Source organism: Altererythrobacter sp. (genome assembly GCF_050299635.1).
Lineage (GTDB): Bacteria > Pseudomonadota > Alphaproteobacteria > Sphingomonadales > Sphingomonadaceae > Erythrobacter.
The window spans coordinates 113417-170927 of sequence record NZ_JBNKWF010000002.1; the positions used below are offsets into that span (position 1 = coordinate 113417).

The window sequence follows — 57511 nt, forward strand, 5'->3', positions numbered from 1 at the left end:
AGGAAACAAGATGAGTAGACGCGCCGCAATCGTTTCACCCCTGCGCACGCCCGTTGGCAAGTTCCTCGGCACTCTTGCCCCGCTCGATGCTGGCAAGCTGGGCGCAGTGATCCTCAAGGCGCTGATCGAACGCAGCGGGATCGATCCTGCTCGGGTCGATGATGTCGTCTTCAGCCAGGGCTATGGCAGCGGCGAGGCGCCCGCAATCGGGCATTGGAGCTGGCTTGCCGCCGGCTTGCCTATGGAAGTTCCCGGATACCAGCTTGACCGGCGCTGCGGATCGGGCGTGCAGGCTATCGCCAATGCGGCGATGATGGTTCAGACCGGCATGGCCGATGTCGTGGTGGCGGGCGGCTGCGAGAGCATGTCGAACGTCGAGCATTACACCACCGACCTCAGGAACGGTGTGCGGATGGGCGACATGAAACTGCACGACCGGTTGACGCGAGGACGGCTGATGAGCCAGCCGATCGAACGCTTTGGCGTGATCACGGGCATGATCGAGACGGCGGAGAACCTGGCCAAGGATCACGGCATTACGCGCGAGCAGGCAGATGCGTTTGCCGTGCGCAGCCACCGCAATGCGGCCGCTGCTTGGGAGGCAGGCAAGTTCGACGATCACCTCGTCACGGTCGAGGTTCCGCCCAAAGGTTCTCGGGGCCGCGGCGATCCTGTGGTCTTCGCCAAGGACGAGGGTTACCGCGCCGATGCCAGCATGGAGTCGCTCGGCAGCCTGCGCCCGATCGATATCAAGCGCGATCCCGATGCCATCGTGACGGCGGGCAATGCCAGCCAGCAGAACGACGCCGCTGCGGCTTGCCTGGTCGTCGCCGAAGACAGACTGGAAGAGCTTGGTCTGGATCCTTCGCTTTGGTTCTGCGGTTGGGCAGCGGCAGGCTGCGATCCGTCGCGCATGGGATATGGCCCGGTCCCGGCCGTCGAGCGGCTGTTCGCCCGCACCGGCATGGGCTGGGACGATATCGGCCTGGTCGAGCTCAACGAAGCTTTCGCCCCGCAAGTGCTAGCCGTGCTGAAAGGCTGGGGCTGGGGCGAGAATGACAGCCGCATGGAGATTCTCAACGTCAATGGCTCGGGCATATCGCTCGGCCATCCGATCGGCGCGACGGGCGGGCGTATCCTGGCCGATATGGCGGCGGAAATGCACCGCCGTGAAGCGCGCTATGGGCTCGAGACAATGTGCATCGGCGGCGGACAGGGCATCGCCGCGCTGTTCGAGCGTGCTGCCTGATGGGAAACTGGGACGCCTGGATTGGGCGCGAGCAGGCGCAAGACGATGCGCTCGCGCCGGCACTGGCGCGGCGCTGGTGCGCGACATTCGATCTCGATCCGCCGGGCGATGGCGTGATGCCGCAAGGTATCCACTTATGCCTCTGCACACCCGAAGCCCGGACTGCCCAGCTCGGCCTCGACGGCCATCCCATGCGGGACGATAGCGCGCGCAGCTTCTTCCCGCCGATCCCGCTGCCGCGCCGCATGTGGGCCTCGAGCGATATCGCCTTTCATTCTCCCATCGCCATCGGAGCGAGGATCGAACGCACGAGCCGGATCGCTTCGATTGCGGAGAAGGACGGCAGCAGCGGCAGGCTGGGCTTTGTCGGCGTAGCGCATGAGACCCGCGCCGACGGCGTGCTGGCGGTGAGCGAGACGCAGACGCTGGTCTATCGAGATGCCGCCGCACCCGATGCGCCGCTCAGTCCGCCGCCGCCGGGTGATGGCTCGTTCGATGCGTCGGCCTGGGATGCCCATCGCACAATGACCCCGGATCCGCGGCTGCTGTTCCGCTTTTCCGCGCTCACCTACAACACGCACCGCATCCATTACGATGCGCCCTATGCCAGCGAAGTTGAGCGCTATCGTGGGCTGGTGGTGCACGGCCCGCTGATGGCGAGCATGCTGCTGCAAATGGCCGCAAGCGAACTAGGCGACAACAGGCTCGCCAGCTTCTCCTTCCGCGCGATGAGCCCGGCCATTGCCGATGAGCCACTGCACCTTGCGATGCGGCGAACCGACGAGGGATTCGAGCTGGGCACATTCGCCATCGACGGGCGGCGTATTGTGGCCGCCCTTGCGGGTACATAGTTCTCGCTGCCGGGACAGTCCTTGAAGTTCAGGGATCGTTGATCCGGGAAACTTCGCCAGCTCCAGCAAAGCTGGCGAATATTGCGCGTAAAGGCGAACGCCACGCTCTAGTTTTCGTCGATCGGGTAGTCCGCAATCGGCTTCAGCACCCCATAGGTCTCTTTCAGTGGCGCTCGCCCCAGATCGGGGAAGTGGAGCGGCGGCGGGTCTATTCGCGTGTCGGGCAAGCGGTCGAGCAAGTCGCGCACCAATGTCAGCCGCCCGCGCTTCTGGTCGTTGAAATCGACCAACGTCCACGGCGCGTGGTCAGTATGCGTCGCCGCAAGCATGGCTTCGCGTGCATCGGTATAGGCCTGGTATTTCTCGCGCGCGGCAAGATCGATCGGCGAGAGCTTCCAGCGCTTGAGCGGATCCTCCAGCCGTTCTTTCAGCCGTTCCTCCTGCTGCTCCTGATCGGTCGTAAGCCAGTATTTGAACAGAAGAATCCCGTCATCGACGAGTTGTTTTTCGAACTGCGGCACCTGCTTGAGAAAGTTCTCGACCTGCGCGTCGCTGGCGAAGCCCATCACCTTCTCGACCCCGGCGCGATTGTACCAGCTGCGGTCGAACAAAACGATCTCGCCCGCGCTGGGGAGATGCGGGACGTAGCGCTGGAAATACCATTGGCTCTGTTCCGCTTCAGTCGGTTTCGACAAGGCTGCAATGCGGCACTGGCGCGGGTTGAGCCTTTCGCTGACCGCGCGGATCGCGCCGCCCTTGCCAGCGGTATCGCGCCCTTCGAACAACACGCAGATTCGCGCATCCGTCGCCTTGGCCCAGCGCGCCATGGCCACCAGCTCTAGCTCGAGCGGTTCCATCAGCTCGTCATATTCCTTGCGTTTCAACGGGTCCAAGCGCACTTTCTCCTTTCGAGCCTCTGGCCGGATTGCACCGCACTCGAGGCAGTGGTATAGTTGCAATTGAAACTATGGCTACGACAGCAGAACCACAGCAGGACTTCACCGTTCTGCCCGATTTACCGGCGGATGTCTTTACCGCGCCGCTCAAGAAACCCGCGCATGTGGGGGATGACTGGCTGGAACCGGCGCAAGCCAATTATTCCTCTGAAGACAACGCCATCTGGGACGCGCTGTTCGAACGGCAGATGCGGATACTGCCTGGACACGCGGCGACAGCCTTCATGGAAGGGCTTGAGAAGCTCGACCTTGGGCGCGGCGGCGTTCCCGAGTTCGGCCAGCTATCGCAGGAGCTTGGCGCGCTGACAGGCTGGAGCGTCGTCCCCGTGCCGATGCTGATCCCCGACCACGTGTTCTTCTGGCACCTTGCCAATCGGCGTTTTCCGGCTGGCAATTTTATTCGCACGCGCGAAACCTTCGACTACATTCAGGAGCCCGACGTCTTCCACGACGTGTTCGGCCACGTGCCGATGCTGACCGACCCGGTCTTTGCCGATTACATGCAGGAATATGGCCGCGCCGGTTGGAAAGCGATGCGATATAACCGGCTCAAGGCACTGGGCGCGCTTTATTGGTACACAGTCGAGTTCGGCCTGATCGAAGAAGCGCCGGGCGATATCCGCGCCTATGGAGCAGGAATATTGTCCGGACCGACCGAGATCGTCTTCGCCACCGAAGCCAAGAGCCCCAACCGCATCATGCTCAATGTCGACCGGGTCATGCGCACCGACTATGTCATCAGTGATCTCCAGCCGACCTATTTCGTGATCGAGAGCTTCGAGGATCTCTATCGTCAGACGGTCGAGCGCGACTTCGACCGGCTCTATCGCAGCATCAATCCGGCCTTCACCTATGCCAATTCAGCAGTGATCGATGTCGACGATGTCCTTCACAGGGGTACGCAGGAATACCTTTTGCGCGGCGGACGCGGCAGCGGAGCAAAACCGGTCTGAGCGTCAAACGTCGGCCTTGCGTCGACGATAGAAGTAATGCGCCGCCAGGAAGACGATTGACCCTGCCATGGCCACCAGGATCGCGCGCGCGCTCATCCCGCCCAGAATCGTTCCCTTGCTTGCGATCAGGCCGGCAGTGACGGCACCTGCAACACCCACACCTACGCAGGTCAGAACTCCAGCGCGGTGTTCCATTCGCTCGACCACCGATGCGAGCCAGCCAAACAGGCTCCCGATCACGATCAGCAGTACAAGTGACATGGCTCGTTCCCGAATTGCTACAACGATTGTAACAAGCCAGGTGCGAATAGGTTTCCGTTACTTGGCGCTTGTTTCGATTCGGTACGGCGCAATACGCGCGGCCAATCCGATCAGATCACGAACAGCCCAACGGCCAGCATGCCGATCAGAATGCGGTACCAGGCGAAAGGCGCAAAGCCCTGACGGCTGACGTAGGCGACGAAACCACGAATCACGACCAGTGCAACGATAAAGCTGACGACGAAACCGACCGCGATCTCGTCCCAGCCAACCGTGCCGGTGGATGCCGACAGCTCGTCATACTTGGTCACCAGCTCCAGCGTAGTCGCGCCCACCATGGTCGGAACCGCGAGGAAGAAGGAGAACTCAGCCGCCGTCTTGCGGTTCACACCCATGGCCAGTGCGCCCATGATCGTCGCCCCGGACCGGCTCACACCGGGCACCATGGCAAGACATTGGGCAAAGCCTATACCGATCACCGTCTTGAGCGGAAGTTCGGGCACAGTCTCCTCGCCCTTGGGGTCGGCGATCTTCTCGATCGCAAGGATTGCGACACCGCCCGCGATCAGCGCCCAGGCGACGATCGCCGGACTTCCCAGCATGATGTCGATGTAATCCTTCAGCGCGAGTCCCAGCACCACACTAGGCATGAAAGCGACGAGGATGTTGCGCGCAAAGCGCAAGCCCTCTTCCTCCAGTTTCAGCACGCCTATCCCCGCGCGCCAGAAGGTGCCCCAATACTGATAGACGACCGCCAGAATCGCGCCCAGCTGGATCACGACGTTGAACATCGCCCATTCATCGGCGTCATAGCCGAACAGTTCGGTTGCGAGGATTAGATGCCCGGTCGATGAGACGGGAACGAACTCGGTCAGCCCTTCGACTATACCAAGCAGGATGGCGGTGACGGTTTCGTTCATCACGCAGCCTCAATAAGAAAGGGCGGGACAAGTCAAGCGACCTGCCCCGCCCCGGATGAAATTTTCGGCAAAGCGCCTGCTACCAGATCTTTACCCGCTGTTCTGGCGGCAAGTAGAGAGCATCGCCCGGCTTGACATTGAACGCCTTGTACCAGGCGTCGAGATTGCGAACGATGCCGTTGGTGCGGAACCGTTCCGGGCTGTGCGGATCGGTGCGCAGACGCTGGCGATAATTGTCCTCGCGTTGCTTCGAACGCCACACCTGCGCCCATGCCAGGAAGAAGCGCTGATCGCCGGTCAATCCGTCAATCACGGGCAAGTCCTTGTCCTTGGTCGCAAGTTTGAACGCACGGTAAGCGAGGCTGAGACCGCCAAGGTCGCCAATATTCTCGCCCAGCGTCAGGCGTCCGTTCACACAGGTCTTGCCATCGTCAAGCGGGCAGAATTCGTTGTATTGCGCAACCAGAGCATCGCCGAGCGCGTCGAACGCCTTGCGATCCGCATCTGTCCACCAGTTCTTGAGCGCGCCGGTCGCATCGAACTTCGAACCCTGATCGTCGAAGCCGTGGCCCATCTCATGCCCGATGACACCACCAATCGCACCGTAATTGACGGCGATATCGGCATTGGGGCCGAAGAATGGCTGCTGCAATATGCCCGCCGGAAAAACGATCTCGTTCTTGAGCGGATTGTAATAGGCGTTGACCGTTTGCGGCAGCATTCCCCACTCGGTCCGGTCAATCGGCTCGCCCAGTTTGGAGAGATTGTCCTTCCAGGCCCACCGGGAGGCAGCCATGCGATTGGCAAGCGGCGCGCCAGGCGTGATCTCCAGCCCTTCATAGGTCTCGAGATTGTCGCGATAGCCGATCTTGGGGTCGAAAGCCTCCAGCTTGGTGATAGCTTGCTGTTTGGTCGCGTCGCTCATCCAGTCGTTCTGTTCGATCGATTGAGCAAGAGCCTTGCGCAGATTGGCGACCAGTTCGACCATCGCCGCCTTGCTCGAAGCAGGGAAATAGCGCTCCGCATAGGATTTGCCGAGTAGCTCGCCGAGCAGGCCTTCGGTTTCACCGATCGCGCGCTTCCAGCGCGGGCGCTGCTCCGGAGTTCCCTGCAGGACAGTGCCGTAGAATGCGAAATCGGCCTTGTCGATTTCAGACGGCAGGACCGAGGAATTGTTCTCGAGGAATTCCTTGATCGTCCATGCCTTGAGCGTCGCCAGCGGAGTGTTCTCGATGAGGGCAAGCATGCCTGGAAAACCGCTGCCGATCTTGGCCATGGTCGCTGCATCAAGGCCCAGTTCCTTCGCGCGCTCCTCGCTCGGCCGCATATTGGTGACAATAAAGCGGTCGGTCTCGCCGAAGCCCGAGGTGTCGATCATGGTCGCAAGCGGGAACTTGCTGTCCAGTGCGACAAATTCCTCGGGCGTGAAGGCGTTGTAGATCAGGTCGAGATTTCGGCTGACGGCCCGGTCCCAGGAAACCTCGCGTGCGATGTGGTTTTCGAAGGAAAAGACTGCCTTGGCTGCGCCTGCAGGGTCTTCATATCTTGCAGCCTTGAACAGTACCGCCAGATAGTCGCGATACTTGGATTTGATATCCTCGCCCTTTTCGCTGGTGTCGAGGTAATAGTCACGGTCGGGCAGGCCCAGGCCGCCCGAGCCCAGATAGACCGAATAGCGATCGGGTTCCTTGGCGTCGACTTCAACCCCGCCGCCGATCGGCGAAGGATAGCCGGGTGTGGCCCACAGCTTGACCAACGCCGGAAGGTCTTCAGCCGCGATGATCTTGTTGAGATAGGGCTGCGCCGCGGCCATCCCCGAAGCATTGATCGCATCGGTATCGAGATAGGCGTTGTAGGTGTCGACAATACGCTTCTCGTCGCCGCTGAGCGTGGCAGGATCCTTGCTCACAAGATCGTCGACCAGCGCCTTGACGTCATGAGTCGATTTTTCGCGCAGCAGGTTGAAAGCCCCGAAGCGGCTGTATTCGGTTGGGAGCGGATTGTCGTCGAGCCATTTCTGGTTGACGTAGGCGAAGAAGTCGTCACCCGGCTTCACATCCTGTGAGAGCAGAGCAGGATCGACGCCCCATGTGCCAAAGCTCATGGTTGGCGTGTCGGCTTCCTGCTTTTCCGCCTTGGCCTTTGCCTCGGCGTCGTTCTCGCCAGCGAAGGCAGGCCCGGTCAGCACAGGTGGCGCCAGCGCCAGCACGATAGCGCTCGCGCCAAGAATTGCGGCTTTACGGATCATTTTCGTCTGTCCCCTTGGTAAATCTCATTCGGCGACGGCTTGGGCCATCTTCGGTGCCGAATGCTGCAGCTTATTGGTTTCGATTGCAACTTGATCAATTGCATGAGGCTGAACGAAGGCAGATCACGCTGCTTCGGTGGCCGCGAACTGGAGCGACGCCAGGCGGGCATAGAGGCCATCGGCGCCCGCCAGTTGTGCATGGCTGCCCTGTTCCACAATCCGGCCTTCCTCCAGCACAACAATGCGGTCAGCCGCCCGCACGGTCGCCAGCCGGTGCGCGATCACCAAGGTGGTGCGATCCTGCATCAAACGCTCAAGCGCTTGCTGGACGAGCTGCTCACTTTCCGCATCGAGCGCGCTGGTCGCCTCGTCGAGCAACAGGATCGGCGCATTGCGGAGTAGCGCACGGGCGATCGCGATACGCTGCTGCTGGCCGCCAGAGAGGCGCGTACCGCTTTCTCCGAGGAAGGTGTCGAGGCCGTCAGGCAAGTCGCGCAGGAAGCCCTCCGCATTGGCTGCGCGCGCTGCCTCCCAGATTTCCTCGTCGCTCGCTTCCCAGCAGCCATAACGCAGATTGTCGCGCGCATTGGCGCTGAACAAAACTCCGTCTTGCGGCACGAAGGCTATCCGCTGGCGGATATCGGCAGGATCGGCCTTGGTTAGCGGCACACCGTCGAGCCGGATGGTGCCGGCCTGCGGATCGTAGAATCGCTCGACAAGCTGGAAGATGGTCGACTTGCCCGCGCCAGATGGCCCGACAATCGCCACCGTCTCGCCCGGCTCCACTTCCAGCGTCAGATCCTTGACCGCAGCAGTTTCAGGCCGGGTCGGATAGCGGAAAGTCACATTGCGGAACGAAAGGCTGCCGCGCGGCGGGTCAGGCAGCTTCTCGGGCTTTTCAGGCGGCGCGATTTCGGGCCTGGAATTGAGCAACTCGTTGAGCCGGCTCGCAGCCCCGGCACCGCGCAACAGGTCGCCGTAAACCTCGGTCAGCGAACCGAAAGACCCGGCGACAAGACCGCCTGTGATGACGAAGGCGGCGATGGTGCCGCCAGAAATAGTCCCTTCGGAGACTGCCAGCGCACCGCGCCACATCAGCAGTGTGACCGAACCAAAGATCAACAGGATGATAACGGATGTCATGACGGCGCGGATCAGGATGCGCCGCTTGGCCGTGGCGAAGGTTCGCTCCACGGCTTCGCCAAAGCGCTGGTGCTCACGCTTTTCCTGGTTGAAGGCCTGGACGATCTTCATCCCCGAAAGCACTTCGGTCACCATCGCGCCCACATCGGCGACCCGGTCCTGGCTGGTGCGGCTGACACTGCGTAGCCGCCGCCCGAAGATCGTGATCGGCAAGATGACAAGCGGAATCCCGATGATCAGCCCGATCGTGAGTTGCGGGGCCAGATAGAACAGGTAGATCGTTCCGCCGATCGCCATCAGCGAGTTACGCAGGGCGATGGAGACAGTTGTACCCACTACCTGCTCAATGATTGCCGTATCGCTCGTCATCCGGCTCGAAATCTCTTTCGGGCTGTTCTCCTCGTAGAAGCCGGGAGCGAGGCGCAGCAGATTGCGCTGCACCTTGAGGCGGATATCGGCCACGACCCGCTCACCCAGCCAGCTCACGAAATAGAACCGCAGCGCTGTCCCGATTGCCAATACGCCTACGATCATCAGCAGGTATCGGAACCAGCGCGCGATATCCGCTGGATCCCCGCCCGCGGCAAACCCGCGATCTATGATCAGCTTGAACCCGGCAGGTATCGCCAGCGTTGCAGCGGCGGTGACAATCAGCGCGAAAAACGCCAGCAGGACCTGAGTGGGATATTGCGCCGCCGATGCATAGACCATCTTGAGCGGCCCAAGCGTCCGCGCCGGCTTGTCTTTCGCAGAGCTCTTGCGCCTCGAGAACAGCCCTCGTGATTGGGGTTCGGCCTCTGCTTCTGGGGAATTTCCATCCATCGTTGGCCCCAAGTAGCTATGGAATGCCCGAATTTCACGTGCAAAATCCAAATGGATGTAGGCAAAAGGGTCGAAATCCAAGATTGTGCATTGCACAATGGGTTGCAAATCGCCAACTTGAGCGGTGGAGCGCCCGGTAAGAGGCGCAGATTCGTCATGCCGCCCAATGCGGTCGCAAAAGGGGAACTTCGTGCTTTATCACGCTCACGAACTACAAAAATCCTGGCTGAATAGCGCCAGTGCATGGGCCTCGATCGGGGCCGAAGTGCTGGGCAATCCCGCCAACCCCCTTGGCTATCTGGGCCTCGGCCCGATGGCGGCCTCGGCGCTTGAGGTGTTTGCCCACGCGACTGCGACCTATGGCAAACCCGCGTTCGGGATCGACAATGTCGCAATCGCCGGCAAGCTCTATCCGGTCGAGGAAGCGACCGTGGTCAACAAGCCATTCGGCGATCTCAAGCGCTTCCGCCGCGAAGGCCTGCCTGACGATGCGCCCAAACTGCTGATCGTCGCGCCGATGAGCGGGCACTTTGCCACTCTGCTGCGCGGAACTGTGGAGCGCATGGCCGAAGGCTGCGAGGTCTATATTACCGACTGGGCCGACGCGAAGAACGTCCCGCTGAAGGAAGGGACCTTCGACCTCGATGACTATATCGATTATCTGATCGAGTTCCTCCAGTTCATCGGGCCCAACGAAGGTGGCAAGGGAACGCATATGATGGCGGTTTGCCAACCGTCCGTTCCTGCATTCGCTGCTACTGCGCTGATGAACCTGCACAAGGATCCTGCGACACCCAAGACGCTGACCATGATGGGCGGCCCGATCGATACTCGTGAGAGCCCCACAACGGTCAACAATCTGGCGATGGAGCGCCCGATCGAATGGTTCCGCCATTCCGTGATCGCCACCGTTCCGATGAATTACCGCGGTTCGGGCCGGAAGGTCTATCCCGGTTTCATGCAGCTTGCGGGCTTCATGAGCATGAACCTCGGCAATCACCTGATGAGCCATTACGAGATGTTCAAGCATCTGACGGTGGGCGACGACGAGAGCGCTCAGGCGCACAAGGATTTCTACGACGAATATCGCAGCGTCTGCGACATGACCGAGGAATTCTATCTGCAAACAGTCGAAGAAGTCTTCCAGAGGCACTCGATCCCCAATGGCGAGTTCCGCCACAAGGGCGAGATCGTGGACCTCGGCGCAATTACAGACACCGCGCTGCTGGCGATCGAAGGCGAGCGAGACGATATTTCGGGCATCGGCCAGACCAAGGCCTCGCTCCATCTCGCAACCGGGCTTTCAGAGAAGAAGAAGCGCTACTACATGGCGGAAGGCGCGGGGCATTACGGCATTTTCAACGGCAGCAAATGGCGCACGAAGGTTGCGCCAGTGGTCGAAGAATTCATGGCCAAACACGCCTAGCCAGCCTCGGTGTAGCCGCTATTCCAATGGCTCACGCACGCGGAAGAACAGCCGTTTGATGATCCGTCGGGCCAGCAGCAGCAGGCCGATCGCGGCAGCGAGCAGCACCAGCGCGATGATTCCGGCGGCGACCGGGTATTGGTATGCGAGATAGAGCAGCCCGGCTGTCGCAACGTCCTCGACGCTTGAAACCGCTGCATTGCTGAATGGTTCGGGGCTGGTGTTGACCACCGCCCGCGCGCTCGCCTTGCCGCCATGCGCCAGAAACGACGCCCCGCCGCCCAACAGGAATGCCAGGACCTGCGTTGCCGGGTCGGAGGGATCGACGATGGCAAGCGCCAGAAGTGCGCCACCGACGGGTCGGACCAGCGTGTGCACCGTGTCCCAGATCGTATCGAGCCACATTACCTTGTCAGCCAGGAATTCGGCCAGTGCGCCCAGCGCGGCGATACCCATCACCCAGGGATTGGCGAGCACTGCCAGGCTGGCAAGATGTTCGGGCACGGGAATCGCATCGAGCCGCATCGCCAGCCCGGTCGCAAAGATGCAGAGATAGAGCCGCCAGCCTGACAACAGGCTGACGCTGCCCGCGATCCCGATGATTTCCATGATGCCCAAGACGCAAAACTCCCGCCAAATCCAGGAGGATCGGCGGGAGAATGCGATGCTTTGCCTATAAAGGCAATGATTACAGAGTCTGAGACCCCGGCGTCAGAAGACCTCGAACATGCCGGCAGCGCCCATGCCGCCGCCCACGCACATGGTGACGACAACATATTTCGCGCCGCGGCGCTTGCCTTCGATCAGCGCGTGGCCGGTGCAACGCGCACCCGTCATGCCATAGGGGTGGCCGATCGAGATCGAGCCGCCGTTGACGTTGAGAATGTCGTTATCGATGCCCAGCTTGTCGCGGCAATAGAGCACCTGCACAGCGAAAGCCTCGTTGAGTTCCCACAGGCCGACGTCTTCCATCTTCACGCCCGTCTGCTGGAGGAGCTTGGGAATGGCGAAGACGGGGCCGATGCCCATCTCGTCAGGCTCGGTGCCTGCGACGGCCATGCCGACATAGCGACCGAGCGGCTGCAGGCCCTTCCTCTCGGCAACCTTGGCTTCCATCAGAACCGAAGCGGAAGAGCCGTCCGAAAGCTGGCTGGCATTTCCTGCCGTTACCGTCATGTCCGGCCCCATCACCGGCTGGAGCGACTGCAGCCCTTCCAGCGTGGTCGATGGGCGGTTGCCTTCGTCCTTTGTGATCGTGGTTTCGACGCTCGAGACTTCGCCGGTCTCCTTGTCCTTGACCATCATCGTGGTGGTGACGGGAACGATCTCGTCGTCGAACTTGCCCGCTTCCTGCGCAGCGGCGGTGCGCTGCTGCGATTGCAGCGCATATTCGTCCTGCACATCGCGGCTGATGCCATAGCGCTTCGAGACCGTCTCGGCAGTCTGCAGCATCGGCATGTAGACGTCCTTGTGCATCGCGATCAGCGAACGATCGGGTGCTACGCGCATCTCAGGCGTCTGCACCATGCTGATCGAATCCTGCCCGCCGCCGACGACAATATCCATATTGTCGACGATGATCTGCTTGGCAGCGGTCGAGATTGCCATCAGACCTGAAGAACACTGGCGGTCCATCGTCTGCGCCGGAACGGAGACGGGGCAACCCGCACGCAAAGCGACCTGACGGCCGATATTGCCCGACTGGGTGCCTTGCGTCAGCACGCAGCCCCAGACGACGTCGTCGATCTCGCCTGCGTCAATGCCCGCGCGTTCGATCGCGGGTGCGAGCGAAAGAGAGCCCAGCGTCGCACCGGGCGTGGCGTTGAAACCGCCCTTGTAGGCGCGCCCGATCGGGGTGCGGGCGGTGGAAACGATAACTGCATCGCGCATGGCGAATCCTTTCAAGAACTAAATTCGGTACCGGCCCCGGAGGAGGAGAGGGTCCAGGTTGAAGAAGGTATCAGACGAAGAACTGCGTGATCCACTCACAGATCAGCGCGGGCTTGTCTTCGCCTTCGATTTCGATCGTGATCTCCACGGTCTGCTGCCACTGGCCCGGACGCTTCTCGATCATTTCGAGCAGCTTCCAGATGCCGCGAATGCGCTTGCCTGAACGGACCGGCGCGAGGAAACGCGTCTTGTTGCCGCCGTAGTTGACGCCCATCTTCACATTGTCCGGGCGCGGCATGTCGCTGTTGGCAGCGAGATAGGGAATCATCGACAGCGTCAGGAACCCATGGGCAATGGTGCCGCCGAAGGGCGTCATCTTGGCCATTTCCGGATTGACGTGGATGAACTGATGGTCGCCGGTCGCATCGGCGAATTGGTTGATGCGGTCCTGGCTGATCTCAACCCATTCGCTGGTTGCCAGATGCTCGCCAACCTTGGCTGCGATTTCTTGCGGGCTCATGCGCCTCTCCTTGTTCAGCTTGGCGACTCTCGCCGTGTCGCCGCGCTTCATGGAGCAAGTCGCCGCTCAGCGCAATGAAGTTTCCGTAAACGTCAACCTGCCGCTACGGCATCGCCGCCGCTGCGGCGCCTGATTCTGGCGCGTTTCAGCCGTTTTGGCTCTTCGCCCTGCGAATCGATGCGCAGGCAATAGCTGTGAAAGCCGATCTGGAGCCCGATAATCATCAGGATCACTGGCTGATAGGCGATGCCCTGGAACAGGGCGCCGACGATATAGATCACGCTGGAGATCTGCAGCGCCACGGCAAGGGGCGCCTGCCATCGCTGCCCATCTTCGTCTCGCCCTTTCCAGCGGCGGCGGATTCTTTCCATCTGCCACACGCCCAATGCCTGCAGCCACAGCCACAGGACGAGACCGGGCCAGCCCTGCTCGCCCAGCATCTCGAAGATGGCGGAGTGATAGGCGCGCGCCTTGTCCGTCACCTCTTCAAATTTGACCGATGTCGTGTTGCCCACTTCCTTGCGGACAGGAAGAATATAGGTGAAGCTGTTGCCGCGATAGGCGTCGAAGCCGCCGCCCAATGGATGGGAGGAGGCATAGTCCAGCGTCCATTCCCACACCGCCACGCGGGTCGAGGCACTCTCGTCCTGCCCCGGTGCGCCAATCGTCGCCATCCGGTCGTAATAGCTTTGCGGCAGGAAGGGCAGCGCCACCAGCCCCAGCAGTGCCCCCGCAACAATGAAGCTCAACCGGTGCTGTACATCGCGCAGCGCCATGACGCACAGCACCGCGATACACAGCAGGCCAGTGCGCGCTTCGGTCCCGATCGGGATCAGCAGGCAGGCAAAGATCAGAGCGAACGAGAACGTTCGTACGCGCCAGTCTGGCGGGAAGATCGTTCCGTGCCTGGTGAACCAGACGATCAGCGGAATGATCGCGATCGCGACTGTCGCCAGCGTCGAGCTTTCGTAAATGCCGCTGTTGTCGTTGACGAAGAAGTAGAGGTTCTCATAGCCGCCGCCCCCGCCGACCGTCTTCATGCCCGCGCTGATGATGATCGCGCCAACCGAAAGGACCATCACCATCGCCAGCGCTTCGATCCGCAACCGGGTCGTGACTGTCAGCGGCAGGAAGATGGCGAAGACCAGTGCCTTCCACACCCAGCCCCATTTCTCCTGCGCTTCGACCGGAAAATCGGCGTGTCCGGTGGTCCAGGCGCAATAGAGCAGCAGCGCCAGCATCAGTCCCTGGCGAAAGGTGAAGCGTGCGCCCTTCTTGTAATCGAGCAGCAACCAGCCGCCGAAGGCCGCGAGAAAGGCGATCAAGGACACCGGGATCGAATGAAGGATGCCATAGCCGATCCGCTGCGGTGCCAGGATATCGATATAGATATAGGCCAGCACCCACAGGAACGGGCGGCGCAGGCCCAGCACCATGATAAATCCGAGGAAGGCGAGGAACACGAAATCGATCACGCCTGGCGCTCCGCCGCGTCGGCCGAGGCCGCATCTTCGCGTACGCCACTTTCTTCCGGTGCCAGATCGTCGCGATCCAGCACCTCGCTCTTCGCCAGGCGCAGGAAGCCAATCGCCAAAAGCGCATGGGCCAGGGCCAGGGCAAAATAGTCGATCAAGCGGGCGGTTCCCCAGGCAGATTGCTCGGCAGGTGCGGCGCACCCTTTATGCAAAATGCATTAACAACATGCAGTTGACGGCCCGTTAAGCACATTCGTGGCAAGGGGCCGCACATGACGCGCGTTCTCCATGTCCTCGACCATTCGCTTCCGCTGCACAGCGGCTATACCTTTCGCACGCGAGCGATCCTGAAGGCCCAGCAGGCCGCCGGGATCGAAGTGCGCGGCGTTACAGGATTGCGTCACAGTGCGGAGGGTCCGGTTGCGGAAACGGTGGACGGCTTGCTGTTCCACCGCAGCCCCGGCAGCGCCGAAGGCCCTGCGGTCATCCGCGAATGGCGCGAGATCGCACAATTCGCCGCAGGAATCGAAGCGGTCGTCGCCGACTGGCGGCCCGACATCATCCACGCCCATTCGCCTGCAATCTGCGGCGAAGCGGCGATGCGGGTCGCGCGCAAGCACGGCATTCCGCTGGTCTATGAAATCCGTGCCTTCTGGGAAGATGCCGCGGTCGGCAATGGCAATGGACGCGAAGGATCGGTCAAATATCGCCTTACCCGCGCGCTGGAAAATCGTGTGGTCGAAGGTGCCGACGCCGTCTTCACCATATGTCACGGATTGCGCGACGATCTGGTTTCGCGCGGCTTTGCTCCGGGCAAGATCGGCATTTCCCCCAATGGCGTCGACCTGTCGCTGTTCGGCGAGCCGGTACCGCGTGACGACACGCTTGCGAAGAAGCTGGGCATTACAGAAGGCGAGCCGGTCATCGGCTTCATTGGCAGCTTCTACGATTACGAAGGGCTCGACGATCTGATTGCAGCCATGCCGCTGCTGCGGGAGGACCATCCCGGCGCGAAGCTACTGCTTACTGGCGGCGGTCCGATGGAAGAAGCATTGCGCGCTCAGTTGGAGCGCCTGCCCGATCCCGGCTGCGCGATCTTCACCGGCCGCGTGCCGCATTCCGAAGTCGAGCGCTACTATTCGCTGATCGACATCCTCGCCTATCCGCGCAAGCGCAGCCGGCTGACCGATCTCGTCACGCCCCTTAAGCCATTAGAGGCGATGGCGCAGCAGAGGCTCGTCGCCGCCTCCGACGTTGGTGGCCATTGCGAACTGGTAAGCGATGACGTGACCGGAACGCTCTTTCCCGCAGACGATCCTGCGGGCTGCGCCGATGCGCTGTCGCGTCTTCTCGATGCGAGAAACGATTGGGATGCGATGAAGGCTCGCGCCGCCGCCCATGTCCGCGAACACCATGATTGGGCCACAAATATTCAGCGTTATCAGCTCGTTTACCACGACTTGCTAGAGCGTCGGAACGAGTCACGCGCCGCGCGCGCGGCCTAGGCAAGACGGCAGAACTACGGGGATCCGGCGCAGCATGTTCAAGCGCAAACAGAACAGCGGCAAAGCAAAGCGCAGGCCGATCGCGCGGCATCCCGCGTTTCCGGCGATCGTTGGCGGCTGGCTGGCGGTGCTGTTCGGATTGGGCGTGTGGATGCTCACCGGAGAATGGACCTTTGCTCTGCTCGCCGCAGCGATGGCGGCCTATATCGGCTTCAAGGGCGCCGCGGCACTTGGCAGGCTGTCTGGCGGCCAGCGCCGCTCCGATGAGACCGAAGGCGGAGATGCGGAAGCCGCTTCCGAAGAGCCAAAGCGGACCGGCAGGCGTTCCGCGCAAATCATTTCCGTCTCCGAGCTTGGCCTCGATCGACTGCCGGAGGAGGAATCCGGAAATCCCTTTGACTATACTGTCGAGGAAACCGGCGAAGATGCGGACGATGAAGAGGAAGAGTGGCCGCCCGAACAGCCCGAATGGCTGAATCCTCGCGACGCGCTGGCCGAAGCGAAACGGGAAGCGGGCGAGAATGCGGAAGTCTTCAGCCGCGATCATAGCGGTGAACGGGAACTTCCCGGACAGACCATCCAACCTGCGCCTGACGCTGCCGAAGATGCACCGCTGGCCGAAAACGCTCAATTCGCCGAACTGCCGGTGAGTGAAATCACCGACCGGGCCGAGCAGAGTGAAGCCGAGCCGGGTGAAGCCGAACCGGGTGCAGGCGCAGTAACCAAGCTGCGCAGCCAGAACATCGAGGACATGAGTCTGGTCCAGATGGTGGAGCGCTTTGCGCTTGCGCTGGAAGATCACCGCAGGCGCGGTGCGGATACCGCTGGCGCCAGCACCGTCTCTGCGCCCGATCCGGCCTTGATGGAAGCGCTTCGCAGTCTGCCGACGATCTCCAGGGCTCCGGCTCCTCGCTATGCCACGGACGGTAATGCCGCTCTGGCGATATCGACCCGCGAACAGGTCGATCAGACCGAGCTCGCGCTGCGCGAAGCGCTTGAGAAGCTCCAGCGGATGAGCGGCGGCGCCTGACAGCGCCTCAAACGGGCCTGGCCCAACATTCTCCATGCACCTCCTTGCGCCCGCGGCGGCGAAAGCGGGGCTTTAGGCACGGCAATCGAATGCACTAAGCTTCGCAGTTGCAAAAATTGCTTCATTTCGCCAAAGGGAGGTTTCGCGACATTTTTGATTCCTCGCTAGCCGGGGAGAATCGCGCTTCATTGCCGGTTGCGCGCGTAAGCGTTGCCCGGCTTGAACGATATGGAGTTTGAATGGGTTATCCGGCGAACGGCCTGCCCGAACGGCAAGGCCTTTACGATCCGCGCAACGAACATGACGCCTGTGGTGTGGGCTTTGTCGCCCATATCAAGGGCGACAAATCGCATGCGATCATTACCCAGGCGCTGCAGATTCTCGAGAATATCGACCATCGCGGCGCGGTGGGCGCGGACCCTCTTCTGGGTGACGGCGCGGGAATCCTGCTGCAAATTCCAGATCCGCTGTTCCGCAAATGGGCCGAATCCGAAGGTAAGGATCTGCCCGCTGCAGGCGATTATGCTGTCGCGATGTGCTTCATGCCGCGTGACGCCGCCGCGCGCGATTTCGTGACCGAACAGTTCGAAAAATTCATCACCAAGGAAGGCCAGCGCCTGGTCGGCTGGCGTGAAGTCCCCACCACGCTCGACGGGCTGGGCAAGGCCGTGCTCGAATCGATGCCGGTAATTCGCCAGTGCGTCGTCGCGCGCGGCGAGAATTGCGCCGATCAGGATGCATTCGAGCGCAAGCTGATCGTGATCCGCAAGCAGGTGCAGAATCCGCTCAAGAAGCTGGAAGAGAAGCACGAACTGCCCGGCCTGTCGAAGCTCTATATCCCGAGCTTCTCCAGCCGCACCATCGTTTACAAGGGGCTGCTGCTCGCAAACCAGGTCGGCAGCTTTTACGACGATCTGCGCGACCCCGATTGCGTTTCCGCACTGGGCCTGGTGCACCAGCGCTTCTCGACCAACACTTTCCCGAGCTGGCGGCTCGCCCACCCCTATCGCTTCATGGCGCATAATGGGGAGATCAACACGGTTCGCGGCAATGTGAACTGGATGAACGCCCGCCGCCGGACAATGGAATCGCCGCTGCTGGGGGCCGATCTCGACAAGTTGTGGCCGATCATTCCGCACGGCCAGTCGGACACCGCCTGCCTCGACAATGCGCTCGAGCTGCTGCTGCTGGGCGGATACAGCCTCGCCCATGCGATGATGATGCTGATCCCCGAAGCATGGGCCAAGAACGAGCTGATGGATCCGGGCCGGCGCGCATTCTACGAATATCACGCTGCACTGATGGAGCCCTGGGACGGGCCCGCTGCGGTGGCCTTCACCGACGGGCGCCAGATCGGCGCGACGCTGGACCGCAACGGATTGCGCCCTGCGCGCTATTGCGTGACCAAGGACGATCTCGTCTGCATGGCTTCGGAGAGCGGCGTGCTGCCCTTTGCCGAAGAGGACATCGTGCGCAAATGGCGGCTCCAGCCGGGCAAGATGTTGCTGATCGACTTCGAGCAGGGCCGTATCATCGAGGACGAGGAGCTCAAGTCCCAGCTCGCCGATGCCGAGCCCTATGCCAAGTGGCTCGAACAGGCGCAGTACAATCTCGAGGACATCGACCACATCGAGCCCGAGCTGTCGGCCGTTCCCAAGCACACGACGAGCTTGCTCGATCGCCAGCAGGCCTTCGGCTACACGCAGGAAGATCTTTCGCGCTTCCTCGAACCGATGATGGTCAAGGCAGACGATCCGATCGGATCGATGGGTACCGACACGCCGATCGCCGTGCTTTCGAGCCGCAGCCGCCTGCTCTACGATTATTTCAAGCAGAACTTCGCTCAGGTCACCAATCCGCCGATCGATCCGATCCGCGAAGAACTGGTGATGAGCCTGCTGTCGATGATCGGGCCGCGCCCCAATCTGCTTGGCCATGAAGCGGGCACGCACAAGCGTCTCGAAATCAGCCAGCCGATCCTCACCAATGAGGAGCTGTCGCGAATCCGTTCGGTCGAGATCGCGCTCGATGGCGCTTTCCGCACCGCAACGATCGACATGACCTGGGACGCCACGACTGGTGCCGAGGGAATCGAGCTCGCGATCAAGGAAATGTGCTGGGCCGCGACCGAAGCGGTACTGGCCGATCACAACATCCTGATCCTGTCGGACCGCGCACAGGGGCCGGATCGCATCCCGATGCCAGCGCTGCTCGCAACGGCTGCCGTGCACCATCACCTGGTGCGCCAGGGCCTGCGCATGCAGACCGGGCTGGTGGTCGAAACCGGCGAAGCGCGCGAAGTGCATCATTTCTGCGTGCTGGCCGGCTATGGCGCGGAAGCGGTCAATCCCTATGTCGCCTTCGAGACGCTGGAAGACATTCGCGCCGCCAAATACGCGGATCTCGACGCTGAAGAAGTTCGCCAGAACTACATCAAGGCAGTGGGCAAGGGTATCCGCAAGGTCATGTCCAAGATGGGCATCAGCACCTATCAGTCATATTGCGGTGCACAGATCTTCGATGCTGTCGGCTTGTCGAGCGAATTCATCGACAAATACTTCACCGGCACAGCGACCACGATCGAGGGCGTCAGCCTGAAGGAAGTGGCCGAGGAAACCGTGCGTCGCCACGCGGCCGCCTATGGCGACAACCCGATCTACCGCAACATGCTGGACGTCGGCGGTATCTACCAGCTGCGCCTGCGCGGCGAGGAACACGCCTGGACGGCGGGCAACATCGCCCACCTGCAGCACGCGGTACGCGGTAACGACCCGAAGAACTACGAAGAGTTCGCCAAGTCGATCAACGACCAGTCCGAACGTCTGCTGACGATCCGCGGGCTGATGGAGTTCAAGCTGGCCGACGAGCCGATTCCGCTGGAAGAGGTCGAACCCGCGAGCGAAATCGTAAAGCGTTTCAGCACCGGCGCGATGAGCTTCGGCTCGATCAGCCACGAGGCGCATTCGACACTCGCGATCGCCATGAACCGGATCGGCGGACGTTCGAACACCGGCGAAGGCGGCGAGGAGCCCGAGCGCTTCAAACCGCTCGACAATGGCGATTCGATGCGCAGCCGGATCAAGCAGGTGGCGTCTGGCCGTTTCGGCGTGACGACCGAATATCTGGTCAATTCGGACGATATCCAGATCAAGATGGCTCAGGGCGCCAAGCCCGGCGAAGGCGGCCAGCTGCCCGGCCACAAGGTCGACAAGCGGATCGGCGCGGTGCGCCACTCTACTCCGGGTGTGGGCCTGATCTCGCCGCCGCCGCATCACGACATCTATTCGATCGAAGATCTCGCCCAGCTGATCCACGATCTTAAGAATGTCCAGCCGACCGCGCGCATCTCGGTCAAGCTGGTGTCTGAAGTGGGTGTAGGCACGGTCGCCGCCGGCGTTTCCAAGGCGCGCGCCGACCACGTTACCATTTCGGGCTATGAAGGCGGCACCGGCGCTTCGCCGCTGACCAGCCTGACCCACGCGGGCAGCCCGTGGGAAATCGGCCTGGCCGAAACTCAGCAAACGCTGCTGCTCAATGACCTGCGCAGCCGCATTGCGGTGCAGGTCGATGGCGGCCTGCGCACCGGTCGTGACGTCGCCATCGGCGCGCTGCTGGGTGCGGACGAGTTCGGCTTCGCCACTGCGCCGCTGATTGCGGCTGGCTGCATCATGATGCGCAAGTGCCACCTCAACACCTGCCCGGTGGGTGTGGCCACTCAGGATCCGGTGCTGCGCGCACGCTTCACCGGCCAGCCCGAGCACGTCATCAACTACTTCTTCTTCGTCGCCGAAGAACTGCGCCAGATCATGGCGGAGATGGGCTTCCGCACGATCGAGGAAATGGTCGGCCGGACCGACCGGCTCGACATGCGCCGCGTGCATCGCCACTGGAAGGCGCAGGGCATCGACCTGTCGCGCCTCTTGCACACGGTCGAGATCGAGGAAGGCAAACAGCTGTTCCACACACAGGAGCAGGATCACGGGCTTGCAGCTGCACTCGACAACGAGCTGATCAGTCAATGCCGCCCCGCGATCGACAAGGGCGAACAGGTTGTGATTGACACGCCAGTCCGCAACGTCAACCGCACGGTCGGCGCAATGCTCTCTGGCGAAGTTGCCCGGGTGCATGGCCATGCGGGACTCAAGCCGGATACGATCCACATCAACCTCACCGGCGTTGCCGGGCAGAGTTTCGGCGCATGGTTGGCCCATGGCATCACGCTCAACCTGACGGGCGACGCCAACGACTATGTCGGCAAGGGCCTCTCCGGCGGCCGGATCGTGGTGAAGCAGCCGGAAGGCGTGGCGCGCGAACCGGGCGAAAACATCATCATCGGCAACACCGTGCTTTACGGCGCGATCGCGGGCGAAGCCTTCTTCGGCGGCGTCGCGGGCGAGCGCTTTGCCGTCCGCAATTCGGGCGCCATCGCGGTGGTCGAAGGAACCGGCGATCACGGCTGCGAATATATGACCGGCGGTGTGGTTGTCGTGCTCGGCCCGACGGGACGGAACTTTGCCGCCGGCATGAGCGGAGGCGTGGCCTATGTCTACGATCCGGATGGCCAGTTCGAAAAGCTCGTCAATCCGGCTCAGGTCGATCTGGTGCCGATTTCACCCAAGTCCGATGCTGAGGAAGGCACGGGCCGGCCGCAGCAGCGACCGCAATCGGTCAATGATTTCGGCATGGGCGACATGCTGCGCCACGATGCTGATCGGCTGAGGATCCTGGTCGAGCGGCACAAGCTGCATACCGGCAGCGCCAAGGCCGCCGAATTGCTCGACAATTGGGATGCCGCATTGGGCAAGTTCGTCAAAGTCATGCCACGCGATTACAAGCGCGCGCTCGAAGCGCTTGAGGCAGAACGGCTGGAAGCCGAAACGGTCGCGGCGGAATAAGGGTCAGTAAAGATGGGCAAGGAAACAGGGTTCCTCGAACTCGACCGCAAGGAACGCGATTATCTCGATCCCAAGGAGCGTCTTGGGAACTATCGCGAATTCGTCGTCCAGCCGGAAGACGAAACGCTGCAATCGCAGGCATCGCGCTGCATGAATTGCGGCATTCCCTATTGTCACAACGGCTGTCCGGTGAACAATATCATCCCGGACTGGAACCATCTGGTTTATGAAGGCGACTGGAAGAGTGCGCTCGAAGTGCTGCACTCGACCAACAACTTCCCCGAGTTCACAGGCCGCATCTGTCCCGCGCCTTGCGAAGCGAGCTGCACGCTCAACATCATCGACCAGCCAGTCACCATCAAGTCAATCGAATGCGCCATTGTCGATCGCGGATGGAAGGAAGGCTGGATCGAGCCGCAGGTGCCAGAGAAGAAGACCGGAAAATCGGTCGCTGTCGTCGGATCAGGGCCTGCAGGCCTCGCATGCGCGCAGCAACTGGCTCGCGCCGGCCATACCGTCACCGTGTTCGAGAAGAATGACCGGATCGGCGGCTTGCTCCGCTATGGCATCCCGGACTTCAAGATGGAAAAGCACCTCATCAACCGGCGCGGGGTCCAGATGGAAGCCGAAGGGGTCACGTTCAAGACTTCCAAGGAAGTTGGCGTCGATATCTCTTTCCAGAGCCTGCAGGAAAACTTCGACGCGATCGTGCTTTCCGGCGGCGCGGAGGATGCGCGCCCGCTGGTGATCCCGGGTTCCGAAATGCCCGGCGTAAGGCTGGCGATGGAATTCCTGACGCAGCAGAACAAGCGCAATGCAGGCGATGACGAAGTGCGTGCAGCACCGCGCGGCTCGCTCACGGCAACGGGCAAGAAGGTCGTCGTGATCGGTGGCGGCGACACCGGCTCGGACTGCGTGGGCACATCCAACAGGCAAGGTGCGGAAAGCGTCGTCCAGCTCGAGATCATGCCCAAGCCGCCAGAAAAGGAAGACAAGGCGCTGACCTGGCCCGATTGGCCGCTCAAGCTGCGCACCTCTTCCAGCCACGAAGAAGGCGTTGAGCGCGACTGGGCCGTGCTGACCAAGCGCGTGGTCGGCGATGGCGAGACAGTGACCGGGCTCGAATGCGTGCGCGTCGAGTGGAAGAACGGCCAGATGCAGGAGATCGTGGGTTCGGAATTCACGATCGAAGCCGATCTGATCCTGCTTGCGATGGGCTTCGTCGGCCCGAAGAAGGCCGGGATGCTCGATCAGGCTGGCGTGGAACTGACCGATCGCGGCAATGTCTCCGCCGATACCGAAAGCTACGCGACCAGCGTGGACAAGGTGTTTGCCTGTGGCGACATGCGGCGTGGCCAGAGCCTCGTCGTCTGGGCCATTCGCGAAGGCAGGCAGGCCGCGCGCGCGGTGGACGAGTATCTGATGGGAGCCAGCGAGCTGCCACGTTGACGGGCAAGTCCTCAGGACGGCCCTAACCAGATACCCCCATCAAGGTGCATGATTGTTGCGCCTTGCGGTGCCGCAGGCGTTCCATTTTGGCCACTATTGGGCAAATAGTGATCGCCCAGCCGCAATTGGATCGTGAAATGTCGCTCTGATACTATTCAGGCGATAATTCCGCTATTTAGTGCTACAGATAGCTCCGGAATGGATGCGATTGACGCGTGGCGAATTGATTTCGCAATGCTCACGTGCTCCCCTTCCGGCGACGACATAACAGGGGGATAGTGAGCAGCGCCGAGGCAACAATGCTGCGCTGCCAGACAAAGCATGAGGGTCGCGATCAGGTCTAATAGCGGGCGTCACGCCATGCGCTCGGCACTGCCAGCAGCGGGCATGCTCCTTGCTGCCTTGCCATCACTGTTTTCGCCGCTTCTGGCCGAAGATGCGCGCACCACGCTCGCGCCCAATCGCCAAGGCAGCGAAGCCACCGCATCCATTTCGGATATCTCGCGCGATGGATCAGGCCAGGAGGGGGATGCGGCGCAGACCTCGCCGGGTCAGGCTTCCGCCGCTCTGGCTGTGACACAGACGGCCGCGGCCGCGGCACAGCACGCCGGTTCGCTGCCTCCCCCACCCGAACATCCGGCCGCACCGCCGATCAAGGCCCGCGTGCTCTTTTCGCAATTCGGGGACATTCCGGTTTCGGGCGATGCCAGGGATATTTTCCGCTACGGCGGGAAGATTGACGGCTATTTCGATATCAAGGGCGGGGCAATCGGGATCGACAACAGCCTGTCGATGCATATCCACCCCGAGTTCAAATATGGCGAAAGCGCCAATGGTGAAATCGGCCTGCTCCCTTCCAACACATTGCTGTTCTATCCCGGCGAAGGCGATGTCTTCGATCTCAATGTCAATGTCACCAAGCGCTGGAAGTCCGGCACCACGCTAACTGTCGGCAAGGTCAATGTGCTCGATCTCGCTGCAGGCCTGCCGGTCGTCGGCGGGGGTGGACACGAAGGGTTCCAGAACCTGGCCATGGCTCTGCCGCCCAGTGCGATTGTGCCCGGCTCGATCATCGGCGCTTTGTTCAACAAGCCGACCAAGAGTGCGATCTACCGGTTATGGGTGTTCGACCCGCAATTGCAGTCGAAGAAGACCGGGTTCGAAAGCCCCTTTGACAAGGGCGTGGCGTTCCTCGGATCGATCACGCTGCCGGTAAAGCTCGGCGGCAAGCCCGGTTATTACGCGCTCAAGCTGGCCGGCTCGACCCGCAGCGAGCTCGCAACCGAAGCGCTGGTGCCGGTGCTGGTCCCGGCTCCCGGTTCGGGCTTCGGCAATCGCAAGGGCGAGTTCAGCGCGGTGCTGGCCGGTTACCAGTATCTCGGCGTCTATCCGGAGGCGCCGGGCAAGGGCTGGGGCATCTTCGGGCAGGTCTATATCTCGCATGGCGATCCGACCTTCCTCGACAAGAGCGGCTTCATCGGCATTTCGGGCAATCCGCGTTTCCGCACGCAGGATCGCTTCGGCATCGCCTGGTATCGCTATTCTTTGACTGACGGACTGGTGAACGCGCTGGCGAACCGGCTCGCACTGGAAGATGAAGAAGGGATCGAAGCCTTCTACACGCTCGGCATAGACAAACATTTGCGCGTCACTGCCAACCTGCAGGTGATCGACAGCGCGGTGAGCGCGCGCGACACCGGCATTCTGGCGGGCATGCGCGTCACCGCGAGCTTCTGAACCTGCTATGCCGCAAGCACCGCGCAGGCTCTGGCTGGCGTCACGCCTCGCCGCCCTCGCTTCCCTTGCGCTGTCGACGGCATGTGCTCACCCGGTCGTTGCCCCGCCAGAACCCGATCTCGCCGGCTATTATGACGGATCGCGGTTCGAAATGTTTGCTGGTCTGCGCCTGAGCAAGGATCACACTTTCGAGTTTGCCCTCTCCGTCGGCGCGCTCGATTTGCGTTCAAGCGGCACCTGGCAGAGCCAGGGCAACTCGGTCCTGTTCACCACGTCTCCTGAGCCTGTGCCGCCCATGTTCGAATTGGCCGGTCCGAGCGCGGAAAGCGACGCACCGCTGGTCACCGTCACATGGCCGAATGGCGAGCCGATCCAGAACATCCGGGTCGACCTGGTCTGCGCGGACGGCTCGATTGTAACCGGCTTCACCTCGCCCGAAGGCTGGTCACCGGCGGAAAGCGAGTGTGACAGCCCGAAGAGTCTCAAGCTGCATGAGGAAATCTACGATATCGCATCGCGCGCCTTTGCGCTGAAACCGGACGCAGGGGCAAGCACCCCCCGATTGCATTTCATACTCCAGCCCAACGATCTCGGCGTTCTCGACCTAACGGATGCGCGCGGCGCAGTGATTGATGGTCGATTGGAGCTTGAGACTTCGAAAGGCAGGTTGGAGTTCCGGAAAGTGCCCGCGAACTAGAGGTCGATTCACGGTAACGGGATCACCTGCCCGCACAAGCCGCGAGAATCACGCTTGCCGGGCAAGGCCCCGCGCTTTCATGTCCATTGACTATCGGCGTGCATCGGTATCTCCCTACCCCGCGCCCGCGCAATTGACGCAGCGAGTCACGCTGGGATCGTGCCGCAGCCGTTTGTCCGCGATTTCCTCGCCGCAGCCAAGGCAATATCCCCATTCGCCGTCATCGAGCCGCGCCAATGCAGCACCTATCCGCTGGCGTTCCGCCGCGCGCCGTCGCTCCGAAGCAAGCGCCATGGCCTGCACCTGCATTGCGTCCATCCGGCTGAGTCGTCCGACGCTATCCTGTTGCAAAGTGACCGGCGCGCGCCCTTCCGCGCTGATACGGTCTTCTTCGTCCAGCTCCTCGCACCTCTTGAGCAGCACTGCGCGGGCTTCGTCTTCCGTCATCGCGCCTATACGCTCCAGTCGATCGGCTTCAGCCCGTGCTTCTCAAGGAATGCGTTGGTCTGGCTGAAGGGCCGCGAGCCGAAGAAACCCGAATGGGCAGAGAGCGGGCTGGGATGCGGACTGGTTAGTACCAGATGATGATCGCCCACGCCCAACCCCTTGACCCGGCTGGCCTTCTTGCGCGCATGGCTACCCCACAGGATGAAGACCGCCGGATCGCCGCGATCGACCACTGCCTGCACACAGGCATCGGTGATCGCATCCCAGCCGCGCCCGGCATGGCTGCCAGCCTGCGCCGCCTGCACTGTCAGCGTATTATTGAGCAGCAATACGCCTTGCTTCGCCCAGCTTTCCAGATTGCCATTCTGCGGCCGGGCGATCCCGATATCGCTTTCCAGCTCCTTGTAGATATTGACCAGCGAGGGCGGCAACTTGACCCCATCGGGCACCGAAAAGGCAAGGCCATGCGCCTGCCCCGGCCCGTGATAGGGGTCCTGACCAAGGATCACGACATGCACCTGGTCAAGCGGGGTATGGGCAAGCGCATTGAGCCGCTGGCCCCTTGGCGGATAGATCGTGCGGCCCGAATCTTCCTCTGCACGCAGCCAGCCGCCCAGCCGCCGCGCTTCGGGCGTGGTCAGCGCCGGTTCGAGCGCCGCGCGCCAGCTATCGGGAATCGCTTCTGCCGTCATCGAACAAAGCTACTCTCGACGCGCCGCTCTCACCACCACCCCTTCCCCTCTTTCCCCAATCGGCCTAAGGGCATGAGCGATGTCTGTACATTTTCACGAAGAAGACCTGCCAGCTGGCGTGCTTGCCGATGGCCCGATTGCGATCGATACCGAGACCATGGGCCTCATCACGCATCGCGACCGGCTGTGCGTGGTGCAGATCAGCGACGGGCAGGGTGATGAGCATCTCGTCCGATTTGGCCCGGGCAGCAGTTACGATGCGCCCAATCTCAAGGCCATTCTGGCTGATCCGGCGCGGCTCAAGCTCTATCACTATGCGCGCTTCGACCTCGCGGCGATCGAATATTATCTGGGCGTGATGGCCGCTCCGGTCTTCTGCACCAAGATCGCGAGCAAGCTGACGCGAACTTATACCGACCGGCACGGCCTCAAGAACCTGGTCGAGGAATTGCTGGGCGAATCGATCTCCAAACAGCAACAGTCGAGCGATTGGGGCGGGCCGGAGCTGAGCCCGGCGCAATGCGACTATGCCGCCAGCGATGTGCGCTTCCTCCATGCTCTGCGTGAAGAACTGATCCGCCGGCTGGAACGGGAAGGCCGGATGGAAATCGCCCAGGCCTGCTTCGACTTCCTTCCGACCCGTGCGCGGCTCGATATCGCGGGCTGGATCGATCGCGACATATTCAGCCACGAGTGAGGCGCACCGGCGTAAACCGAAGCCATGGTGATAAAGCGACGCATCGAAACGAGTGAAGCGAAGGCACTGCGCAGCAAGCGGCAGCATTTCGCTGCGCCCGGCGGTGCCCATGACAAGGTGGTCCACTTTCTCTCGCGCGCCCTGCCGATGGTCGTCGGCGTCATTGCGGCGCTGATGGTCATCACTCCGCTCAGTCCGCGCGGCGAAGTCTCCTTCCTGTTAGACCGCAACAAGGTGGCGATGATCGACGAGCGGCTGAATGTCGAAAACGCGATGTATCGCGGCGAAGACGATCTCGGGCGCCCCTTCTCGCTGACCGCAGGCGAGGCGGTGCAGCGATCGGGCAAGGAAGGGATCGTGAGGATGAGCGACCTCGTGGCGCGAATCGTTCTGCCCGATGGCCCGGCCCGCATTTCCGCCCAGGCAGGTGCCTATAATATCGACAATGAAGTGATGTCGGTGATCGGCCCGCTCCGCATGACGGCGGCGGACGGATATTCGATGGTCGCAAATGATGTATCGGTCGACCTGACCACCAAAAAGATGGTCGGCAGCGGCGGAGTGGAAGGCGCTGTACCTGCAGGCACCTTTTCCGCCGACCGGATCGAGGCCGATCTGAGCGAACGCAAGGTCTCGCTGATCGGCCATGCCAGGCTGTCGATGCGGCCAGGCGAATTGAGGATGCCCTGATGAGTCAAAACACGAACAGCCTTTGGAACACTGCCTTGCGATCGGGGCTGGGAGCCTTCTGTCTCACTGCGGTGGCGCTGGGCGGGATCCAGTTGCATGCGCAAGGCATCGCCTCCCATGATTCGCACGCACCAGTGAACTACAATGCTGGCCGGATCGAACTGCAGGACCGGCAGAAGCGCGTGGTGCTCTCGGGCCAGGTCGTGGTGACGCAGGCCGGGCTGACGGTCCGCTCCGACCGGATGCTGGTAAATTACAGTGACGACGAATCGCTCAGCATTCAGAGGATTACAGCGACGGGCGGCGTCAGCGTGACGCGCGGCAATGAACGCGCACAGGGTGATGTGGCCGTGTATGACTTCAACCGCCGGATCATCACCATGGCCGGCAATGTGCGCCTGAACCGGGGCGGGGATACGCTGAACGGCGGGCGGCTGGTGATCGACCTTCGCTCGGGCGTATCCAGCGTCGATGGACGAGCAACGGGTTCCTCGCCGGTTGCCGGTGCCTCGACCACCGGCGAAGGCGGCCGTGTTTCGGGATCATTCTCGGTGCCGAAGGGCGACGACAAGAAATAGGGCTCGGCCCGAACTTTCAGATCAATAGGCGCGCTCGTGGCGCAAGACGCTGAGCGTACGCCACAGTATGGCGAAATCGCGCTGGAGCGACCAGCCGCTGATATATTCGAGGTCACATTGCAGCCGGTCGGACAGGTCTTCTTCCCGCTCGGTACTCCCGCGGTGGCCTCGCACCTGCGCCAGCCCGGTCAGGCCGGGCCGCAGCGAATGCCGCTTCCAATATTGCCGGTCCACTTCCCAGAAGAGCTTCTCGTTCGCACGGCTGCCCAAGGCATGAGGACGCGGGCCGACGATCGACATCTCGCCGCGGATGACGTTCCATAGCTGTGGCAGCTCATCCAGGCTGGTCGCCCGCAGCATCTTGCCAATCCGCGTGACCCGATCGTCTTCCCGCGAGGTCGAGAGCGTGCCGTCGCTATCATGCGTCTCCGCGCGCATGGTGCGCAGCTTGAACATGTCGAACAAGCGGTTGCCGCGCCCCATCCGGCGCTGGACAAAGAACACGGGCCCGCCGTCTTCCAGCTTGATCAGCAGCGCGGCGGCAATCAGCACAGGCGAAAGCAGGATCAACCCGCCAATCGCCACGGCCAGATCGAACAGACGTTTGGCGGCGCGGGCGCGCAGCCCCAGCGGCCCCATCGAAACCACCAGCGCCGAAAGGTCCTGATCTTCGTATTGGACGACACCGATCGCCCCCAGCGTATGGACCGGCTCACTCACCACTTCGCCCTGGACGCCTGCCGCCTTGAGCAGGAAAGCCCATTGTTCGTGCCGTCCAGGGAGGCAGCTCACCACCACCTTGTCCTGATTGCGCAGGAGCCTGCCCAGCCGGTCGAGCGTAAAGGGATCGTCATTGACAGGCTCGATTCCCAGATCGCTGGCGCTGATGAAGTCGGCCTTGGCGATCCGGAAAGGCGGCCCCCCATCATCGATCACCAGATTGTTTCGGATGCGCCCGCCCCACAGCCTCTCGACCATGTCGGCAACTGCAAGGCGGAAAGTGGCCAGTAGCGCCCCCGTAAGGACCATCCCGATCGTGAAACTGCCACGCGAAAAGCTCGCGTTGGATTTGGTGTAGAAAGCGACGAAATTGAGCAGCGTGGCGGAAATCAGCAGCGCCACCAGCGCCTTGCGAATGGCGTATCGCCTGTCGACCAGAACCCGTGCCGAATAGGTCCCGTTATAGAGCGCGATGGTGTAGAAAATCGGCAGCAGCAATTGCGCCTGCATCTGCGCACGCCATTCCATCCAGATGCCTTCGTAAAGCAGTCCGGCCAGAATGAAGCCGAAATGCAGCAGCAGCATATCGCCCAGCATCATCGTGATATATGCGCGCAGCCGCCGCCGTTCGAGCGAGGGCCGTACAGGGACATCGAACTCACCCGCACCCAAATGGCGCGCAATGTCCCTGGCGGGCTTGTTCATGGCGCTGGGCGCTCCGTCATGCGGCGCACGCTATGCGTAATTCTACGTAATGTTGAGTTTCTTGCCGTTAAAACCTGTTAATGGTGTACGATCAACGGCGAGCCGCGAAACGCGCAATCTCCACAAGTTCCTGGGAAAGTAGCACTTCTGCCGACTGGCTGTTGGCCAGCAGTGCCTTGTGCAATTGCATCAACCTGGGGCCCAAACGCTCCAGCTTGTGCCTGTGCCAGTTCTTGAGCTGCGTGCGAATATCCCGCTCTTCGCGAAAGAAGATGCCAAGCTGCGCCTTTTCGCCCCGACCGAGATTGTCGAGCGAGCCCCTGGGACCGAGCTTCGCGCCGATCTGGGCGAGCTGCGCCGCACGTCGCTCCACCGCCAGCAGCAGCCCGACCGGGTTCATCCCGTGCTCGCGCATACGGTGCAATTCGCGGTCCAGCTTGCCCGTCTCGCCCGAGAGCACGGCATTGACGAGCGGCATGAAGCCGTCTTCCTCGGTCGCGGCGCCGATCGCTTCGAGGTCGCTTGCATCGACTGTTTTGGGCGATTGTGGGGAGGCATCACAATAGAGCGCCAGCTTGGTGACTTCGGATTGCGCCAGCCGGACATCGAGCCCGGCCGCGCGCGCGATCCGTTCGGCAAGATCGCCGCCCAGCCGCAAGCCCGCCGCGTCGCCCATCGACCTTACCGACGCCGCAACCGAAGAGAGATCGGGCGGCCAGAACATCGCCACCAGCGCATCCTTGCGCTTCTCGAGCAGTTTGGCGGTGCGCGATTTGTCGGTCGCCGATGTGGCTAGCACAAGCACCGGGCAGGCATCGCCATGCGCTGCGAGGTGATTCTGCACCGCATCATGCGCTTCATCGCCGCTGGCACGGACGAGGATATGCCGCGAATCGCCGAAAAGCGAACCCGAGCGCGCTTCATCCCCCAGTAGAACCGGATCGCGCCGCAGCTCTGCGCCCGACATTTCCACCCGCTCGCCCGGATCGTCGAGCAGTTCGACCACGCGCTGCAGGGCGGCGGCTGCACCAGCTTCATCGGGTCCGCAGAAGAAGAAGGTCGAGCAATGCTGCGCCGCGCGCTGGGCGACCGAAGCGAAATCGCGTTGCGTCGCTTTCACGGCTGCCCCATCATTCGCTCGATTGTCCCTTTTCTCGCGCACGCAGAGTGAGCGCCACGCGCGTCACCATCCGGTCCGCCACTTCGAGAGCGAGATTTTCCAGTGCCTTTTGCTCGGCGGCGATGGTGGCATATTCGCTGGAAACGACATCGATCCCGGCATCGGCGCCATCGGTTGCGTCGAGCAGGATTTCGTCGCTGGTTATATCCACCAGCTGATAGCGCGCGCGCAGGATGCGCCGCTCCCGGCTGATCGTATCGTCGCCGAGGACGCCAAGCCCTTCAAGCGAATCGTCGAGCCGCACATCGAGCCGGTAGCGCGGTGCCGCAGCCCCCGCGACACCCAGCCTGTCAGTCAGCGCATTGCGCATCAGCCAGCCTGCCCGCCCGGGAATTGAGGGCACATCGACTGCTGCAAGGCCCTGAGCCACTGCAGCATTGCCACCGCCCGCATACATCGGCTGCAGACCGCAACCCGCCAGAAGCGGGGAGAACGCGAGCAGCGCGGCGAGGACCAGCACGCCGCGCATCACGTAACGATATTCACCAGCCTGTCAGGCACTACGATCACCTTGCGGATTGCCGCTCCATCGATCGAACGCTGGACCTTCTCGCTCGCGAGCGCAAGCGCCTCGAGATCTTCCTTGGGCGCTCCCTTGGGTGCGGTGAGCGTATCGCGCAGCTTGCCCATATGCTGGACGGCGATGGTCACTTCGTCTTCGACCAGTAACGCGGGATCGTGCACCGGCCACGGGGCATCGGCGATCAGCCCGCCGTCGCCTGCGCCCGCCCAGGCCTCTTCGGCGATATGCGGCATCATCGGTGAGACGAGCAGCAGAACTGTGCGGACCGCGAAATTGCGCGAGGCGGACGGGGCCGCCTTCTCCGCCGCGCTGGTCAGTTCGTAGATCCGCGCAACCGCCTTGTTGAAGGACAGCGCCTCGATATCTTCCGCCACTGCGGCAATCGCCTGATGCGCTTTGCGCTCAAGCGGTTTGTCTTCGCCTTCGGCATTCGCATCCAGGCTGGCGAATAGACGCCATAGCCGCTGGACGAAACGCCCGCAGCCTTCGATCCCCGCTTCTGACCAGGGCAGATCGCGTTCGGGCGGGCTGTCGGACAGCATAAACCAGCGCACCGCATCTGCGCCGAAGCGGTCGATGATCGCATCGGGATCGACCACGTTCTTCTTCGACTTCGACATCTTGATGACGCGGCCGATTTCCACCGGCAGGCTGTCAGCCTTGAGCACCGCACCATCGGAACTGCGTTCAACCTCGTCGGGCAGGAAATAGCTCAGCCGCCCATCGTCGGGCGCACGGCGCGCATAGGTCTCATGCGTGACCATGCCTTGCGTGAACAGCGAAGCGAAGGGCTCTGCGAAGTCCAGCAACCCGATATGCTGCAGCGCGCGAGTCCAGAAGCGGGCATAGAGCAGGTGAAGGATCGCATGCTCAATCCCGCCGATATATTGCTCGACCGGCAGCCAGGCGGCCACTTCGTCGCGGTCAAACGGCTTGTCCGCCGGCTGGCTGGCGAAACGCAGGAAGTACCACGAGCTGTCGACAAAGGTGTCGAGCGTATCCGTCTCACGTTCGGCCTTGCCGCCGCATTTGGGGCAGTCGACATGCTTCCAGCCCGGGTGACGCAGCAGCGGATTGCCCGGCGTCTTGAAATCGACGTCGTCGGGCAGGGTTACGGGCAGTTGCTCCTTCGGCACCGGAACCACGCCGCAGGTGCCGCAATGGATGAAGGGAATTGGTGTGCCCCAATAGCGCTGGCGGCTCACGCCCCAGTCGCGCAACCGCCACACGGTCGTACCCTGGCCCCACTTCTCGGCCTCGGCGCGCGCGATGACCTCTGCCTTCGCCTCTTCCACGCTCATGCCGTCGAGGAAGCCGGAATTGACCACCACGCCGTCACCCGGCTCGGCCTCGGTGCCGAAAGGCAGGTCTGCATCCTCGGGCTTGCCGGCGACGACGCGCAGAATCGGCAGGTTGTACTTGGTGGCGAACTCGAAATCGCGCTGGTCGTGCCCCGGCACCGCCATGATCGCGCCGGTGCCGTAATCCATCAACACGAAGTTGGCGATGAAGACTGGCAGGTACTCGCCGGTGAAGGGATGCTTCGCGCCGATACCGGTGTCGAAGCCCAATTTCTCCGCCGTTTCCAGCTCGGCAGCAGTCGTGCCGCCGCGCTTGCAGCGTTCGATAAACTTGGCCGCATCGCAATTCTGCGCCGCGACACTCTGTGCCAGCGGGTGGTCGGGGGCAACCGCCACGAAACTTGCGCCGAAAATCGTGTCTGGCCGCGTGGTATAGACGGGCAGCGTATCGCCATTCGACAGGTCGAAGCTGAATTCCATCCCGGAACTCTTGCCGATCCAGTTTTCCTGCATCAGCCGGACCTTCTCGGGCCAGTCCTCAAGCTTGCCCAGGCCATCAAGCAGTTCTTCGGCAAATTGGGTGATCTTGAGGAACCACTGATTGAGCTTGCGCTTCTCGACCTCGGCACCGGATCGCCAGCCCTTGCCGTCGATCACCTGCTCATTGGCGAGCACCGTCATGTCGACCGGGTCCCAATTGACTTCGCTTTCCTTGCGATAGACCAGGCCCGCTTCGTACAGGTCGATGAACAGCGCCTGCTCATGGCCGTAATATTCGGGATCGCAGGTGGCGAATTCGCGCGTCCAGTCGAGCGCAAAGCCGATGCGCTTGAGCTGGGCCTTCATCGTCTCGATATTCTGGCGGGTCCAGCCGCCCGGATGGACGCCCTTTTCCATCGCCGCATTTTCGGCCGGCATGCCGAATGCGTCCCACCCCATCGGATGCAACACTTCGTGTCCGCGCATCCGCTTGTAGCGCGCCAGCACGTCGCCCATCGTGTAATTGCGGACGTGGCCCATGTGGATGCGCCCCGAGGGATAGGGAAACATCTCGAGCACGTAGCTCTTGGGTTTGGGGCTGGCGGAATCGGCGGAGAAAGTGCCCGCCTCTTCCCAGGCGCGCTGCCAGCGCAGGTCGGCTTGCCCCGGATCGAAACGGGTGTCGGAACGCGTGTCGGTCATGATTGTCCCGTTAGGGCGATATTTGTCAGGAAGCTACAGCCTTGCGGCGCAGATCACGTGCCTTGGTCAGGATAATGTCTTCAAGCTTCTGCACGGTCGCGGCCTGGACCGGCGCATCGACCCAGCCACCGCCCTGCGCAACCTGGCGGCTGGCAGCGACCCGCAGCGCATCGGCGCGCAGATCCTGGTCGAGGATGGTCACGGTAACCTTCACGCGTTCGCCGGGATTGCCTGGATTTGCATACCAATCGGTGATGATCACGCCGCCGGTGCTGTCTGCCTGGAGCAGCGGCGCGAAGCTGACCGTCTCGAGCGCAGCGCGCCAGAGATAGGAATTGACGCCGATCGTGTTGATCTGTGAAGCGGCAAGATCCGCTTTCGGGCGATCGCGCCCGCCACAGGCCGCAAGCGTGGCCAGTGCCGCGCAGGCAAGCGCAATTCGGGTCGGGCGGGAAAGGGAAATCACGGCGCGCATCCTCCGGAAAGATAGCTCAGTAAACCATTCGTCCAAGGCTCTATAGCTGCCTCGGCGCAGGCGGCAAGGCATCTGGTTGCCCCGCCGCTGCGTAGTGCCCCGTTTCTGCGCTTCACATTGCTTTACGAGCGCTGAATGCGGCGCCGATTGTGTGTTGTGTGCAACAGATTCTTTCCTCCAAGTGGCATGGACTGGAAAATGATTGCGCAAACATCCGTCCAGCTCCTATGTTTGGCGTTCGATTTGCGGAGTCGCGAGTCTCTTTTGCAGGCGCTATCCGGTCAGCCCGGGTTCATTTGCGAAGGGACTATAAGGCAGAGGCCTGAATGTGATTTCGCCGCACGGCCCGATGGGGGCCGGGCAATGGATTGGGAGCAAGGGCAGGTTATGGCCGAGGCAGGGGACAGCAAGACTGGCGCAGCGCGCAAGCTGCCGCTGCTGCTGGCCGCGTTCGGCCTGGCCGTGAGCGTCCCTTCGGCAGGGCTCGCGCTGGCCGCGCTTTCGGACGGTGCCGGAACGGCTCGCGATAGCGGACTGGGTTTCTTCACCCCCGCTTCGGTCGATCCGCAGCTTGCCCGCCGGGTTGCGCAGCATGTTGGCGGCGATGGCCTTCGCTTCACGCCTGCTGGGACCACCAATAAGGGCGAACGCACTGTAACCGTTGCGATTCGCGTGGACGATGATGTTGCGCGGGCGATTTCCTTGCGCAATGCGATCGAATCGGTTCCGGGTGCAGGCAAGGGCATCTCTGCCATTTCCTCGACCCGCTACGATCTTGGCATCGCGCGCGGCTATCAGAGTTTTGCCCGTCCGGTATCGCTGCCTGAAACCGTTCGCAATATCGACATGCCCGACCTGGCGCGCTTCGAACCCGCAGGCCCGTCGGCACCTGACAAACCGAGCCGGTTCCAGCCGCGCATCGCGCTGGAGGGCAAGGGCAATGCCGGGCGCAGCGAAGGAACGCTGGAAGGCCTGGGCAAGCAGACAGTGGATCTGGGCGGTGCCTATCGCGTGACCCGCAATCTCAATGTGACTGCAGGTGTGCGCCTGTCGCAGGAACGCGACCGAATCGCACCGCTGACCGATTCTTCGCAGGACAGTCAGGCGGTCTATGTGGGCACTCAGCTCCGTTTTTAGCCTCACGGTCTCGTCATTTCGTACACATTGCCCCGCTTTTGCGGGGTTTTTGTTTGCGTGACGCTACGGCATCGTTAGTTCTGAGAATCACACATGCTCAAGGGGAGGCGCCGAAATGGCTCGCGTTGCAATTGTTACAGGTGGTTCGCGCGGAATTGGCGAGGCGATCAGCCTTGCCCTGAAGGAACAGGGCCGCACGGTGGTCGCCAATTATGCCGGCAATGATGAAGCCGCCAGGGCCTTTACCGAACGCACCGGTATCCCCGCACGCAAATGGGACGTGGGCGATCACGAGGCCTGCCTCGCAGGGTGCAAAGCGGTCGCCGAGGAGTTCGGCGATATCGACATCGTGGTCAACAATGCCGGTATCACGCGCGACGGCACGCTCCACCGGATGAGCTTCGACGACTGGAATGACGTGATGCGCGTGAACCTTGGCGGCTGCTTCAACATGGCCAAGGCGACCTTCCCCGGCATGCGCGAACGCGGATGGGGCCGGATCGTCAACATCGGTTCGATCAATGGCCAGGCCGGCCAATATGGCCAGGTCAACTACGCCGCTGCGAAGAGCGGCATCCACGGCTTTACCAAGGCATTGGCGCAGGAAGGCGCGAAGTTCGGCGTGACCTGCAATGCGATCGCGCCCGGCTATATCGATACCGACATGGTTGCCGCCGTGCCGGAGCCGGTGCTGGAGAAGATCGTCGCCAAGATTCCTGTCGGGCGGTTGGGCCATGCCGAGGAGATCGCGCGTGGAGTCGCCTTCCTTACAGCCGACGATGCGGAGTTCGTCACCGGCTCGACCATGAGTCTCAATGGCGGCCAGCATATGTATTGACGGGTAGCGGCCAGGCGGCGATTGTTCGCCGCGTGATCGACCACGTCTCCATCGCCGTATCCGATCTTGCGCGAGCCAGCGCCTTTTATGACGCGGTGTTGGCTCCGCTCGGGTTCAAACAGTTGGTGACGCGCGAGGGCACCGCCGGTTTCGGCAAGAGATATCCCGAGCTCTGGATCAATCTGCGCAACGGGTTCAGAGCGGAAAGCGAGCCCGGCGCACACATCGCCTTGCGCGCACCGAACGAAGACGCCGTTAGCCAGTGCCACGCTGCCGCGCTGGCCGAAGGCGGCAGCGATCGCGGCGCGCCCGGCCCGCGACAGGCCGCGATGACAGTCTATTTCGGGGCCTTCGTCGGCGATCCCGATGGCAACACAATCGAATTCGTGAACTTCCCGCGACCGTGACCAATAGCGCGACGCCTCCCTACCACCCGCCGGTGAAGCGTTCGGTCGAGATTGCCGGGCACAAGACTTCGATAAGTCTCGAGCCGATTTTCTGGGATATGCTGTGCGAGGCAGCGGCGGCTGAGGACGTTCCGATCAATGCGCTGGTCGCCCGCATCGACGAGGAACGCATCCGCGCGGAAACGCCGCCGGGGCTGGCTGGCGCGATCAGGATCTGGCTGGTGGGTCGGCGCAAAGAAGGAAACTCATGAGACGCTTCCTGCTTGCAATTGCTCTGGCGGTGCTTCCGGCCAGCACCCATGCGCAAGATGGCGTAGAGCCGCTCAATTATGTCTTCGCAGGGGGCAGCAATGCCTCAGACGTGTCTGGCCTTCTCGAACGCCGCGACATAAGCGGAGTGCAGATTCTTTACACGTGGAAACAGCTTGAGCCCGAACAAGGGACCTATGATTTTTCTGCAATCGAGCGAGACCTGGCGACGACCGAAGCCCTGGACAGGAAACTGTGGATCCAGCTTCAGGACCGTTTCTTTCTACCCAATGCCCGCAATCTGCCCGACTACATCCTGACCGAGCCGCAATATGAGGGCGGGCTGGAAAGACAGATCACCTTCATTGCCGAGGGGGAACCGGAAGGTGCAGGCTGGGTGGCGAAACAATGGGTACCGGCACTGCGCCAGCGCTTCCAGGCGCTGATCTCCGCATTGGCAGAGCAGTTCGATGGCAAGATCGCAGGGATCAACCTGCCTGAAACCGCGATCGACATCGGCGAGGGCGATTCGCAATTCGATTGCGAGAGCTATTTCAACGGCGAGCTTGAAAATGCCCGCCATGCCAGTGCCGCATTCAGGCAGAGCCTGGTGGTGCAATATATCAATTTCTGGCCATGCGGCTGGGGCGATGACAATGGCTATTTCACGCGTTTCTTCGCCGCCGCGGAACAGGACGGCATTGGGCTCGGCGGGCCAGACATAGTGCCCTGGCGACGTGGACAGATGAAGAATTCCTACCCCTTCTTTCACGATTATCGGGGAAGATTGCCAGTGGTGGCCATGGCGATTCAGGAACCGACCCTGAGCTATACCAATCCGGATACGGGAAAGCGCTTCACGCGCGCCGACTTCCTTGATTTTGCAACGGAGTATCTGGGGGTCGACATCATCTTCTGGTCAAAGGACTCGCCCTGGCTGCGCGACGGTAGCTAGCTCAATAACCACCTGGCGGATCGCTGGCCGGGAAGCTCTCGTCACCTGCCTCGTCGATCCTGGTCCATTCACGCACCGGCGCGTCTCGCATTGCTGCAGGCCCGGCGTCGCGAACGTCCGTGTGGCTGCCCTGTGGCTGGCCAGCGGCAAAAGCGGCATGGCGGCGCGCACGAGCGCCCAGAAACAGGCGATAACCGGCATATCCGAGCCCGCCCAGCGCGAGCAGCTTGCGAAGCATAGACCTTTCCCTTCCCACCCCCAACGAGCGAAAATCGCGAAAGGTCCTGCGTAATCTGTCAGTCGTCGCCGACCCGCTCGATATCGGCACCAACCAGCTTGAGCTTCTCTTCCAGCCGCTCGTATCCGCGGTCGAGGTGGTATAGGCGGCGCACCGTGGTTTCGCCTTCGGCCGCGAGGCCCGCAAGCACCAGGCTGAACGACGCGCGCAGATCGGTCGCCATCACTTCCGCTCCGGTCAATTGTTCGACACCCTTGACGATGGCTGTGCGGCCTTCGGTTTCGATATCCGCGCCCATGCGGCCCAGTTCGGGCACATGCATATAGCGGTTTTCGAAGATCGTCTCCTTCAGCACGCTGGTGCCTTCGGCCTTGCACAGCAGCGCCATCAATTGTGCCTGCATGTCCGTGGCGAGGCCGGGATAGGGCGCGGTGGTGAGATTGGTCGCCTTCAGCGACCCGTCAGCGACCACCCGGATGCCCTTCTTGTCTTCCTCCACTTCGACTCCGATCGAGCGCAGGGCATGGATGGTGGCTGCCATCTCGTCTGCCTTGGCGCCTTCCAGCCGGATATTGCCGCCGGTGATCGCCGCCGCACAGGCATAGGAGCCCGCTTCGATCCGGTCCGCCATCACGCGATAGGTCGCGCCATGCAGCCGCTTCACTCCGTGCACGGTGAGATCCGAGCCGCCGATCCCTTCGATCTCCGCACCCATCGCCACCAGCAAATTGCACAGGTCCACGATTTCCGGCTCGCGCGCGGCATTGAACAAGCGGCAGGTCCCATTGGCCAGCACCGCCGCCATCAGCGCATTTTCGGTCGCGCCGACGGAAACCACAGGGAAATCGAATTCGCCGCCGGGCAAGCCGCCTTCGGGCGCAGTCGCCCTCACATAGCCTTGCGCCAGCTCGATCTCCGCACCGAAGGCTTCAAGCGCCTTGAGATGCAGGTCGATCGGCCGGTTGCCGATCGCGCAGCCACCCGGCATCGAAACCGTCGCTTCGCCCATGCGCGCCAGCATCGGGCCGAGCACCAGGATCGATGCGCGCATCTTGCGCACCAGATCATAGGGAGCAACGGTAGAGGTGATGCGCGTCGCCTCAAGGCTCATCACCCGGCCGAAATCTTCCGGCCGCGTCCCCTGGATCACGGTCGTCACGCCGAACTGGTTCATCAGGTGCTGGAAGCCGTCGATATCGGCCAGCCTCGGAAGGTTTCTCAGCGTCAGCGGCTCTTCGGTCAGCAGCGCACAGGGTATCAGCGTGAGCGCGGCATTCTTGGCCCCGGAAATCGGGATTGTCCCTTCCAGCCGGTTGCCGCCGTGAATTACAAGTTTGTCCATTCCAACCCCTTAGCGCCTCTGCGCCCGCAGGCAACTCTATCGCATGGCCGCCCCAAAACGCCCGGTTGCGCGCGCGCCGCGCCCGCTCTAACCCCTTGCCTCATGAGCACCAGCAAACCGATCAAAAAAGCCGTCTTTCCCGTGGCCGGCATGGGCACTCGCTTCCTCCCGGCGACCAAGGCGATCCCCAAGGAATTGCTGCCGATCGTCGACCGGCCGCTGATCCAATATGCGGTGGACGAAGCGCGCGAGGCCGGCATCGAGCAGATGATCTTCGTTACCGGCCGCGGCAAAACTGCGATCGTCGAACATTTCGACATCGCATTCGAACTTGAAACCACGATGAGCGAGCGGGGCAAGGACATGGGCGTGCTCGACCCGACGCGCGCCACGCCCGGCGATATCATCACCGTGCGCCAGCAGGTGCCGATGGGTCTGGGACATGCGATCTGGTGCGCGCGCGCAATCGTGGGCGACGAGCCTTTCGCGATCTTCCTGCCCGATGAGCTGATGATCGGCGAACCAGGCTGCATGAAACAGATGGTCGATGCCTATCACGAAGTCGGGGGCAACCTCATCAGCGTGCTCGAAGTGCCGCATGAGGAAGTGTCGAGCTATGGCGTGATCGATCCGGGCGAGCAGCGCGGGAACATCACGGAGGTGCGCGGGCTGGTCGAAAAACCGCCGGTCGATAAAGCACCCTCAAACAAGATCATCTCCGGTCGCTATATCCTCCAGCCAGAAGTGATGCGGACGCTCGAGAATCAGGGGAAGGGTGCGGGCGGTGAAATCCAGCTGACCGATGCCATGGCCAGGATGATCGGCACCCAGCCCTTCCATGCAGTAACCTTCGACGGACGGCGCTTCGATTGCGGCAGCAAGATCGGCTTCGTCGAAGCGACGCTCGCGCTGGCTCTGGAGCGCGAGGATATGGGCGCGGATGTGCGCGCCATGGCGGAACGGTTGCTACGCCAGTAAAGAAAAACCTCCCGAGCAGGGATGCTGCCCGGGAGGTTCGATAGTTCAGCCAGCAGAATGGCTCAGCCGGCAGGTTCTGAAAGCGCATCGGCATCACCGATGTCGGAACCGTCAATTGCCGGAATGGAGGCATTATCGCCGCCATTGGCCCGACCGTTCACCTCCGGCTGCGGTACGGCGATTGCGTCCTCCGCCGCTCCGTTCACAAGCGAACCGAGCGAGGAGCCATCCAGGCCCAGCTCTTTCATCAAGCCGTCGAGGACAGGCGCCTGGGCACGATAGGCTAACGCTGCGGATACCGCATCGGTGGCCAGATTGCCCGAACCGTTGCCGGTGGCACCTGCTCCGGCTCCAGCGCCGTTGCTCTTGCCGCCATTGGTCAAGCCATCGACCTGCACGATCTTGATCGAATCGATCGCTTCCATCGGCTTCGCGCTTTCGCGGATCACCTCCGGCAGGACCTTGAGCAGAGCGAGCTTGGTCTGCAGCGAAATCTGCTCCATCGAGAGAATATTCGCAGCTTCGTTGATCGCCTGCTGGCCTGCGGCCTCGACTTCGAAGCGAATCCGGGCAGCTTCCGCCCGCAGCTTCTCCGCCTCTGCCTCGCCTTCCGCTTCGCGGCGCACCGCTTCGGCGCGGTTGGCTGCAGCGTCACGCTCGGCCTCGGCCTCGACCTTGACCTGGATCGCATCGCGCTCCGCCTGCTTGGCGGCCTCGATCAGCTCGATCATCTTCTGGCGCTCGGCGACCTCGCCTTCGCGCGCAGTCGTGACCTGCTCTTCGGCAGCGACAGCCCTGGCACGCGCAGCATCGGCTTCGGCCTTGGCCTGGCTTTCCTCGCGGCTCTTGTTCTGCACCGCGATCTGCTGTTCCTGCCGGGCGATCTCAAGCGCTCGAACCTGGTCGATCCGCGCTTCTTCGACCAGCCGGTCGGCTTCGATCTGCTGCGCATCGACCTGCTTCTTCGCTTCGATCCGGGCGGCTTCTGCCTCCTGATTGCGCACCGCCTGTTCGCGGGCGATCTCGGCTACCTGCGCGGCACGGCGCGTTTCGACTTCGCGTTCCTGCTCGAGCTGAGCGAACTCATTGTCGCGAGCGATCTCGAAGCTTCGCTTGTCCGCCTCGAGATTCTTCGTCTCCATCTGGACGCGCGTATCCTGCTCAATGTCATTGCGCAGCTTCTTGCGCGCTTCGATCTGTTCAGTCAGCTTGGTAAGGCCTTCCGCGTCGAAAGCGTTGTTCGCATTGAAGTGCTCGATCGAAGTCTGGTCGAGACCGGTCAGAGAGACCGATTCGAGCTCCAGCCCGTTCATGGCAAGATCGTTGGACGAGACTTGCTGCACTTTCTGCACGAATTCTGCGCGCTGCTCGTGCAGCTCATTCATCGTCATGCCCGCCGCAACAGACCGCAGCGCATCGACGAACTTGCCTTCGACCAGGTCCTTGAGCGCTTCGGGCACCATGGTCCGCTGGCCCAGCGTCTGGGCCGCCATGGCAATTGCCCCTGCATCGGGACGCACGCGGACATAGAACTCGGCCTTCACGTCAATCCGCAAACGGTCGAGCGTGATCAGCGCATCGGCATTCTTGCGTTCAACCGCAAGTCGCACCGTGTTCATGTTGACCGGCATGGTTTCATGCAGGACCGGCAGCACCAGTGCGCCGCCATTCATCACCACCTTCTCACCGCCAAAGCCGGTACGAACGAAGCCAACTTCCTTCGTCGCGCGGCGATAGAGCCGTGTGATCGTGAGGCCGATAGTCACAAGCACCAGCAAGCCGGAGCCTGACCAGATCAGGATTGGGTACAATTGTTCCATTTCTTCTCCTTATTGTTTGATGGAAACCTAGGGCCAGAGCCCTATTCAGGGCCAAGCAGCGGGCTTTCGTACCGCTTCGCAAAAAAGGTCTCGCCGTCGCGCCGGACAAGGAGGACATTCTCCCCTTCCTGCAACTCCGCCGATGCTTCGTGCGGTTCAACCATCACGAAGTGAGGCTGCCCGAACATGTCGATCACCTTCGCGCGCGCCGGTGAGCCCAGACGAGCGGTGCCGATCTGGATCGTCGCGTCTCGCCCGACCAGATGGTCGAGTGGAAGCGCGGTGGTCTGATCCCTTGGCAGGATCGCGGCCACAGGCCTCACCAGTCCGCCATTGATCGGCAGGGCCAGAAGGCCCGCCACCACGGCGGCAAGTCCCATATGCAACGGATTGCCCAACATGGTCTGCGCCAGCGCCTGGATGCTCACCCCGACACCGGAGAAGACAAACAGGAACATCGCCAGCCAGATCAGGAACGGGACACGCCCAAACCCGATCAGGCTCAACAAACCATCGAGGAAACCGTCCGCACCGATCGCTTCCAGCCCGTCGCCATCGATATCGGCCTCGAGGCCCAAATCGACATCCGCGTCCGAACCGGCGATCAGATCGCCAGCACCCAGAACTTGCACGACTGCCAACATCACCATCAGCGCCAAGGCGACGGCGAAGGGCATGTTATATGTTTCAAACAGGCTCAACTATTGACTGCCACCATTGCAGTGACGCCTCCTAATCTACGTTTTGACCATGCGAGTTTATTAGCAGAACCCGCGCAAAAATAACAGGAAAATCGGACAAGTTCGCTACCGTTCTTGCCGATTCTTGCAGTCACGGCCTGGCCCTCTACATGAATGCTGGTCGGCTCTTTCTTGGGATATGCGCGACCCCGCAGCCAATCTGCAGGCTCACGATTTCAGGCCCGGGTTTTCGACTTGGCTTCGTACTCGTCGCGCAGCTCGCGCTTGTAGAGCTTGCCATTGGCTTCGCGCGGCAGGCAGGGCCGGAAATCGAACAGTTTGGGGATCTTGATGCGGGCAAGTTGCGGCGTGAGGTAATCGCGCAGCTCCTGTTCCAGGCCCGCACCCGCTTCCGCCGAGACGAGCGCCATATCGGTGGGTTGGACCACGGCGACGACCTTCTCGCCCAGGTCAGGGTCGGGCGCGCCGATCACCGCGGCATCCATCACCTTCTCATGGCTGACGAGCAGGTTCTCGATCTCCTGCGGGTAGATGTTCACGCCGCCTGAAATGATCATGTGGCTCTTGCGGTCGGTGAGAAAGAGATAGCCTTCCTCATCGACATGGCCGATGTCGCCAAGCGTCATCCATCCCGCCGGATGCATGGCTTCAGCCGTTTTTTCTGGATCGTTGTGATAGCTCGGGAGGATTGCGTTCTCGAAATAGATCAGCCCGTCTTCGCCTGCGGGCAGTTCTGCGCCGTCAGGCCCGCAGATGTGGAGCGCACCGAAGATCGCCTTGCCTACAGTACCCGGCCTTTCGAGCCATTCAGGGCTGCGGACCATGGTCATCCCGATCCCCTCGGAGCCGGCGTAATATTCGATGATGATTGGCCCCCACCATTCGATCATGGCCTGCTTGACGGCAACCGGGCAGGGTGCGGCCGCGTGGATCGCGCGCTGGTGGCTGGAAAGGTCGTATTGGCGCCGGGCACTCTCTGGCAGGCGCAGGAAACGCACGAAATGGGTCGGCACCCACTGGCTGTCAGTGACCTTGTATTTCTCGATCGCAGCCAGAGCCTGTTCGGGGTCGAACTTCTCCATCATCACGATTGTGCCACCGAGCCTGTGAATGGTCGAACACCAACCGATCGGTGCTGCATGATAGAGCGGCGCGGGCGAAAGATAGACGATCGATCCGTCGCTTGGCATGCCCGCGCCCATCACCGCCAGGCCCAGCAATGCCACTATCGCTTGCGGATCGGGATCCTCGGGCGGCTTGGGGCGAATACCCTTGGGTCGCCCGGTCGTGCCCGAACTGTAGAGCATCACCAGCCCGGCGCGCTGCCTCTCGACCGGCCGGGTCGATTGCGCGTCCAGCGCGGCAGCGAAATCCTCTTCCCCGCTGCCATCCATCACCAGCACCGGCAGATCCGGGCATTGCTCACGCACGCCCTGCATGACGTCATCGAACACGCGCGAGGTGATCAGCAGCTTCGCACCGCTGTCGGCGACGATATAGGCGATCTCCGGTGCAGTCAGCCTGGTCGAGATAGGGACCAACATGGTTCCAACGCGCTGCGAGCCCCAGATGACGGTGAAGAATTCGATCCGGTTTTCCAGCAGCACCGCGAATGCGTCATCCGCTTCGAGACCATGGGCGCGCAAGAGATGGCCGAAGCGGTTGGCCGCATCATCCATCTCACGGTAGGTCATCACCTGGCCGCTCCCTGCCATTATGACAGCGGGGTGGTCAGGCCGCGATTTCGCATGCTCGATCGGATGCAGGCTCAAGTCTCTCTCCCTCGCGGCATTGCCTACCGACTGGTTCGATTCCGAAACCTAGCCTGCTGTGGGGAGTCGACAAGAAAAAAGGCGGCGGGAAGACCCGCCGCCATAATCGGACATCCTCTCCTATGTCCGAATCCCGCTTCCAGACGGGAAAATCGTAAGAAGCCTACTCGCCCGGCGTCGCCATTGCAAACGCCTGCTGCGCTTTCGTTTCCACCATATAGGGAATCGGATTGACTGCAACACCATCCATGCGGACTTCATAATGCAAATGCGGCCCGGTCGAACGGCCGGTTGTGCCGACATAGCCGATCAGATCGCCCTTGCTGACCTTCTCGCCCGCGGCAACCGCCAGCTTCGACATATGCGCGTAGCGCGTTTCCAGATCGGCGCCATGTTCGATCTGGACATAGAGACCATAGCTTGAGAACCACTGCGCCTTACCGACAATCCCGTCGGCGGTGGCATAGACGGGAGTGCCGATAGGCGCAGCGAGATCGATACCCTTGTGCTTGCGGCGACCGCCCAGAACCGGGTGGTTGCGCATGCCGAAACCGCTGGTCAGGCGCGACCCTTCGAGCGGCATGCGCGAAGGGATGGCGACCGTGGGTTGGGAAATCGGGCCGGTCGGGCCGGCATTATCGAGAGCTTCCCAGCTTGCGAACAGCTGGTGGAAGCGCATGTCGCCGGACGTCAGCGAGCCGGACTGTGCTTCACGCACGGGCTCGGCAATATCGACAGCGGCGGAAGAAGAATTGGCAAAGGCAGGTGCGGCAGCGACGGAAACGAACCCCGCGGCAAGCGCCGCGCAAAGTTTCAGTGTGCGAAAGCAGGTTGATTTAAGCGACAATGACCCGTCCTTTTATCAGCGCGCCCCCGCGCAGTGCGATCCGTTATTCGAGCCATTTCCGGATCGCCCCCTCGACAACCCGCTGGCCGTTTTTTGGCACCCGATATTCTGGCTGCCTTTGGTATGCGGGGAGTTAACGGGGGAATTCTTTACGAAGCAATACCGTCATAAAAGTCGCGCGACAGACCGGCAGCAAGGCGCGCCGAGTCGTTGAATGGCGGCTTAACGGCGCCTCTGAAGTGCGATTCGACCAGCGATTTCCATAGGGTTTGCGGAGAATCACCCGCATTTTTGGCTAACGCGACAAAATGCCTTGTGCCGAATCCGACGTGGCGAATTTCGTCGTCAAGTATCCGGGCGAGAATTTTTGCGCCATGCTCGTCACCCTGGGCCCGGACCCGCTCCAGCGTCGAAGGCGTGACGTCAAGCCCGCGCGCCTCCAGCACCATGGGGACAATCGCCAGGCGTGCGCGCACATCGTGGCGCGTCTCATGCGCAGCCTGCCACAGCCCGCCATGCGCTGGCAGCGCGCCATAATGGCTGCCCATGCTTTCCAGCTTGCGCGCCAGCAGCGCGAAATGCATCGCTTCATCCGCGGCTACCGAGAGAAAGTCGCTTGTGAAATCGCGCCCCATTTCCTCTCCGAAGCGCCCCGCCATGTCGAGCGCGAGGTCAATCGCGACGAACTCGATATGCGCCAGGGCGTGCCACAGGGCGATTCGTCCGCGTTCGGACCCACCCTTGCCGCGCTTGGGCATCCGGTTTGGCGGCAGCAGTTCGGGCCGCTCAGGCCAGGCGGGCCGATCCGGCATGCTGACGTCAAAGCTCCAGTCCAGCTCACCCTTGCGCCAGGCGCGCGCCACGGCACGCGTCGCAAAGCATTTGGCGCGCGGATCGGCGGTAAGCAGGGCGCTGCGAATGGCGGATGCGATGGAAACCATAGGTCGAGCTGTCGTCAGAGAGCCTGTGCGGCCTTCAGGACCTCTTCTGCGTGCCCCTTGACCCTAACCTTGTTCCAGATTTGCGCTATTCTTCCATCAGAATTAACCAGATAGGTGGTACGGACCATGCCCATATAGGTGCGGCCGTAGTTCTTCTTCTCGGTCCAGATCCCCAGCGCATCGGATAATCCGCCTTCCTCTGCATCGGTGGCCAGCGGGGTCGCAAGTTCGTGCTTGGCGATGAAATTCTGGTGCTTCCTGGGCGAATCCTTGCTTACGCCCAGCAGGGCGATACCAGCCTCGTCGAACTCGCCCTTGAGCGCGGTGAAGTCCTTCGCCTCCATCGTACAGCCAGGCGTATTGTCCTTGGGATAGAAGAAGACAACCAGCTTCCCGCCCTTGAAGTCCGAGATCTTGACGTCGCCGCCATCGGGCGTCTCAAGCGCAATATCTGGCATCGCGTCGCCCACACCGTAACTCACACTCATCAATCCAGCTCCAATTCCGTGTCAAAGGTTGCGCGCCATGCGGCGGCCACTTCCTGCCGCGCCTTGCCCAGCGCAATCAAGAGCGCATCGAGCGAATCCATCCTGCACGCGCGCGCAAGCGCCTGCGCAGCAGCGGGGGTAGGCACATTGAGATCAGGCGCAAGCAGCCTGCCAGCCACCAGCAGCCGCGTCATCAAGGCATGCGCCTCGACCAGTTCGGGCGGGAGCAGGCCCTGCTCGACAAGTTGGCCCACGGCTTGCTCCAGATGCGGCGTCAGCGCGGTCCGGTCCCGCAATTGCAGGAAATGGACGAGAAACTCGAGATCGACCAGCCCGCCGCGCAGCAGTTTGACGTCAAGCGACCCGCCAGCCGGCTTGTGCTGCGCCATCTCTCCCCGCATCTTGAGCACGGCATCACGCAGTTTGCCAGGGTCGCGCTGATTGTGGAGCACTTCTGCGATGATCGCATCGAGCCGCGCGCGCGCTTCCTCCGACCCGATCAGCACGCGCGCCCTCGTCAGTGCCATATGCTCCCAGGTCCAGGCTGCCTCACGCTGATATTTGGCAAAGCTTTCGCACGTCGCCGCCAGCGGCCCCTGCGTGCCTTGCGGGCGCAGCCGTGTATCGATTTCGTATAGCGCGCCTTGCGCAGTCGGGACGGAAAGAGCTGCGCTGAGGCGCTGGGCCAGGCGGTTGTAATAATGCGAGCCGCCCAGAGGCCGCTCGCCATCGGACTCCGCGCCCGTCTCGCCGGTGAATAGATAGATGATGTCGAGGTCCGAAGCATGCGTAAGCGCCCCGCCGCCAAACCGGCCGAGGCCCAGAACCATCAGCTCACTATCGGCGATCCTGCCATGTCGCCGTGCGAACTCTTCCACGGTCGCGCGATGGGCCACCTGCAGCGCGGCCTCGGCAGTGCGCGAAAGTGCGCAGGCAATGTCGAGCGGATCGTGCACTGCCCCGATCAGCTGCAGCCCCAGCGCGAAACGCACTTCACCCGTCACAATCCGGATCCGGTCAAGCAGGCGTTCGTAATCGCTTGCTCCGTCGCCCGCTTCCATTCGCGCGGCGAGATCCCCGACGCTGCCCGGCAGATCCAGCGCGCTGCGATCGATCAGCGTATCGAACAGCTCTGGCCGCCGGCCCAGTTCCTCCGCGAGAGTCGGGGCCAAGCTGAGGATATCGACCAGCTCGTCGAGCAGCGCAGGCCGCGCTTCCAGCAGGCGGAACAGATTGATCGCAGAAGATGCGCGTTCGAGCACGCTTTCCCAACGAAGCATCGCGCGATCTGGCTCATCGGCACCTGCCAGCGCTTCGATCAGCGCGGGCAACATGGCGTCGAATGCATCGAGCGCAGCAGTCGAGCGCAATGCACGATAACGCCCGTCGCGCCAGCCCATGATCCGCTCTGACAGTCGTTCCGGGTTGGAAAAGCCGAGTTCGCCCAACCGCGTTGCAAGCGGCCCGGCAGCAGGCTCGACCGGGCTCGAATCCGCGTCATCCGCAATCAGCCTGTCATAAGAGCGCGCTACGCGATCGGTGATCTCGCGCAGCTCAGCCACCAGCGCAGCCCCGTCCGCATGCCCATCGAGCCGCGCCACACTGTCCAGTGCGTCACCGGCGGGCAGAGCATGAGTCTGCCGGTCGTTGACCATCTGCAGCCTGTGTTCGATCACCCGCAAGCGATCATAGGAATCGCCCAGCAAGACCGCTTCTTCCGTATCGATTCGGCCTGCCGCCGCCAACGCATCGAGCGCAGCGCGCGTTCCACGCACGCGCAGAGATGGATCGCGCCCGCCATGGATCAACTGATGCGTCTGGGCGAAGAACTCAATCTCGCGAATACCGCCACGGCCATGTTTGAGATTGAACCCCGGCCCCGGATCGAGCGGGCCGTCATAGTTGGATCTGATCCGCAGCGTCAGCCGCCGGATTTCCTCGATCGCCCCGTAGTCGAGACTGCTGCGCCAGACGAAAGGCCGGATTGCAGCGAGAAACGCCTCGCCCGCCGCGATATCGCCAGACGCGGCCCGCGCGCGAATGAAAGCCGCACGCTCCCACGCCAGCGCCATGCTTTCATAGTGAGTCAGCGCGGCTTCGCAGGAAATCGCGAGCGGGCTGACTTCCGAAGCCGGCCTGAGCCGCAGGTCGACACGGAAGACATAGCCTTCATGCGTGTTTTCGCTCAGCATTTTGACCACTTCGCGCGCATAGCGCTGCGCCGCTTCGCCCGGATCGTCGCGCTCGCGCCGCGGCAGCGTCTCGGGATCGTAGAGCAGGATCGGATCTATGTCGGAGGAATAGTTGAGTTCGCGCGCGCCGTGTTTGCCCAGCGCCAATGCGATCAGACCTTGCGGCTCTGCATTGTCGACCCGCCGGGTGATCGCCTCGCCTATGGCGCGGTCGAGCGCGCGGTCGGCCAGGCTGGAGAGCTCCGCCATGACCTGCGCAACGGGGAATGCCCCTGCCAGATCGCCAATTGCAAGCGCGGTTGCATAGGCTAGCCGCTCGCGCCGCAGCACGGATTCAAGCGGCCCCTCTACCTGCCCCGTTGAGCGCGCCCATTCGAGCGCCGCCTCACCTTCCCCATGTTCAAGCAAGTCGGCAAGTTCAGGCTGGCGGTCGAGCGCATTGGCAAGGAAAGGGGCCTCAGACCGTGCCCGCGCCAGTGCATTACTCCAATCGCTCGCCATGCACGTTCCCTGCCCGCGAGAACCAGCATGCGCAAGCCGCAACACCGATGCGCGTCCCAGGCGGGGCGGCTTGCCCCGCCTGGAAAGCTCTGCGATGAACCCGCCAGCAAAGCAATTTCGAGGATCCACTCAACCATGATCAGAAACGGCCTTATTGCCGCAGCCGCGCTGGCGCTTGCCGCCTGCTCGGGCACCAAGGGCGACAACGCCCTCGACATTCCCGAAGTCCAGAAGGGCGATATCTCCGAACAAACGATGAAGGAGGTGGTGAAGGAACTCGCATCCGACGCATTTGAAGGCCGGATGCCTGGCAGTGCAGGCGAGGAAAAGACGGTCGCCTATCTCACCAAACGTTTTGAGGAAGCGGGGCTCCAGCCCGGCAACAATGGCTCCTGGGTTCAGGACGTGCCGCTGGTTGAGATCACCGGCAAGGACTACGCGCCGTTGACGATCACAGGTGATGGCATCGATCTAAGCTATGAGTTCAGCACCGACTGGGTAGCTGTTACCTATCGCGAGGATGCCGCGACCAGCGTTGAAGACAGCGACATGGTCTTCGTAGGATACGGAATCAACGCGCCCGAACGTGACTGGAACGATTACGAAGGCGTAGACGTCAAGGGCAAGACGGTGGTGATCCTGGTCAATGACCCGGATTTCGCCACCGATTCGCTCGAGGGCCCGTTCAATGGCAAGGCCATGACCTATTACGGGCGCTGGACCTACAAATTCGAGGAAGCCGCGAGGCAGGGTGCTGCAGCTGCGCTGATCATCCATGATACTGCGCCCGCTTCCTACGGCTGGAACGTGGTTGAAAGCAGCTGGACCGGACCGCAGGCCTATGCCCAGCGCGGAGAGAACGCACCGCCGCTCACCATGATGAACGGCTGGGTGCAAAAGGAAATCGGCCGCGCGATCCTCAAGGCTGCGGGCAAGGATCTCGACGAGCTGACCGCTCTGGCACGGACCAAGGGTTTCAAACCCGTGTCGCTGGGCCTGAAAGCGTCGACCAGCTTCAGGAACGATGTCCGCACCTTCGCCTCGCAGAACGTGATTGGCATTTTGCCCGGGACCGATGCGCCCGATGAATATGTGATGCATACAGCCCATTGGGACCATCTCGGTCACTGCACGCCGGCGCCGGATGGCGACGACATCTGCAATGGCGCGGTCGACAATGCCACGGGGACCGCAGCACTGGTCGCCTTGGCAGAAGCGCACGCCAAGGCAGGCGCACCGCGCCGCTCGCTGGTGTTCCTGGCGGTGACGGCCGAGGAGTCGGGTCTGCTCGGCGCCGATTACTACGCGGCCAATCCCGTCTTCCCGTTGGCGCAGACCGTGGGCGGCATCAATATGGACGCAATTCTGGTTGCCGGCCCAGCCAAGGATGTAACCGTGGTCGGCCCCGGCAAGTCGCAGCTCGACAAGTTCCTTGATGCCGCTCTCAACGCCGGTGGACGGGTGGCGACACCCAATCCCAGTCCCGAGGCGGGCTATTACTACCGTTCGGACCATTTCGCTTTCGCCAAACGCGGCGTGCCGATGCTCTATGTCGACGGCGGCCAGGACCTGGTCGAAGGCGGGCGCGAAGCAGGTGAGGCGATTGAGGCCGATTACCGGAAGAACCGCTACCACGGGCCCAAGGACGAATATGACGAGAATTGGGACTGGTCTGGCGTAATGGCCGACCTGCAACTCTTCTACGGGATCGGCCGGATGATGGCGATGAGCACAAGCTGGCCCAATTGGGTCGACGGCGACGAGTTCAAGGCCACGCGCGACGAAAGCTGCGCCGCGGCCGAGGCCGGTTGTTAGGCGTAATCCCGTCGCCCCTGCGGAGGCAGGGGCCTAGCCAAGGTTGATTGTAGCAATGCCGGAGCATTTCGGGAGCGACGTTTCTGGCCACCACCCTCATCTGGATCCCCGCCTCTGCGGGGATGACGGAGAATTGCGATGACCATCCCAATGCCTCCCGAATGGGCACCGCAGGAATGGCTGTGGATCGGCTTTCCGCACCTGGCAGAGGAGTGGCCGGGCTATCTCGCCCGCGCGCAGGAACAGATTGCCGGTTTCGCCAATGCCGTGGCGGAAAGCGGGCAGGAGGTGCGCCTGCTGGTGCGCGACGATGCCAATGAAGCGCGCGCGCGTGAATTGGTTTCGAATGCGGTTCGCTTGGAACAGCGCGTCTATGGCGACATCTGGCTGCGCGACACCGGCCCGCTGATTCTCGGCGACGGTTCCGCCTTGCGCTGCCGCTTCAACGGCTGGGGCGGCAAATACGAAATGCCCGGTGACGAGAGGATCGGCGCCGAGCTTGCCCGCGACGCCGGGCTGGCGCTGGTCGAAAGCGACTGGATCCTCGAAGGCGGCGCTCTGGATGGCGATGGAACGGGCACGGTGCTGACCACTGAACAATGCCTGCTCAACCCCAATCGCAATCCTGAGCTTTCACGTGCCGATATCGAAATGCGGCTGGAACGCGATCTGGGATTTACCCGCGTGGTCTGGCTCGGCGAAGGCCTCGTCAACGACCATACCGACGGCCATGTCGACAATCTCGCGCGGTTCGTGGCGCCGGGCGAAGTCGCTCTGCCCCTCGCGACCGGAAGCGACGATCCCAATGCCGCGATCTATGCCGATGCCAGGGCGCGGCTGCTGGATGCCGGGTTGACGGTCCACGATATCCCCTCGCCGGGGCTGATCGAGCGTGACGGACTGATCGAACCGGCCAGCTATGTGAACTTCGCGATCACTACCAATCTGGTAGTGGTTCCGACCTTCGGCTCACCGCATGATGCGGATGGGGTAGCCGCCATCGCAGCGCTGTTCCCCGACCGCGAAACGATCGGCCTGCCTGGATGCGCCGTGCTGGCGGGTGGAGGCGGTTTTCACTGCGCCAGCCAGCAAATGCCGCGTCTCTGACCAGAGAGCCCGTAGATTTAACGCTTCGTTAGCAACTTCAGCGGACAATCACTGCATGTCCAAAGTTGTTACCCTTACGCGCGCGGTCCGGTTGGCGGATAAAGTCGCAGAGGCACGGCTGGAGGTGCTCCGCTTTACGCTGGTGAGCACATGCGCCGTAGCACTCATCGTCGCCGACCGCGCGCTACCTTTCTGACTTCGGACTAGTCAGCCCCGCAGATCGGGCGGGGTCGCGCCTTCCTTCAGCATCGCGATCGCCTCGTCGAGGCTCATCACCCGCTGTTGCTGTTCGCCCAGCGTGCGGACCGCAACGGTACCCTCTTCGGCTTCGCGCTTGCCGACCACCAGCAGATGCGGGACCTTCGCCAGCGAATGCTCGCGCACCTTGTAGTTGATCTTCTCATTCCTGAGATCGGTATCAACGCGAATACCCGCCGCTTCCAGCCTGGCCGCCACGTCATTGGCGTAATCATCCACGTCCGAAACGATGGGTGCAACCACTGCCTGAACCGGCGCGAGCCAGACCGGCAGACGCCCGGCGAAGTGTTCAATCAATATGCCGATGAAGCGCTCGTATGAGCCGAAAATCGCGCGATGCAGCATCACCGGGCGGTGCTTCTCGCCATCCTCGCCAATATAGCTTGCGTCGAGCCGTTCGGGCAGCACGCGGTCGCCCTGGATCGTTCCGACCTGCCAGGTCCGCCCGATCGCATCGGTCAGGTGCCATTCGAGCTTGGGCGCATAGAAGGCGCCTTCGCCCGGCAGTTCTTCCCAGCCATATTCCTCATTCGCCATGCCCGCTTCAGCAACGGCGTCGCGCAGTTCCTGCTCGGCCTTGTCCCAGTCCTCGTCCGAACCGAAACGCTGATCCGGGCGCAGCGCCAGCTTGATCGCGTAGGTGAATCCGAAGTCGCGATAGACGCTGTCGGCCAGTTCGATGAAGGCGCGCACCTCGTCGACCACCTGGCTTTCGGTGCAGAAGATATGCGCGTCGTCCTGCGTGAACTGGCGCACGCGCATCAGCCCGTGCAGCGCGCCATGCGGTTCGTTGCGGTGGCAGCAACCCATCTCGCCCAGCCGGATCGGCAGTTCGCGGTAAGAGGTGATGCCCTGCTTGAAGATCAGCACATGCGCTGGGCAGTTCATCGGCTTCAATGCCATCCAGTCGGCCTCGCCCGAGATCACCGGGCCGTCATCTTCCGTGTTCGGAACCTCATCGGGGATGACGAACATGTTCTCGCGATATTTGCCCCAATGGCCGGACTGTTCCCACTGGCGCGCGTCCATCACCTGCGGCGTCTTGACCTCCTGATAGCCTGCGCCGTCCATCTTGCGGCGCATATAGGCCTCCAGCTCGCGCCAGATCTTGTAGCCATTGGGATGCCAGAAGACGCTGCCATGCGCCTCTTCCTGCAGGTGGAACAGGTCCATCTCTCGGCCCAGCTTGCGGTGATCGCGCTTGGCCGCTTCTTCCAGCCGCGTGAGATGTGCATTGAGCTGCTTCTTGTTGAGCCAGCCGGTGCCGTAGATGCGCGTGAGCTGCGCATTGCGCTGGTCGCCGCGCCAATAGGCACCCGCCACGCGCATCAGCTTGAAAGCGTCGGGATCGAGCTTGCCGGTCGAGGGCAGATGCGGGCCGCGGCACATATCGAGCCAGTCGTCGCCTGACCAATAGACCGTCAGTTCTTCATCTTCGGGCAGTTCGCGCGCCCATTCCGCCTTGAAGCTTTCGCCTTCGGCCTCCCACTTCTCGATCAGCTGCTGGCGCGTCCATGCTTCGCGGCGCAAGGGTTTGTCGGCGCGAATAATCTCGCGCATCTTCGCCTCGATGGCGGGGAGATCGTCCATGCTGAATGGATCGCGGCTGTCGGGTGCCTTCACGTCGTAATAGAAGCCATCGTCCGTCGCCGGGCCGAAGGTGATCTGTGTCCCGGGCCACAGGGCCTGCACCGCTTCGGCCAGCACATGGGCATAGTCATGCCGGGCAAGCTCCAGCGCCTCTGCCTCGTCGCGGCTCGTCACAAGCGCCAGCTCGGCATCGCCTTCGAACGGACGGGTCAGGTCGCGCAATTCGCCATCAACGCGCGCGGCAAGCGCGGCCTTGGCGAGGCCCGGGCCGATCGCAGCGGCCACGTCAAGCGGGGTCGAGCCCGGTTCCATTTCACGCACCGAACCATCGGGCAGGCTGATCTTGAGCAATTCCGTCATCTTATCTCTTGCCAACTCTTTGCCCGGCGCCCTGCCACAAGCGGGCACGCACCGGAAGGGCGGTGTTTGTTTTCTTGCCGATTTCAGGAGGACACCGCGCCACCCGAAACCGGGTGGCGTCTGCCGGGGCTGCCTAACCCGCGACCATCCGCCCCCGGAAATCCGAGGTGGTAGTTGTGGTCGATGTAGTCAGCAGCCTGGCCATGCCGCCGATATAGCGATGGCCGGTTGCGATGTCATTACCCTGCGGATCTGGAAAGCACAGTCGTCATTATGTCAACCGACCTTGACATTGTGCGCGAATCGTGACAAGTACCCTTTCCATCAGATCAAGGAGGCTTTACTAATGACTCGAGAAGTGACTGCGATCTGCTGGGCTGCTGCGATGATCGGTCTTGCAGCAGCAGTAGCAGGCGGGATTGTGCAGACGCACGATGCCAAACCCATGTTCGCCATCATGCCCATGTTGGCCTGGGCCAGTATGCAACGTTCAGGTTCATGCTGCTTTCTGAGGAAATCGTTCAATGCGTAGGGACCAGAAGATTCCGTTCCACCGGAGCCCAGGCTTTTGGACCGCTCTCCTGATGGGCTCGATCGCGGTTATCGCTGCCCTCAAGCTGTTGGGCGCTATCAACAGCTCCACCGGATTCATCCTGATGGCAGGGGCAGCGGGCTTGATGATCCCGCTCTATCGTTCAAAGCTGGCGGCGATGCGCGCGCGCAACGTCGTGAGTATGGCCGCCGCCAATTACACGCGCGGCATGATGATGGCTGCAGCCGCTTACCTCGTCGGGCTGGGCCTGGCGATTTCGCTGCACCGCAATTACGAGCTAACCCCGATCATCAGGCTGGTTCTTGCCTTGCTCCCGGCCTTGCCAATTGTCGGCATGATTGCGGTGATGGCACAATATCTGCGCGATGAGACCGACGAATATCTGCGCCATCGCATGATCATGGCTTCGCTCGGCGGGCTTGCTGCTGTGCTGGGAATCGGCAGCTTCTGGGGTTTCCTCGAAACCTTCGACCTGGTTCCTCACGCAAAGGGCTGGTGGTCTGTTCCTGTCTGGGCGCTGGGCGTGGGCTTCACCCGCTTGTGGATGCACCGCAGCGATGCGGGAGAGGGGGAATGAAGAATCGCCTCAAGGTCCTGCGCGCAGAACGCAACTGGAGCCAGCAGGATCTCGCCGAACGGCTCGAAGTCAGCCGCCAAAGCGTGAACGCGATTGAAACGGGCCGCTACGACCCCTCTCTGCCTCTGGCCTTCCGAATCGCCGAAGTGTTCGAACTGTCGATCGAAGAGATCTTCCAGCGCGGATAGGCGACCCATAAAATTCAAGGAGAATGACAATGCCCAAGCGCAATTTCGCGCGCAGTTTCGTGCGCCAATTTTCCATCGCAATCGCCGCTCTACTTGCGATCCAGACGATGGCGACAGCCGGTCCGGCATACGCCGCCGACCCTGTCGAGCGCAGCCATATTCGCACCTGGCTGTCCGGCGAAAGCGGCCCGCTGGTCGTGCTCATCCCGGGTATGTCTACGCCCGCCGAAGTCTGGCGAGAAACGGTTGAAGCGATGGAGCCGGACCATCGCCTGTTGGTGGTCGAAGTGCGCGGCTTTAACGGAGAGCGCAATACGGCCAACGAACAAGCCGGGGTGATCGACGGCATTATAGACGATCTCGCCAGCGATCTCGATGCGCGCCACCTGACCGCCGATGCGATGGTCGGGCACAGTTTTGGCGGAGCATTGGCGCTCAAA

52 protein-coding genes (1 of these 52 only partly in view) are annotated in these 57511 nt (G+C 62.1%); 25 read left to right on the top strand and 27 right to left on the bottom strand.

Annotated elements, in window-relative coordinates:
- Positions 1 to 10: 10 nt before the first annotated feature.
- Both ACQY6C_RS01460 and ACQY6C_RS01465 read left to right on the top strand, forming a co-directional pair.
- A complete protein-coding gene (locus ACQY6C_RS01460) occupies positions 11 to 1249 on the top strand; it encodes an acetyl-CoA C-acetyltransferase (protein WP_427963870.1) in 1239 nt (412 codons plus the stop codon).
- Positions 1249 to 2100 carry an FAS1-like dehydratase domain-containing protein gene (locus tag ACQY6C_RS01465; protein ID WP_427963872.1) on the top strand — a complete coding sequence of 284 codons (852 nt, stop codon included), beginning with the start codon at positions 1249 to 1251 and terminating at the stop codon, positions 2098 to 2100. The genes ACQY6C_RS01460 and ACQY6C_RS01465 overlap by 1 nt, the downstream gene beginning before the upstream one ends.
- Positions 2101 to 2207: 107 nt before the next feature.
- Here ACQY6C_RS01465 and ppk2 read toward each other — a convergent pair whose 3' ends face one another.
- Positions 2208 to 2993 (bottom strand): polyphosphate kinase 2, encoded by a 786-nt coding sequence (gene ppk2, locus ACQY6C_RS01470; protein WP_427963874.1) that lies wholly within the window; start codon positions 2991 to 2993, stop codon positions 2208 to 2210.
- Between the two features lie 74 nt (positions 2994 to 3067).
- Between ppk2 and phhA the strand changes: the two genes are divergently transcribed.
- Positions 3068 to 4009: a phenylalanine 4-monooxygenase gene (phhA, locus tag ACQY6C_RS01475; protein ID WP_427963876.1), complete on the top strand. Its 942-nt coding sequence runs from the start codon at positions 3068 to 3070 to the stop codon at positions 4007 to 4009.
- 3 nt (positions 4010 to 4012) lie between these two features.
- On the opposite strand, the gene ACQY6C_RS01480 is transcribed toward phhA, so the two are convergent.
- The 4 genes from ACQY6C_RS01480 to ACQY6C_RS01495 all read right to left on the bottom strand — a co-directional run bounded on the left by ACQY6C_RS01480 (position 4013) and on the right by ACQY6C_RS01495 (position 9403).
- Positions 4013 to 4270 carry a GlsB/YeaQ/YmgE family stress response membrane protein gene (locus ACQY6C_RS01480; protein WP_427963878.1) on the bottom strand — a complete coding sequence of 86 codons (258 nt, stop codon included), beginning with the start codon at positions 4268 to 4270 and terminating at the stop codon, positions 4013 to 4015.
- 110 nt (positions 4271 to 4380) lie between these two features.
- On the bottom strand, positions 4381 to 5190 hold the full coding sequence (locus ACQY6C_RS01485) for an undecaprenyl-diphosphate phosphatase (RefSeq protein ID WP_427963880.1): 810 nt from the start codon (positions 5188 to 5190) through the stop codon (positions 4381 to 4383).
- Between the two features lie 79 nt (positions 5191 to 5269).
- On the bottom strand, positions 5270 to 7438 hold the full coding sequence (locus tag ACQY6C_RS01490; RefSeq protein ID WP_427963882.1) for a M13 family metallopeptidase: 2169 nt from the start codon (positions 7436 to 7438) through the stop codon (positions 5270 to 5272).
- 123 nt (positions 7439 to 7561) lie between these two features.
- The gene (locus ACQY6C_RS01495) at positions 7562 to 9403 is read right to left on the bottom strand and encodes an ABC transporter transmembrane domain-containing protein (protein ID WP_427963884.1); all 1842 of its coding nucleotides are present in this window, start codon (positions 9401 to 9403) and stop codon (positions 7562 to 7564) included.
- A gap of 190 nt (positions 9404 to 9593) precedes the next feature.
- Between ACQY6C_RS01495 and ACQY6C_RS01500 the strand changes: the two genes are divergently transcribed.
- Positions 9594 to 10829, top strand: a complete 1236-nt coding sequence (locus ACQY6C_RS01500; protein ID WP_427963886.1) for a polyhydroxyalkanoate depolymerase — start codon at positions 9594 to 9596, stop codon at positions 10827 to 10829.
- Between the two features lie 18 nt (positions 10830 to 10847).
- On the opposite strand, the gene ACQY6C_RS01505 is transcribed toward ACQY6C_RS01500, so the two are convergent.
- The 5 genes from ACQY6C_RS01505 to ACQY6C_RS01525 all read right to left on the bottom strand — a co-directional run bounded on the left by ACQY6C_RS01505 (position 10848) and on the right by ACQY6C_RS01525 (position 14872).
- Entirely contained in the window at positions 10848 to 11447 is a 600-nt protein-coding gene (locus tag ACQY6C_RS01505) for a DUF4126 domain-containing protein (RefSeq protein WP_427963887.1), read from the bottom strand.
- 93 nt (positions 11448 to 11540) lie between these two features.
- Positions 11541 to 12719 (bottom strand): acetyl-CoA C-acyltransferase, encoded by a 1179-nt coding sequence (locus tag ACQY6C_RS01510; RefSeq protein WP_427963889.1) that lies wholly within the window; start codon positions 12717 to 12719, stop codon positions 11541 to 11543.
- Between the two features lie 70 nt (positions 12720 to 12789).
- Positions 12790 to 13239, bottom strand: coding sequence for a MaoC family dehydratase (locus ACQY6C_RS01515; RefSeq protein WP_427963891.1), 450 nt, complete (start codon positions 13237 to 13239; stop codon positions 12790 to 12792).
- 92 nt (positions 13240 to 13331) lie between these two features.
- Positions 13332 to 14714 (bottom strand): DUF5935 domain-containing protein, encoded by a 1383-nt coding sequence (locus tag ACQY6C_RS01520; protein ID WP_427963893.1) that lies wholly within the window; start codon positions 14712 to 14714, stop codon positions 13332 to 13334.
- A complete protein-coding gene (locus ACQY6C_RS01525; RefSeq protein WP_427963895.1) occupies positions 14711 to 14872 on the bottom strand; it encodes a hypothetical protein in 162 nt (53 codons plus the stop codon). Before ACQY6C_RS01525 ends, ACQY6C_RS01520 begins: the two co-directional genes overlap by 4 nt.
- Positions 14873 to 14986: 114 nt before the next feature.
- Between ACQY6C_RS01525 and ACQY6C_RS01530 the strand changes: the two genes are divergently transcribed.
- The 6 genes from ACQY6C_RS01530 (at position 14987) to ACQY6C_RS01555 (ending at position 26027) form a co-directional block, all read left to right on the top strand.
- Positions 14987 to 16219, top strand: a complete 1233-nt coding sequence (locus tag ACQY6C_RS01530; RefSeq protein ID WP_427963897.1) for a TIGR04063 family PEP-CTERM/XrtA system glycosyltransferase — start codon at positions 14987 to 14989, stop codon at positions 16217 to 16219.
- A 34-nt stretch (positions 16220 to 16253) separates the two neighbouring features.
- On the top strand, positions 16254 to 17249 hold the full coding sequence (locus tag ACQY6C_RS01535) for a hypothetical protein (RefSeq protein WP_427963899.1): 996 nt from the start codon (positions 16254 to 16256) through the stop codon (positions 17247 to 17249).
- Between the two features lie 239 nt (positions 17250 to 17488).
- Complete coding sequence (gltB, locus tag ACQY6C_RS01540; protein WP_427963901.1) at positions 17489 to 22144, top strand: glutamate synthase large subunit; 4656 nt, start codon at positions 17489 to 17491, stop codon at positions 22142 to 22144.
- Between the two features lie 12 nt (positions 22145 to 22156).
- Positions 22157 to 23593, top strand: a complete 1437-nt coding sequence (locus ACQY6C_RS01545) for a glutamate synthase subunit beta (protein WP_427963903.1) — start codon at positions 22157 to 22159, stop codon at positions 23591 to 23593.
- 360 nt (positions 23594 to 23953) lie between these two features.
- Positions 23954 to 25330 (top strand): carbohydrate porin, encoded by a 1377-nt coding sequence (locus ACQY6C_RS01550; protein WP_427963905.1) that lies wholly within the window; start codon positions 23954 to 23956, stop codon positions 25328 to 25330.
- Between the two features lie 7 nt (positions 25331 to 25337).
- Positions 25338 to 26027, top strand: coding sequence for a hypothetical protein (locus tag ACQY6C_RS01555; RefSeq protein WP_427963907.1), 690 nt, complete (start codon positions 25338 to 25340; stop codon positions 26025 to 26027).
- Between the two features lie 114 nt (positions 26028 to 26141).
- On the opposite strand, the gene ACQY6C_RS01560 is transcribed toward ACQY6C_RS01555, so the two are convergent.
- Together ACQY6C_RS01560 and ung are read right to left on the bottom strand one after the other, a co-directional pair.
- Positions 26142 to 26474 carry a TraR/DksA family transcriptional regulator gene (locus ACQY6C_RS01560; protein WP_427963909.1) on the bottom strand — a complete coding sequence of 111 codons (333 nt, stop codon included), beginning with the start codon at positions 26472 to 26474 and terminating at the stop codon, positions 26142 to 26144.
- A 5-nt stretch (positions 26475 to 26479) separates the two neighbouring features.
- A complete protein-coding gene (gene ung, locus ACQY6C_RS01565; protein WP_427963911.1) occupies positions 26480 to 27166 on the bottom strand; it encodes a uracil-DNA glycosylase in 687 nt (228 codons plus the stop codon).
- 79 nt (positions 27167 to 27245) lie between these two features.
- Between ung and ACQY6C_RS01570 the strand changes: the two genes are divergently transcribed.
- From ACQY6C_RS01570 to ACQY6C_RS01580, 3 genes are read left to right on the top strand one after another with little or no spacing between them, the layout of a single operon-like run.
- Complete coding sequence (locus ACQY6C_RS01570) at positions 27246 to 27863, top strand: ribonuclease D (protein WP_427963912.1); 618 nt, start codon at positions 27246 to 27248, stop codon at positions 27861 to 27863.
- Positions 27864 to 27887: 24 nt separating this feature from the next.
- A complete protein-coding gene (locus ACQY6C_RS01575) occupies positions 27888 to 28553 on the top strand; it encodes an LPS export ABC transporter periplasmic protein LptC (RefSeq protein WP_427963914.1) in 666 nt (221 codons plus the stop codon).
- Positions 28553 to 29131, top strand: coding sequence for an LptA/OstA family protein (locus tag ACQY6C_RS01580; RefSeq protein WP_427963916.1), 579 nt, complete (start codon positions 28553 to 28555; stop codon positions 29129 to 29131). Before ACQY6C_RS01575 ends, ACQY6C_RS01580 begins: the two co-directional genes overlap by 1 nt.
- A gap of 21 nt (positions 29132 to 29152) precedes the next feature.
- On the opposite strand, the gene ACQY6C_RS01585 is transcribed toward ACQY6C_RS01580, so the two are convergent.
- From ACQY6C_RS01585 to ACQY6C_RS01605, 5 genes are all read right to left on the bottom strand, one after another.
- Positions 29153 to 30556 carry a sugar transferase gene (locus ACQY6C_RS01585; RefSeq protein ID WP_427963918.1) on the bottom strand — a complete coding sequence of 468 codons (1404 nt, stop codon included), beginning with the start codon at positions 30554 to 30556 and terminating at the stop codon, positions 29153 to 29155.
- A gap of 91 nt (positions 30557 to 30647) precedes the next feature.
- Positions 30648 to 31676 (bottom strand): DNA polymerase III subunit delta, encoded by a 1029-nt coding sequence (gene holA, locus ACQY6C_RS01590; protein WP_427963920.1) that lies wholly within the window; start codon positions 31674 to 31676, stop codon positions 30648 to 30650.
- Between the two features lie 10 nt (positions 31677 to 31686).
- Positions 31687 to 32205, bottom strand: a complete 519-nt coding sequence (lptE, locus tag ACQY6C_RS01595) for an LPS assembly lipoprotein LptE (protein WP_427964001.1) — start codon at positions 32203 to 32205, stop codon at positions 31687 to 31689.
- A complete protein-coding gene (gene leuS, locus ACQY6C_RS01600; RefSeq protein WP_427963921.1) occupies positions 32205 to 34742 on the bottom strand; it encodes a leucine--tRNA ligase in 2538 nt (845 codons plus the stop codon). Before leuS ends, lptE begins: the two co-directional genes overlap by 1 nt.
- A 25-nt stretch (positions 34743 to 34767) precedes the next feature.
- A complete protein-coding gene (locus tag ACQY6C_RS01605; protein WP_427963923.1) occupies positions 34768 to 35208 on the bottom strand; it encodes a DUF3576 domain-containing protein in 441 nt (146 codons plus the stop codon).
- A gap of 372 nt (positions 35209 to 35580) precedes the next feature.
- On the opposite strand from ACQY6C_RS01605, the gene ACQY6C_RS01610 reads away from it, so the two are divergent.
- From ACQY6C_RS01610 to ACQY6C_RS01630, 5 genes are all read left to right on the top strand, one after another.
- Positions 35581 to 36354, top strand: a complete 774-nt coding sequence (locus ACQY6C_RS01610; protein WP_427963925.1) for a hypothetical protein — start codon at positions 35581 to 35583, stop codon at positions 36352 to 36354.
- Between the two features lie 115 nt (positions 36355 to 36469).
- On the top strand, positions 36470 to 37192 hold the full coding sequence (phbB, locus tag ACQY6C_RS01615; RefSeq protein WP_427963927.1) for an acetoacetyl-CoA reductase: 723 nt from the start codon (positions 36470 to 36472) through the stop codon (positions 37190 to 37192).
- Positions 37189 to 37599 carry a VOC family protein gene (locus ACQY6C_RS01620; protein ID WP_427963928.1) on the top strand — a complete coding sequence of 137 codons (411 nt, stop codon included), beginning with the start codon at positions 37189 to 37191 and terminating at the stop codon, positions 37597 to 37599. The genes phbB and ACQY6C_RS01620 overlap by 4 nt, the downstream gene beginning before the upstream one ends.
- Entirely contained in the window at positions 37596 to 37850 is a 255-nt protein-coding gene (locus tag ACQY6C_RS01625) for a ribbon-helix-helix domain-containing protein (RefSeq protein ID WP_427963930.1), read from the top strand. Before ACQY6C_RS01620 ends, ACQY6C_RS01625 begins: the two co-directional genes overlap by 4 nt.
- The gene (locus ACQY6C_RS01630; protein ID WP_427963932.1) at positions 37847 to 38803 is read left to right on the top strand and encodes a hypothetical protein; all 957 of its coding nucleotides are present in this window, start codon (positions 37847 to 37849) and stop codon (positions 38801 to 38803) included. The genes ACQY6C_RS01625 and ACQY6C_RS01630 overlap by 4 nt, the downstream gene beginning before the upstream one ends.
- A gap of 1 nt (position 38804) precedes the next feature.
- On the opposite strand, the gene ACQY6C_RS01635 is transcribed toward ACQY6C_RS01630, so the two are convergent.
- Together ACQY6C_RS01635 and murA are read right to left on the bottom strand one after the other, a co-directional pair.
- Entirely contained in the window at positions 38805 to 39041 is a 237-nt protein-coding gene (locus tag ACQY6C_RS01635) for a hypothetical protein (RefSeq protein ID WP_427963934.1), read from the bottom strand.
- 58 nt (positions 39042 to 39099) lie between these two features.
- Positions 39100 to 40383, bottom strand: coding sequence for a UDP-N-acetylglucosamine 1-carboxyvinyltransferase (murA, locus tag ACQY6C_RS01640; RefSeq protein WP_427963936.1), 1284 nt, complete (start codon positions 40381 to 40383; stop codon positions 39100 to 39102).
- A 102-nt stretch (positions 40384 to 40485) separates the two neighbouring features.
- Between murA and galU the strand changes: the two genes are divergently transcribed.
- The gene (gene galU, locus ACQY6C_RS01645) at positions 40486 to 41361 is read left to right on the top strand and encodes a UTP--glucose-1-phosphate uridylyltransferase GalU (RefSeq protein ID WP_427963938.1); all 876 of its coding nucleotides are present in this window, start codon (positions 40486 to 40488) and stop codon (positions 41359 to 41361) included.
- A gap of 62 nt (positions 41362 to 41423) precedes the next feature.
- Here galU and ACQY6C_RS01650 read toward each other — a convergent pair whose 3' ends face one another.
- The 7 genes from ACQY6C_RS01650 to ACQY6C_RS01680 form a co-directional block, all read right to left on the bottom strand.
- Positions 41424 to 43181, bottom strand: coding sequence for a flotillin family protein (locus tag ACQY6C_RS01650; RefSeq protein WP_427963940.1), 1758 nt, complete (start codon positions 43179 to 43181; stop codon positions 41424 to 41426).
- 41 nt (positions 43182 to 43222) lie between these two features.
- Positions 43223 to 43858, bottom strand: a complete 636-nt coding sequence (locus tag ACQY6C_RS01655) for a YqiJ family protein (protein WP_427963942.1) — start codon at positions 43856 to 43858, stop codon at positions 43223 to 43225.
- A gap of 239 nt (positions 43859 to 44097) precedes the next feature.
- Positions 44098 to 45648 (bottom strand): acyl-CoA synthetase, encoded by a 1551-nt coding sequence (locus tag ACQY6C_RS01660; RefSeq protein ID WP_427964003.1) that lies wholly within the window; start codon positions 45646 to 45648, stop codon positions 44098 to 44100.
- Between the two features lie 169 nt (positions 45649 to 45817).
- Entirely contained in the window at positions 45818 to 46501 is a 684-nt protein-coding gene (locus tag ACQY6C_RS01665) for a M23 family metallopeptidase (RefSeq protein ID WP_427963944.1), read from the bottom strand.
- Between the two features lie 149 nt (positions 46502 to 46650).
- Complete coding sequence (locus ACQY6C_RS01670; protein ID WP_427963946.1) at positions 46651 to 47442, bottom strand: ferritin-like domain-containing protein; 792 nt, start codon at positions 47440 to 47442, stop codon at positions 46651 to 46653.
- Positions 47443 to 47456: 14 nt separating this feature from the next.
- Positions 47457 to 47930, bottom strand: coding sequence for a peroxiredoxin (locus tag ACQY6C_RS01675; RefSeq protein WP_427963948.1), 474 nt, complete (start codon positions 47928 to 47930; stop codon positions 47457 to 47459).
- The gene (locus tag ACQY6C_RS01680; RefSeq protein ID WP_427963949.1) at positions 47930 to 50623 is read right to left on the bottom strand and encodes a bifunctional [glutamine synthetase] adenylyltransferase/[glutamine synthetase]-adenylyl-L-tyrosine phosphorylase; all 2694 of its coding nucleotides are present in this window, start codon (positions 50621 to 50623) and stop codon (positions 47930 to 47932) included. Before ACQY6C_RS01680 ends, ACQY6C_RS01675 begins: the two co-directional genes overlap by 1 nt.
- A gap of 135 nt (positions 50624 to 50758) precedes the next feature.
- Here ACQY6C_RS01680 and ACQY6C_RS01685 point away from each other — a divergent pair, with 135 nt between their 5' ends.
- The 3 genes from ACQY6C_RS01685 (at position 50759) to ACQY6C_RS01695 (ending at position 53741) form a co-directional block, all read left to right on the top strand.
- Positions 50759 to 52438, top strand: a complete 1680-nt coding sequence (locus ACQY6C_RS01685; RefSeq protein ID WP_427963951.1) for a M28 family metallopeptidase — start codon at positions 50759 to 50761, stop codon at positions 52436 to 52438.
- Between the two features lie 138 nt (positions 52439 to 52576).
- Positions 52577 to 53545, top strand: coding sequence for an agmatine deiminase family protein (locus ACQY6C_RS01690; RefSeq protein WP_427963953.1), 969 nt, complete (start codon positions 52577 to 52579; stop codon positions 53543 to 53545).
- Between the two features lie 55 nt (positions 53546 to 53600).
- Positions 53601 to 53741, top strand: coding sequence for a hypothetical protein (locus ACQY6C_RS01695; protein WP_427963955.1), 141 nt, complete (start codon positions 53601 to 53603; stop codon positions 53739 to 53741).
- An 11-nt stretch (positions 53742 to 53752) separates the two neighbouring features.
- Here ACQY6C_RS01695 and thrS read toward each other — a convergent pair whose 3' ends face one another.
- Entirely contained in the window at positions 53753 to 55753 is a 2001-nt protein-coding gene (thrS, locus tag ACQY6C_RS01700) for a threonine--tRNA ligase (RefSeq protein ID WP_427963957.1), read from the bottom strand.
- A 524-nt stretch (positions 55754 to 56277) separates the two neighbouring features.
- Here thrS and ACQY6C_RS01705 point away from each other — a divergent pair.
- The 3 genes in view from ACQY6C_RS01705 to ACQY6C_RS01715 are tightly spaced (at most 29 nt apart) and all read left to right on the top strand, a layout consistent with a single transcriptional unit that may run on beyond the window.
- Entirely contained in the window at positions 56278 to 56883 is a 606-nt protein-coding gene (locus tag ACQY6C_RS01705) for a hypothetical protein (RefSeq protein WP_427963959.1), read from the top strand.
- On the top strand, positions 56880 to 57071 hold the full coding sequence (locus ACQY6C_RS01710; protein WP_427963961.1) for a helix-turn-helix transcriptional regulator: 192 nt from the start codon (positions 56880 to 56882) through the stop codon (positions 57069 to 57071). Before ACQY6C_RS01705 ends, ACQY6C_RS01710 begins: the two co-directional genes overlap by 4 nt.
- Before the next feature lie 29 nt (positions 57072 to 57100).
- Positions 57101 to 57511 carry the 5' end (the start) of an alpha/beta fold hydrolase gene (locus tag ACQY6C_RS01715; protein WP_427963963.1) on the top strand. It continues 519 nt past the right edge of the window, so 411 of the gene's 930 nt are visible here — the first part of the coding sequence; its start codon is at positions 57101 to 57103; its stop codon lies beyond the right edge, outside the window.

Coding starts and splice junctions, on each gene's coding strand:
- ACQY6C_RS01460 (WP_427963870.1), top strand. CDS start 11: ATGAGTAGACGCGCCGCAATCGTTTCACCCCTGCGCACGCCCGTTGGC.
- ACQY6C_RS01465 (WP_427963872.1), top strand. CDS start 1,249: ATGGGAAACTGGGACGCCTGGATTGGGCGCGAGCAGGCGCAAGACGAT.
- phhA (WP_427963876.1), top strand. CDS start 3,068: ATGGCTACGACAGCAGAACCACAGCAGGACTTCACCGTTCTGCCCGAT.
- ACQY6C_RS01480 (WP_427963878.1), bottom strand. CDS start 4,270: ATGTCACTTGTACTGCTGATCGTGATCGGGAGCCTGTTTGGCTGGCTC.
- ACQY6C_RS01485 (WP_427963880.1), bottom strand. CDS start 5,190: ATGAACGAAACCGTCACCGCCATCCTGCTTGGTATAGTCGAAGGGCTG.
- ACQY6C_RS01490 (WP_427963882.1), bottom strand. CDS start 7,438: ATGATCCGTAAAGCCGCAATTCTTGGCGCGAGCGCTATCGTGCTGGCG.
- ACQY6C_RS01495 (WP_427963884.1), bottom strand. CDS start 9,403: ATGGATGGAAATTCCCCAGAAGCAGAGGCCGAACCCCAATCACGAGGG.
- ACQY6C_RS01510 (WP_427963889.1), bottom strand. CDS start 12,719: ATGCGCGATGCAGTTATCGTTTCCACCGCCCGCACCCCGATCGGGCGC.
- ACQY6C_RS01515 (WP_427963891.1), bottom strand. CDS start 13,239: ATGAGCCCGCAAGAAATCGCAGCCAAGGTTGGCGAGCATCTGGCAACC.
- ACQY6C_RS01530 (WP_427963897.1), top strand. CDS start 14,987: ATGACGCGCGTTCTCCATGTCCTCGACCATTCGCTTCCGCTGCACAGC.
- ACQY6C_RS01535 (WP_427963899.1), top strand. CDS start 16,254: ATGTTCAAGCGCAAACAGAACAGCGGCAAAGCAAAGCGCAGGCCGATC.
- gltB (WP_427963901.1), top strand. CDS start 17,489: ATGGGTTATCCGGCGAACGGCCTGCCCGAACGGCAAGGCCTTTACGAT.
- ACQY6C_RS01545 (WP_427963903.1), top strand. CDS start 22,157: ATGGGCAAGGAAACAGGGTTCCTCGAACTCGACCGCAAGGAACGCGAT.
- ACQY6C_RS01550 (WP_427963905.1), top strand. CDS start 23,954: ATGCGCTCGGCACTGCCAGCAGCGGGCATGCTCCTTGCTGCCTTGCCA.
- ACQY6C_RS01555 (WP_427963907.1), top strand. CDS start 25,338: ATGCCGCAAGCACCGCGCAGGCTCTGGCTGGCGTCACGCCTCGCCGCC.
- ACQY6C_RS01560 (WP_427963909.1), bottom strand. CDS start 26,474: ATGACGGAAGACGAAGCCCGCGCAGTGCTGCTCAAGAGGTGCGAGGAG.
- ung (WP_427963911.1), bottom strand. CDS start 27,166: ATGACGGCAGAAGCGATTCCCGATAGCTGGCGCGCGGCGCTCGAACCG.
- ACQY6C_RS01570 (WP_427963912.1), top strand. CDS start 27,246: ATGTCTGTACATTTTCACGAAGAAGACCTGCCAGCTGGCGTGCTTGCC.
- ACQY6C_RS01575 (WP_427963914.1), top strand. CDS start 27,888: ATGGTGATAAAGCGACGCATCGAAACGAGTGAAGCGAAGGCACTGCGC.
- ACQY6C_RS01580 (WP_427963916.1), top strand. CDS start 28,553: ATGAGTCAAAACACGAACAGCCTTTGGAACACTGCCTTGCGATCGGGG.
- ACQY6C_RS01585 (WP_427963918.1), bottom strand. CDS start 30,556: ATGAACAAGCCCGCCAGGGACATTGCGCGCCATTTGGGTGCGGGTGAG.
- lptE (WP_427964001.1), bottom strand. CDS start 32,205: ATGCGCGGCGTGCTGGTCCTCGCCGCGCTGCTCGCGTTCTCCCCGCTT.
- leuS (WP_427963921.1), bottom strand. CDS start 34,742: ATGACCGACACGCGTTCCGACACCCGTTTCGATCCGGGGCAAGCCGAC.
- ACQY6C_RS01610 (WP_427963925.1), top strand. CDS start 35,581: ATGGATTGGGAGCAAGGGCAGGTTATGGCCGAGGCAGGGGACAGCAAG.
- phbB (WP_427963927.1), top strand. CDS start 36,470: ATGGCTCGCGTTGCAATTGTTACAGGTGGTTCGCGCGGAATTGGCGAG.
- ACQY6C_RS01630 (WP_427963932.1), top strand. CDS start 37,847: ATGAGACGCTTCCTGCTTGCAATTGCTCTGGCGGTGCTTCCGGCCAGC.
- ACQY6C_RS01635 (WP_427963934.1), bottom strand. CDS start 39,041: ATGCTTCGCAAGCTGCTCGCGCTGGGCGGGCTCGGATATGCCGGTTAT.
- murA (WP_427963936.1), bottom strand. CDS start 40,383: ATGGACAAACTTGTAATTCACGGCGGCAACCGGCTGGAAGGGACAATC.
- galU (WP_427963938.1), top strand. CDS start 40,486: ATGAGCACCAGCAAACCGATCAAAAAAGCCGTCTTTCCCGTGGCCGGC.
- ACQY6C_RS01650 (WP_427963940.1), bottom strand. CDS start 43,181: ATGGAACAATTGTACCCAATCCTGATCTGGTCAGGCTCCGGCTTGCTG.
- ACQY6C_RS01655 (WP_427963942.1), bottom strand. CDS start 43,858: ATGCCCTTCGCCGTCGCCTTGGCGCTGATGGTGATGTTGGCAGTCGTG.
- ACQY6C_RS01670 (WP_427963946.1), bottom strand. CDS start 47,442: ATGGTTTCCATCGCATCCGCCATTCGCAGCGCCCTGCTTACCGCCGAT.
- ACQY6C_RS01675 (WP_427963948.1), bottom strand. CDS start 47,930: ATGAGTGTGAGTTACGGTGTGGGCGACGCGATGCCAGATATTGCGCTT.
- ACQY6C_RS01680 (WP_427963949.1), bottom strand. CDS start 50,623: ATGGCGAGCGATTGGAGTAATGCACTGGCGCGGGCACGGTCTGAGGCC.
- ACQY6C_RS01685 (WP_427963951.1), top strand. CDS start 50,759: ATGATCAGAAACGGCCTTATTGCCGCAGCCGCGCTGGCGCTTGCCGCC.
- ACQY6C_RS01690 (WP_427963953.1), top strand. CDS start 52,577: ATGACCATCCCAATGCCTCCCGAATGGGCACCGCAGGAATGGCTGTGG.
- ACQY6C_RS01695 (WP_427963955.1), top strand. CDS start 53,601: ATGTCCAAAGTTGTTACCCTTACGCGCGCGGTCCGGTTGGCGGATAAA.
- thrS (WP_427963957.1), bottom strand. CDS start 55,753: ATGACGGAATTGCTCAAGATCAGCCTGCCCGATGGTTCGGTGCGTGAA.
- ACQY6C_RS01705 (WP_427963959.1), top strand. CDS start 56,278: ATGCGTAGGGACCAGAAGATTCCGTTCCACCGGAGCCCAGGCTTTTGG.
- ACQY6C_RS01710 (WP_427963961.1), top strand. CDS start 56,880: ATGAAGAATCGCCTCAAGGTCCTGCGCGCAGAACGCAACTGGAGCCAG.